The organism is uncultured Jannaschia sp. (genome assembly GCF_947494025.1).
In the GTDB taxonomy this organism is placed as follows: Bacteria; Pseudomonadota; Alphaproteobacteria; order Rhodobacterales; family Rhodobacteraceae; genus Jannaschia.
Genome location: NZ_CANLTQ010000016.1, coordinates 1 through 55,742, shown reverse-complemented (window position 1 = coordinate 55,742; position 55,742 = coordinate 1). Strand labels below are relative to the sequence as shown.

At 67.1% G+C, this 55,742-nt stretch carries 59 protein-coding genes and 1 pseudogene (1 of these 60 running past the window's edge); 25 read left to right on the top strand and 35 right to left on the bottom strand.

What is annotated here, in order from left to right; translation table 11 throughout:
- The 6 genes from repC to Q1B08_RS15165 form a co-directional block, all read left to right on the top strand.
- A protein-coding gene (gene repC / locus Q1B08_RS15190; protein WP_299820648.1) for a replication initiation protein RepC crosses the window boundary here: on the top strand, positions 1-105 show its end. 1,080 nt of this gene lie to the left of the window's left edge; 105 of the gene's 1,185 nt are visible here — the last part of the coding sequence; the start codon falls outside the window, past its left edge; the stop codon is at positions 103-105.
- A 5-nt stretch (positions 106-110) separates the two neighbouring features.
- Entirely contained in the window at positions 111-521 is a 411-nt protein-coding gene (locus Q1B08_RS15185) for a thermonuclease family protein (protein ID WP_299820645.1), read from the top strand.
- Between the two features lie 265 nt (positions 522-786).
- The gene (locus Q1B08_RS15180; protein WP_299820642.1) at positions 787-2,268 is read left to right on the top strand and encodes an ATPase domain-containing protein; all 1,482 of its coding nucleotides are present in this window, start codon (positions 787-789) and stop codon (positions 2,266-2,268) included.
- Positions 2,265-3,329, top strand: a complete 1,065-nt coding sequence (locus Q1B08_RS15175; RefSeq protein WP_299820639.1) for a sensor histidine kinase — start codon at positions 2,265-2,267, stop codon at positions 3,327-3,329. The genes Q1B08_RS15180 and Q1B08_RS15175 overlap by 4 nt, the downstream gene beginning before the upstream one ends.
- 735 nt (positions 3,330-4,064) lie before the next feature.
- Positions 4,065-4,274: a hypothetical protein gene (locus Q1B08_RS15170; RefSeq protein ID WP_299820636.1), complete on the top strand. Its 210-nt coding sequence runs from the start codon at positions 4,065-4,067 to the stop codon at positions 4,272-4,274.
- The gene (locus Q1B08_RS15165) at positions 4,271-5,653 is read left to right on the top strand and encodes a hypothetical protein (protein ID WP_299820633.1); all 1,383 of its coding nucleotides are present in this window, start codon (positions 4,271-4,273) and stop codon (positions 5,651-5,653) included. The genes Q1B08_RS15170 and Q1B08_RS15165 overlap by 4 nt, the downstream gene beginning before the upstream one ends.
- Positions 5,654-6,065: 412 nt before the next feature.
- Here Q1B08_RS15165 and Q1B08_RS15160 read toward each other — a convergent pair whose 3' ends face one another.
- The 9 genes from Q1B08_RS15160 to Q1B08_RS15120 all read right to left on the bottom strand — a co-directional run bounded on the left by Q1B08_RS15160 (position 6,066) and on the right by Q1B08_RS15120 (position 16,039).
- The gene (locus tag Q1B08_RS15160) at positions 6,066-6,269 is read right to left on the bottom strand and encodes a hypothetical protein (RefSeq protein ID WP_299820630.1); all 204 of its coding nucleotides are present in this window, start codon (positions 6,267-6,269) and stop codon (positions 6,066-6,068) included.
- Between the two features lie 8 nt (positions 6,270-6,277).
- Positions 6,278-7,165, bottom strand: coding sequence for an SMP-30/gluconolactonase/LRE family protein (locus Q1B08_RS15155; protein ID WP_299820627.1), 888 nt, complete (start codon positions 7,163-7,165; stop codon positions 6,278-6,280).
- Between the two features lie 7 nt (positions 7,166-7,172).
- Positions 7,173-8,963, bottom strand: coding sequence for a glycoside hydrolase family 15 protein (locus tag Q1B08_RS15150; RefSeq protein ID WP_299820624.1), 1,791 nt, complete (start codon positions 8,961-8,963; stop codon positions 7,173-7,175).
- Positions 8,960-10,690, bottom strand: coding sequence for a GMC family oxidoreductase (locus tag Q1B08_RS15145; protein WP_299820621.1), 1,731 nt, complete (start codon positions 10,688-10,690; stop codon positions 8,960-8,962). The genes Q1B08_RS15150 and Q1B08_RS15145 overlap by 4 nt, the downstream gene beginning before the upstream one ends.
- The gene (locus Q1B08_RS15140; RefSeq protein ID WP_299820618.1) at positions 10,687-11,349 is read right to left on the bottom strand and encodes a gluconate 2-dehydrogenase subunit 3 family protein; all 663 of its coding nucleotides are present in this window, start codon (positions 11,347-11,349) and stop codon (positions 10,687-10,689) included. The genes Q1B08_RS15145 and Q1B08_RS15140 overlap by 4 nt, the downstream gene beginning before the upstream one ends.
- Positions 11,336-12,298, bottom strand: coding sequence for a hypothetical protein (locus tag Q1B08_RS15135; RefSeq protein WP_299820615.1), 963 nt, complete (start codon positions 12,296-12,298; stop codon positions 11,336-11,338). The genes Q1B08_RS15140 and Q1B08_RS15135 overlap by 14 nt, the downstream gene beginning before the upstream one ends.
- Positions 12,288-13,352: an enolase C-terminal domain-like protein gene (locus tag Q1B08_RS15130; protein ID WP_299820612.1), complete on the bottom strand. Its 1,065-nt coding sequence runs from the start codon at positions 13,350-13,352 to the stop codon at positions 12,288-12,290. Before Q1B08_RS15130 ends, Q1B08_RS15135 begins: the two co-directional genes overlap by 11 nt.
- Before the next feature lie 38 nt (positions 13,353-13,390).
- Positions 13,391-15,181 carry a thiamine pyrophosphate-requiring protein gene (locus Q1B08_RS15125; protein WP_299820609.1) on the bottom strand — a complete coding sequence of 597 codons (1,791 nt, stop codon included), beginning with the start codon at positions 15,179-15,181 and terminating at the stop codon, positions 13,391-13,393.
- 201 nt (positions 15,182-15,382) lie between these two features.
- Positions 15,383-16,039 carry a Crp/Fnr family transcriptional regulator gene (locus Q1B08_RS15120; RefSeq protein ID WP_299820606.1) on the bottom strand — a complete coding sequence of 219 codons (657 nt, stop codon included), beginning with the start codon at positions 16,037-16,039 and terminating at the stop codon, positions 15,383-15,385.
- 284 nt (positions 16,040-16,323) lie between these two features.
- Here Q1B08_RS15120 and Q1B08_RS15115 point away from each other — a divergent pair, with 284 nt between their 5' ends.
- Positions 16,324-17,079 carry a Crp/Fnr family transcriptional regulator gene (locus tag Q1B08_RS15115; protein ID WP_299820603.1) on the top strand — a complete coding sequence of 252 codons (756 nt, stop codon included), beginning with the start codon at positions 16,324-16,326 and terminating at the stop codon, positions 17,077-17,079.
- Positions 17,080-17,116: 37 nt separating this feature from the next.
- Here the strand turns inward: Q1B08_RS15115 and Q1B08_RS15110 are convergent, their stop codons facing one another.
- The gene (locus Q1B08_RS15110; RefSeq protein ID WP_299820601.1) at positions 17,117-17,353 is read right to left on the bottom strand and encodes an integrase core domain-containing protein; all 237 of its coding nucleotides are present in this window, start codon (positions 17,351-17,353) and stop codon (positions 17,117-17,119) included.
- A 302-nt stretch (positions 17,354-17,655) separates the two neighbouring features.
- Here Q1B08_RS15110 and Q1B08_RS15105 point away from each other — a divergent pair, with 302 nt between their 5' ends.
- From Q1B08_RS15105 to Q1B08_RS15095, 3 genes are read left to right on the top strand one after another with little or no spacing between them, the layout of a single operon-like run.
- Positions 17,656-18,411 carry a transposase gene (locus Q1B08_RS15105; RefSeq protein WP_299820599.1) on the top strand — a complete coding sequence of 252 codons (756 nt, stop codon included), beginning with the start codon at positions 17,656-17,658 and terminating at the stop codon, positions 18,409-18,411.
- A 36-nt stretch (positions 18,412-18,447) separates the two neighbouring features.
- Positions 18,448-19,083, top strand: coding sequence for an NAD(P)H-dependent oxidoreductase (locus Q1B08_RS15100; protein WP_299820596.1), 636 nt, complete (start codon positions 18,448-18,450; stop codon positions 19,081-19,083).
- A gap of 47 nt (positions 19,084-19,130) precedes the next feature.
- A complete protein-coding gene (locus Q1B08_RS15095; protein WP_299820593.1) occupies positions 19,131-20,795 on the top strand; it encodes an alpha/beta fold hydrolase in 1,665 nt (554 codons plus the stop codon).
- A 73-nt stretch (positions 20,796-20,868) separates the two neighbouring features.
- Here Q1B08_RS15095 and Q1B08_RS15090 read toward each other — a convergent pair whose 3' ends face one another.
- The 21 genes and pseudogenes from Q1B08_RS15090 to Q1B08_RS14990 all read right to left on the bottom strand — a co-directional run bounded on the left by Q1B08_RS15090 (position 20,869) and on the right by Q1B08_RS14990 (position 40,126).
- The gene (locus Q1B08_RS15090; RefSeq protein WP_299820590.1) at positions 20,869-21,576 is read right to left on the bottom strand and encodes a sensor histidine kinase; all 708 of its coding nucleotides are present in this window, start codon (positions 21,574-21,576) and stop codon (positions 20,869-20,871) included.
- 184 nt (positions 21,577-21,760) lie between these two features.
- The gene (locus tag Q1B08_RS15085; protein ID WP_299820657.1) at positions 21,761-22,318 is read right to left on the bottom strand and encodes an ATPase domain-containing protein; all 558 of its coding nucleotides are present in this window, start codon (positions 22,316-22,318) and stop codon (positions 21,761-21,763) included.
- Between the two features lie 73 nt (positions 22,319-22,391).
- A complete protein-coding gene (locus tag Q1B08_RS15080) occupies positions 22,392-22,727 on the bottom strand; it encodes a cytochrome C oxidase subunit IV family protein (RefSeq protein WP_299820588.1) in 336 nt (111 codons plus the stop codon).
- Positions 22,724-23,371 carry a cytochrome c oxidase subunit 3 gene (locus Q1B08_RS15075; RefSeq protein ID WP_299820585.1) on the bottom strand — a complete coding sequence of 216 codons (648 nt, stop codon included), beginning with the start codon at positions 23,369-23,371 and terminating at the stop codon, positions 22,724-22,726. Before Q1B08_RS15075 ends, Q1B08_RS15080 begins: the two co-directional genes overlap by 4 nt.
- Positions 23,368-25,116 carry a cytochrome c oxidase subunit I gene (locus Q1B08_RS15070; protein WP_299820582.1) on the bottom strand — a complete coding sequence of 583 codons (1,749 nt, stop codon included), beginning with the start codon at positions 25,114-25,116 and terminating at the stop codon, positions 23,368-23,370. The genes Q1B08_RS15075 and Q1B08_RS15070 overlap by 4 nt, the downstream gene beginning before the upstream one ends.
- Positions 25,113-26,096, bottom strand: a complete 984-nt coding sequence (gene coxB / locus Q1B08_RS15065; RefSeq protein ID WP_299820579.1) for a cytochrome c oxidase subunit II — start codon at positions 26,094-26,096, stop codon at positions 25,113-25,115. Before coxB ends, Q1B08_RS15070 begins: the two co-directional genes overlap by 4 nt.
- Complete coding sequence (locus Q1B08_RS15060) at positions 26,096-26,839, bottom strand: hypothetical protein (RefSeq protein WP_299820577.1); 744 nt, start codon at positions 26,837-26,839, stop codon at positions 26,096-26,098. Before Q1B08_RS15060 ends, coxB begins: the two co-directional genes overlap by 1 nt.
- A complete protein-coding gene (locus tag Q1B08_RS15055) occupies positions 26,836-27,168 on the bottom strand; it encodes a hypothetical protein (RefSeq protein ID WP_299820575.1) in 333 nt (110 codons plus the stop codon). Before Q1B08_RS15055 ends, Q1B08_RS15060 begins: the two co-directional genes overlap by 4 nt.
- Complete coding sequence (locus Q1B08_RS15050; protein WP_299820573.1) at positions 27,165-28,175, bottom strand: hypothetical protein; 1,011 nt, start codon at positions 28,173-28,175, stop codon at positions 27,165-27,167. The genes Q1B08_RS15055 and Q1B08_RS15050 overlap by 4 nt, the downstream gene beginning before the upstream one ends.
- On the bottom strand, positions 28,172-28,726 hold the full coding sequence (locus tag Q1B08_RS15045; protein ID WP_299820571.1) for a cytochrome c: 555 nt from the start codon (positions 28,724-28,726) through the stop codon (positions 28,172-28,174). The genes Q1B08_RS15050 and Q1B08_RS15045 overlap by 4 nt, the downstream gene beginning before the upstream one ends.
- Positions 28,723-29,247 (bottom strand): DUF3341 domain-containing protein, encoded by a 525-nt coding sequence (locus Q1B08_RS15040; protein ID WP_299820569.1) that lies wholly within the window; start codon positions 29,245-29,247, stop codon positions 28,723-28,725. Before Q1B08_RS15040 ends, Q1B08_RS15045 begins: the two co-directional genes overlap by 4 nt.
- Positions 29,244-30,632, bottom strand: coding sequence for an NrfD/PsrC family molybdoenzyme membrane anchor subunit (gene nrfD / locus Q1B08_RS15035; protein WP_299820566.1), 1,389 nt, complete (start codon positions 30,630-30,632; stop codon positions 29,244-29,246). The genes Q1B08_RS15040 and nrfD overlap by 4 nt, the downstream gene beginning before the upstream one ends.
- The gene (locus Q1B08_RS15030) at positions 30,629-33,403 is read right to left on the bottom strand and encodes a 4Fe-4S dicluster domain-containing protein (RefSeq protein ID WP_299820563.1); all 2,775 of its coding nucleotides are present in this window, start codon (positions 33,401-33,403) and stop codon (positions 30,629-30,631) included. The genes nrfD and Q1B08_RS15030 overlap by 4 nt, the downstream gene beginning before the upstream one ends.
- Before the next feature lie 19 nt (positions 33,404-33,422).
- On the bottom strand, positions 33,423-34,079 hold the full coding sequence (locus tag Q1B08_RS15025; RefSeq protein ID WP_299820560.1) for a cytochrome c3 family protein: 657 nt from the start codon (positions 34,077-34,079) through the stop codon (positions 33,423-33,425).
- 320 nt (positions 34,080-34,399) lie between these two features.
- Positions 34,400-35,173, bottom strand: a complete 774-nt coding sequence (locus Q1B08_RS15020; RefSeq protein WP_299820557.1) for a hypothetical protein — start codon at positions 35,171-35,173, stop codon at positions 34,400-34,402.
- A 533-nt stretch (positions 35,174-35,706) separates the two neighbouring features.
- Positions 35,707-36,756 (bottom strand): catalase family protein, encoded by a 1,050-nt coding sequence (locus tag Q1B08_RS15015; RefSeq protein ID WP_299820554.1) that lies wholly within the window; start codon positions 36,754-36,756, stop codon positions 35,707-35,709.
- A 346-nt stretch (positions 36,757-37,102) separates the two neighbouring features.
- Entirely contained in the window at positions 37,103-37,963 is an 861-nt protein-coding gene (locus Q1B08_RS15010) for an NAD(P)-dependent oxidoreductase (protein ID WP_299820551.1), read from the bottom strand.
- Positions 37,948-38,754: a glycosyltransferase gene (locus tag Q1B08_RS15005; RefSeq protein ID WP_299820548.1), complete on the bottom strand. Its 807-nt coding sequence runs from the start codon at positions 38,752-38,754 to the stop codon at positions 37,948-37,950. Before Q1B08_RS15005 ends, Q1B08_RS15010 begins: the two co-directional genes overlap by 16 nt.
- Before the next feature lie 317 nt (positions 38,755-39,071).
- Positions 39,072-39,489, bottom strand: a pseudogene (locus tag Q1B08_RS15000) (SMC-Scp complex subunit ScpB).
- Between the two features lie 35 nt (positions 39,490-39,524).
- Positions 39,525-39,935 carry a PIN domain nuclease gene (locus Q1B08_RS14995; RefSeq protein ID WP_299820545.1) on the bottom strand — a complete coding sequence of 137 codons (411 nt, stop codon included), beginning with the start codon at positions 39,933-39,935 and terminating at the stop codon, positions 39,525-39,527.
- On the bottom strand, positions 39,932-40,126 hold the full coding sequence (locus Q1B08_RS14990) for a type II toxin-antitoxin system VapB family antitoxin (protein ID WP_299820543.1): 195 nt from the start codon (positions 40,124-40,126) through the stop codon (positions 39,932-39,934). Before Q1B08_RS14990 ends, Q1B08_RS14995 begins: the two co-directional genes overlap by 4 nt.
- Before the next feature lie 196 nt (positions 40,127-40,322).
- Here Q1B08_RS14990 and Q1B08_RS14985 point away from each other — a divergent pair, with 196 nt between their 5' ends.
- The 4 genes from Q1B08_RS14985 (at position 40,323) to Q1B08_RS14970 (ending at position 42,407) form a co-directional block, all read left to right on the top strand.
- The gene (locus Q1B08_RS14985; RefSeq protein WP_299820540.1) at positions 40,323-40,928 is read left to right on the top strand and encodes a recombinase family protein; all 606 of its coding nucleotides are present in this window, start codon (positions 40,323-40,325) and stop codon (positions 40,926-40,928) included.
- Positions 40,929-41,061: 133 nt separating this feature from the next.
- The gene (locus tag Q1B08_RS14980) at positions 41,062-41,676 is read left to right on the top strand and encodes a glycerophosphodiester phosphodiesterase (RefSeq protein ID WP_299820537.1); all 615 of its coding nucleotides are present in this window, start codon (positions 41,062-41,064) and stop codon (positions 41,674-41,676) included.
- 93 nt (positions 41,677-41,769) lie between these two features.
- Positions 41,770-42,003, top strand: a complete 234-nt coding sequence (locus Q1B08_RS14975; protein ID WP_299820534.1) for an AbrB/MazE/SpoVT family DNA-binding domain-containing protein — start codon at positions 41,770-41,772, stop codon at positions 42,001-42,003.
- Positions 42,000-42,407 (top strand): type II toxin-antitoxin system VapC family toxin, encoded by a 408-nt coding sequence (locus Q1B08_RS14970; protein WP_299820531.1) that lies wholly within the window; start codon positions 42,000-42,002, stop codon positions 42,405-42,407. The genes Q1B08_RS14975 and Q1B08_RS14970 overlap by 4 nt, the downstream gene beginning before the upstream one ends.
- 162 nt (positions 42,408-42,569) lie before the next feature.
- Here the strand turns inward: Q1B08_RS14970 and Q1B08_RS14965 are convergent, their stop codons facing one another.
- A complete protein-coding gene (locus Q1B08_RS14965; protein ID WP_299820528.1) occupies positions 42,570-43,100 on the bottom strand; it encodes an ImmA/IrrE family metallo-endopeptidase in 531 nt (176 codons plus the stop codon).
- Positions 43,097-43,465 (bottom strand): helix-turn-helix transcriptional regulator, encoded by a 369-nt coding sequence (locus Q1B08_RS14960; RefSeq protein ID WP_299820525.1) that lies wholly within the window; start codon positions 43,463-43,465, stop codon positions 43,097-43,099. Before Q1B08_RS14960 ends, Q1B08_RS14965 begins: the two co-directional genes overlap by 4 nt.
- A 185-nt stretch (positions 43,466-43,650) precedes the next feature.
- Between Q1B08_RS14960 and Q1B08_RS14955 the strand changes: the two genes are divergently transcribed.
- The 11 genes from Q1B08_RS14955 (at position 43,651) to Q1B08_RS14905 (ending at position 53,637) form a co-directional block, all read left to right on the top strand.
- Positions 43,651-44,781: a hypothetical protein gene (locus tag Q1B08_RS14955; RefSeq protein WP_299820522.1), complete on the top strand. Its 1,131-nt coding sequence runs from the start codon at positions 43,651-43,653 to the stop codon at positions 44,779-44,781.
- Between the two features lie 3 nt (positions 44,782-44,784).
- On the top strand, positions 44,785-47,064 hold the full coding sequence (locus tag Q1B08_RS14950; RefSeq protein ID WP_299820520.1) for a ThiF family adenylyltransferase: 2,280 nt from the start codon (positions 44,785-44,787) through the stop codon (positions 47,062-47,064).
- Entirely contained in the window at positions 47,064-48,272 is a 1,209-nt protein-coding gene (locus tag Q1B08_RS14945) for a patatin-like phospholipase family protein (protein WP_299820517.1), read from the top strand. The genes Q1B08_RS14950 and Q1B08_RS14945 overlap by 1 nt, the downstream gene beginning before the upstream one ends.
- Positions 48,273-48,739: 467 nt before the next feature.
- Positions 48,740-49,240: a BRCT domain-containing protein gene (locus Q1B08_RS14940; protein ID WP_299820514.1), complete on the top strand. Its 501-nt coding sequence runs from the start codon at positions 48,740-48,742 to the stop codon at positions 49,238-49,240.
- A gap of 128 nt (positions 49,241-49,368) precedes the next feature.
- On the top strand, positions 49,369-49,956 hold the full coding sequence (locus tag Q1B08_RS14935) for a tyrosine-type recombinase/integrase (RefSeq protein ID WP_299820511.1): 588 nt from the start codon (positions 49,369-49,371) through the stop codon (positions 49,954-49,956).
- A gap of 163 nt (positions 49,957-50,119) precedes the next feature.
- Positions 50,120-50,563, top strand: coding sequence for a helix-turn-helix domain-containing protein (locus tag Q1B08_RS14930; protein WP_299820508.1), 444 nt, complete (start codon positions 50,120-50,122; stop codon positions 50,561-50,563).
- Positions 50,560-51,138 carry a PIN domain-containing protein gene (locus Q1B08_RS14925; RefSeq protein WP_299820505.1) on the top strand — a complete coding sequence of 193 codons (579 nt, stop codon included), beginning with the start codon at positions 50,560-50,562 and terminating at the stop codon, positions 51,136-51,138. Before Q1B08_RS14930 ends, Q1B08_RS14925 begins: the two co-directional genes overlap by 4 nt.
- 24 nt (positions 51,139-51,162) lie before the next feature.
- Complete coding sequence (locus Q1B08_RS14920; protein ID WP_299820502.1) at positions 51,163-51,759, top strand: hypothetical protein; 597 nt, start codon at positions 51,163-51,165, stop codon at positions 51,757-51,759.
- A 295-nt stretch (positions 51,760-52,054) separates the two neighbouring features.
- On the top strand, positions 52,055-52,963 hold the full coding sequence (locus tag Q1B08_RS14915) for a hypothetical protein (protein WP_299820499.1): 909 nt from the start codon (positions 52,055-52,057) through the stop codon (positions 52,961-52,963).
- Positions 52,964-52,999: 36 nt separating this feature from the next.
- A complete protein-coding gene (locus Q1B08_RS14910) occupies positions 53,000-53,188 on the top strand; it encodes a helix-turn-helix domain-containing protein (RefSeq protein ID WP_299820496.1) in 189 nt (62 codons plus the stop codon).
- A 26-nt stretch (positions 53,189-53,214) separates the two neighbouring features.
- Positions 53,215-53,637 (top strand): hypothetical protein, encoded by a 423-nt coding sequence (locus tag Q1B08_RS14905; RefSeq protein ID WP_299820493.1) that lies wholly within the window; start codon positions 53,215-53,217, stop codon positions 53,635-53,637.
- Between the two features lie 139 nt (positions 53,638-53,776).
- Here the strand turns inward: Q1B08_RS14905 and Q1B08_RS14900 are convergent, their stop codons facing one another.
- Entirely contained in the window at positions 53,777-54,136 is a 360-nt protein-coding gene (locus Q1B08_RS14900) for a nucleotidyltransferase domain-containing protein (RefSeq protein WP_299820490.1), read from the bottom strand.
- 754 nt (positions 54,137-54,890) lie between these two features.
- Positions 54,891-55,742, bottom strand: an 852-nt coding sequence (locus Q1B08_RS14895) for an IS3 family transposase (protein WP_299820487.1), incomplete at its 5' end; no start/stop codon positions are given.

Below are 55,742 nucleotides of genomic sequence, written 5' to 3'. Positions count from 1 at the left end.
GTCGGGGGATGGGTCCGGCGGATGGCGGAACGGGCCGAGGACGGCACCGCCCACCTGAACCGAACCCTGTTCGGGTTGCTCAACAAGGAGGCCGAGCCGTGTTGAGGGTCGTGGCCGCCTTGCTCGTCGCGCTTGCCGCCGGCGTCGGATGGCAGTTGACGTCCAACCAGGCCGACACCGAGGACCCCGTCACGGTTTATGAAGGCGTGCCGACCATCCGGGACGGCGACAACGTGAACATCGGCGGCGTGAATATCCGCCTCGTCGGCATCGACGCCTGCGAGCTGGGACAGCCCGCCCGGTGGGCCGGCGCCGAGATCGACTGCAGGACATGGGCGCGGGACAGCTTTCGCGAGCTGGTCGGCCCCCGATCCGTCCGCTGCGAAAGCACCGAGCGCGACGTCTACGATCGGCCGCTGGCGATCTGCTACACCGGCAAGCGGGAGCTGAACCAAGTGCTCGTCCGCAACGGTATCGTGTTCCCCTATGCCCGGGGATCGGATTACGAGGCCGAGGCCTAGGAGGCGCAGAAGGCCGGGCGCGGGATTTGGCTGTTCGAGGATCTGGACGAGCCGTCGGAGTACCGGCGAAGCCAGAGGCAATGACGGCGGTGCTCTAAATCGATCTTCGTCTGCGGATGCGTGGGCCCCACGTAAGCTGGCAGGACCCGGAACCCATCTGCGGTCGGATCACCGCGCGTTTGTCGGCCCCCGTGTATCCGGTTAGGGTCCCCCCGGGGTGTCCGGATCGTCCGTCCATGCCGCTTCGAGCGAATGGAGAACCGACATGGCCGACACGAGTCCCGAGGACAGCGAGAAGGCCCCGACCGGTATCGGCGGGCTCGACGACATTCTTGGCGGCGGTCTTCCGCGCGGGGAGATGCATCTCGTGCGCGGCGGTGCGGGGACGGGGAAGACGACGCTGGGACTGCAGTTCCTGAGGGACGGCGTGGCGCGGGGCGAGACGGTCCTCTTCGTCACGCTGTCGCAGACCGAGCGCGCCTTGCGCAAGATCGCGGCCTCGCACGGGTGGTCGCTCGACGGGGTTCGGATCAGCGAGCAGCGCGGCGCCGGGGGACCGGACGGCGCGGAGGAGCAGACGATCTTCCACACCGCCGTGGTCGAGCTGGGCGAGACGATGTCGGCGCTGACGGCCGAAATCGATCGGGCCGATCCCGACCGCATCGTCATCGACGCCATCAGCACGATCCGGCATCTCGCCGACACGCCACTGCGCTACCATCGTCAGCTTCTGGTGTTGCGTGACTTTCTGGCCCCGCGCCGGGCGACGGTCCTGATCACCGATAGCGGGCAGACGTCGGATACGGCGCTCGATGAACTCGTGCACGGTACGCTCGTGGTCGACCGGAACGCGCACGATTACGGCGATGTCCGGCGCAGCGTGCATCTGGCCAAGATGCGGGGCGTCAGTTTCCACGGCGGCAGCCACAACTTCCGCATCCGGACCGGCGGCCTCGACGTGTTTCCGCGGCTGGAGCCTCAGGCGGACGCGTCGGACGGGACGGACGCGGTGGTCGAGAGCGGGGCGCGGGAGCTCGACGCGCTGCTCGGGGGCGGGCTCGAAGCGGGCACGGCCTGCATGGTCGTCGGCGCGACCGGCACCGGCAAGACCTCGGTTGCGACGCTCTATGCCTACGCGGCCGCCGGACGTGGCGACCGCGCGGCGATCTTCACCTTCGACGAGCGGAGGGAGACCTTCCTGAAGCGCTCCGAGGGCCTCGGCATGGATCTGCGGCCGCTGGTCGAGGCGGGCCTGATCCGCCTCCAGGCGGTCCGCACCGCCGAGCTGGCGCCGACCGAGTTCACCGATCTCGTCCGCAGGGCCGTCGAGGAGGACGGCGCGAAGGTCGTGATGATCGACAGCCTGACCGGCTACTTCCATTCGATGCCGCAGGAGAATGCGCTGATCACACAGATGCACGACCTTCTGTACTTCCTGGGACAGACGGGCGTGCTGTCGCTCCTGATCGTCAACCAGCACGGCATGGTCGGCGAGCGGGTCCGCGGACCGATGGAGGTCAGCTATCTTGCCGACACCGTCATCCTGCTGCGGCACTTCGAGGCCAGCGGCTCGGTCCGAAAGGCGATCTCGGTCCTGAAGAAGCGCTACGGCCCGCACGAGACGACCATTCGCGAGTTGCAGCTCGCTCCCGGCCGGGTCGAGGTGGGCGACCCGATCACCGACTTCACCGGCGTGCTCTCCGGCCGGCCGGAATTTCTCGGGCACGCGACGGACCTGCCGGAGTGAGCCCGACCGGCGACGCGGCGCGGCGGGTCTGGCTGCTCGCCCCGGTGGGCCGGGATGCGCGGCTCGGATGCGCCGCGCTCGGCGAGGCGGGGATCGACTGCCATGCCGGGCGCGCCGTCGCCGACCTCGAGACGGTCTCGCTCGAAGATGTCGGCGCGCTGGTACTGACCGAGGAGGCGCTGACCGGTCCGGCGGTCGCAGTGCTGTCCGAGCGATTGGCGGCACCGCCGGCCTGGTCGAGCCTCGCCGTGATCCTGCTCGTCGATCCCGAACACGCGCGGCGCGCCGGGGCCGCGGCAAGCCGCCTGCGGCCGCTCCTGTCGCGTCCCGGCACGGTGCTGCTGCAGCGGCCGACGCAGGAGGAGACCCTCGTCTCCGTTGTCCGGTCCGCCGTCGCCGACCGGCATCGGCAATTCGAGCTCCGCGACGAGCTCGAGGCCCGCGAGGCGGCGGAGGCGCGCGCGCAAACGCTGGCCCAGGAGATGCAGCATCGGGTGAAGAACACCTACGCGCTGGCCCTGAGCATCGCGCGGCAGAGCTTTCGGGGCGCGGAGACCCTGGCCGACGCCCTCGAGGCCTTCACCGGGCGGCTGGAGGCGATGGTGCGCGCGCAGGACCTGCTGGCCCCGGGTCGGGGCGACGTCGTCGATCTCCGGGAGCTTCTCGACCGGACGCTCGCGCCCCACCGGCCGACCGAAGACCCCGAGCGGATCGCCGGCGACGGCCCGAAGGTCCTGATCCCGCGGGAGAAGGCGACGGCCCTGTCGATGGCGTTCCACGAACTGGCCACGAACGCGGCCAAATACGGCGCTCTATCGACCGGTACCGGACACGTCGATTTGCGATGGACCGTGAATACCGCCGCAGACGGAGACGAGCTGACCCTCGAATGGCGGGAGCGTGGCGGGCCGCCTGTCCAGCCGCCCACGCGCCGGGGGTTCGGCTCCCTCCTCATCAAGCAGGCGCTGTCGCGCGATCTAAACGGTTCGACGGATCTGACCTTCGATCCGTCCGGCGCCGTCTGCACGATCCAGGCCCTGATCCCCGCGACCGGAGGCTGAGACGGCAAAGGAAACGCGCGCTTTCCTCGGAGACCACGTTCTCGATCCCGGCGGCGCCGGGCGCATTCGGCAGCATCCGAAGGTTCTGGCCGTTGGCCTCACCGACCGCGACCTGGCCTATGGCGAGGACGTGGCCCGCGATCCGACGGTGGGCACTCCGGCAGCGAGGTCCTGCTGACTGACCCGGACCAGACGATCCTCGACTTCGCGTAGGTGCTTCACCGCGCAGGCGGTCCTCATCGCACCGCCCTGAGGGAGTTCGGCAGGGATGTGCTGACCGATCCATTCTCGTCCGTAAAACCGCCGCCCGCAGCGGCGTATCTCGAGATCGTCGCCGCGCTCGGGCTTTGTCCGGCCGCGTCGTACGCAAACGTACTCGGGTCCAATCTGGAGCAACTCAAAACCTCGCCTTTGAATTTGCTTGGCGATGACCCAATGGCTCCGTCTTCTGATCTGGCACGTGCATGGCAGCTACCTGTGGTAGCTGTCGCATGTGCCGCACGATATCGTCCCGCTGCCAAGCGCGGGGTGGCCGAAGGATTATCGCAGCCCTTTTGCCCGGCTTCGATCGGTCCGAAAATCTGCACGACGTGCCGGTCGAGGCGTGCGCGACATGCCGTTCGACACCGTGTTCAGGCAGTTGCATTGGAATTGGCGGATCGACTCGGAGGAAATCCTGAGCCCGACGAGGCCGGTGGCGCGGTCACCCATCGGCTGCCGAAGGGGGACCGGCGGATGCATCAGGCCGAGCACACCCGCGCGCTGGTCCGCGCGCACGGCTTCGCGGCGGGCGATGCGGCGATGCGGCTCCCCGTTTCCGACGCGGCGCGCACTGCCGCGCGGGCGCTTGCGGGACCGTCCGGACCGGGTGGCTATCTGCTCATCTCGCTCTGGACCAACGCCGCGGACGCGCTGCTCGCCCGGCCGGTGCGGGCGGGCTCGTGAACGAGGTGTTCCATCCGCCTGCGGCGCTCGCCACATGCATCCTGCGGACCGGCGACCGGGCTGCGACCGTGCGACTGACGGCGCTCGCGCTCGACGGCGCGGAAGGCGCGACCGAGGCGCTGTTCGGTGATGTGGTCGAGCCGCTCTGCGACGGGTTCACGCGGCGGGGAACGCTGATCTGCGAGGGCGTTCTGGCCCAGGTGATCGACTTGGCCCGGCGGCACCCTGACTGCGCGGCGCTTGACGCGGCGCTGACGGAAGAGGGGATCGGCGGTGAGGCCGATCTGCGCGCTCGCGCCGCCTGGGGCCAGCGCGACCCCACCTCGACGGGCACGCCGGACCGGATCGGCCTCATCTCGCGGGGGACGCTCGGCGCGGACCTGGCCATCTCGCTCCCGCTGCTGCGCGGGCTGGCCGCGCGCTGGCCGAAAGCGGAGATCGTGGTGTTCGGCCGCGAGAGCCTTCGCCCCGTCATCGAGGGCTTGAGCGCGCGGTTCGTATCGGTCGGCGACGGGCGGCAGGGCGGGCTTGCCGCGCGGCTCGGCGCCTGGGTCGGGCTGCGCGAGGCAATCGCGGCGGAGGCGGCCGGGGTGGGGCCGGGGCGCTGGCTCCTGATCGATCCCGACACCCGGCTCACGCAGCGAGGCCTGCTCGCGTCCGGCCCGCGCGCGGCTTATTGGCGCCTGCCGAGCCGCAAGGTGGAGGCGGGGTGCCTGGGCCAGATCGCCCGTGACTGGCTCGCCGCCCGGTTCGGCGCCGCCGCGCCGACGACGCCGCTGCCGCTCCGTCTCGCGGACGCTGCCTGGGCGCGACGGCTTCGGAGCGCGATGACAGCCGATGGCCGGCGGCTCGTCGCCGCGGGGTTCGGGTTCGGCGGCAACCCGGCCAAGCGGGTCGGGCCGGAGTTCGAGGCGGGGGCGCTCGCCGCGCTGGTCGCGGACGGGCATCGCGTCCTGCTCGCGCGCGGGGTGGATGGCTCGGCGCGGGCTGCGACGGAGGCGTTCTACGCGGCGCTCGTCGACCGGGGCCTACGGGTGCGCCACCTTCCGGAGGGTCGTCACCTCCGCCCGGGCGCGGAGGCGGATGTGGTGACGTGGCAGGCCGATTCGGGCGCGTTCCTGGCCGTGATCGCGGCCTCGGACGCGCATCTGGGCTACGATTCCGCCGGACAGCACATCGCCGCTGCCCTGGGCGTGCCGACGCTGACGATCTTCGTAACTGCCGCCGGGCTGCGTCACGCCGATCGGTGGCGGCCGACGGGCCCCGGCCCGATCCGCGTCCTGCGGGTCGATCCGGGCGCGACGGGCAGTGCGATCCTCGGGCCCGCCATCGCGGCAATGCGTGCGCTGCTCCGGGGGGGCGCAGCAAGGCTGCTATAACGCACCGGATGCCCGAACTCCGGTCCGGCTTCGCACAACCCGTTCTCCGGGCAACGGGGAACACGATCCCGGATGGGACATGGCCGCTCTCCAGTTCGTCCCGCCGGCGCCTCGACCCCTCTCGCCGCGGATCCCGGTCATCTGCGTGGGTCTCATGACCTGATCCGTGACCTCGGCCTCCTTCATCGTTCTGGCGGGATTCTGGAGGCCTCCCGCTCCAACAGCGACTGCCGCGCCACTGTCGTCCTCAGGCCGGGAGGTCCTGCGCGTCGGCGGGGGCATCTTCGGGGGGCGCGCGGCGCCGCACGAGCGGCGTGACCGTCAGGCCGTGGATCAGGACGGAGAACAGCACGACGAGGCTGGCGAGCGGCTAGGTCTCAGAGAGTCCGGTGCGGTCTTCGGACAGGATAGCCTAGTAGATCGAGGCCACGCCGATCGGACCGAACCATCCCAGCAGGGCGAGGTCGACCCGCCCCGGCACTGACTCGAGCCAGCGGCCCAGCAGCCACCACCACGGCAGACGCCGCAGGAGCCGGTTCTTCACGTAGCCCGCGACAAGGCCGAGGATCAGGACCACGGCGCCGACGATGGTCAGCGCGAGGTTGAACTCCGTCACAGGCCCGTTCACCCGCCGAAAGGCGGGGTCGGCCGGCCGCGCTGGCCGGGGCGGAGGCGGAAGAGGCCGCCTGCATGCGAGTCGCCATCCGCGCGTCCGTGGCACGCCGTGGTGACGTAGAGGACGTCGAGCGCCGGTCCCCCGAAGGTGGGCATCGTCGGATCGTCCACGGGCAGGCGGATCACGCGGTCGAGCGTGCCGTCGGGGGCGTAGCGGTGCAGACGGCCGCCACCGTGAAGGGCGGTCCAGTAATATCCTTCGGCGTCGAAGCAGGCCCCGTCGGGCTGTCCGATCTGTGGGTCGACCCGTGCGAAGACCGACCGATGCCCCAGCGTGCCGGCATCGACATCGAAGGCGATGCGCTCGATGACGTCCTCGTTCGTATGGGCGAGCATGAAGGCGGTGCCGTCCGCGCTCCAGGCGAAGCCGTTCGCGGTGCGCGCCTTCACGTCATGGGTGACGAGGCCGTTCGCGAGCGTGAAGGAGTGAAGCGGGCCGCTCGTCGGTTCCGCATCGATACCGGGCAGAGGGTCGAACATCTCGCCCAGCCAGAGCCGGCCGGCCGGGTCGATGCCGCATTCGTTGAAGCGGTGCGTCCGAGGATCGAAGGGCGGCTCGACCAAGAGCGCCACCTCGTTCGTCCGCAGATCGAGCCGGTGGATTCCGGAGCGCAGCGCGACGATGGCGCCGTCCCCGCCGGGCAGGATCGCGTAGCCGCCCAGATCGTCGGGCACGCGCCAACGTTGCGTCGCGCCGGTTGCATGGTCGGTCCGGCAGAGGACCTTTCCCGAAACGTCCGCCCAATAGAGGGCGCCCTCGGCAGGGGACCAGACCGGGCTCTCCCCGATCAGGGCCTGCGCGTCGACGACCAGCTCCACCTCCGGTTCTTCCATCATGCCCGCCTCAGGTAACCCCGTCGGATCGCACCGGTGTCGAGTTGGACAAGCTCAACGCGGTCCGAACCAGCGCCAGATGGCTCAGCGCCTGCGGAAAGTTTCCGGTCATCCGCCGGGCGTGCGGATCGAACTGCTCCGACAGCAGGCCGACATCGTTGCGGATCGACAGGAAGCGCTCGAACGTCTTGCGGGCGGCGTCGGTCCGGCCCTGGAGCGCCTGACAATCGGCCAGCCAGCAGGAACAGGCGAGAAACGCGTTCGATGCCGCGTCCGACGCATCGTTGCGCCGCACCAGCCCGTCTTCCGCCAGGTCGCCCTCCACCGCGGCGATCGTGCCGGCGATCCGTTCGTCCGATACCGGCAGGAACCCGACCAGCGGCAGCAGGAGCAGGCTCGCGTCCACCCGCTGGCTGCCGTAATGTTGCGTGAAGTGGCCGAGATCCGCGTCGAATCCTTCCCGGCAGATCTCGTCGTGCATCTTCTGCGCTTCCGCCGCCAGGCCGGCCGATTTCCGGCGCGATCCGAGATCGGCTGCTTTCGCGCTCATCCGGGCGCAGCGGTCGACAGCCACCCAGCACATGACCTTGGAATAGACGTAGTGGCGGGGCCGACCGCGCGTCTCCCAGAGGCCCTGGTCGGGCTCGCGCCAGATTTCCGCGACGTGATCCACGATCGCTTCCTCCAGCTTCCCGACCTGCGCGGTGTGGTCCATGCAGGTGCGGGAGGCGAGCCAGAGCGTGTCCATCACCTCGCCGTAGATGTCGAGCTGGAGCTGCGCCGCGGCGGCATTGCCCACCCGGACGGGCGACGACCAGCGAAAGCCCGGCAGCCAGTCCACCTCCCATTCCTCCAGACGCCGTGCGCCGTCGACATGGTAGGCGATGCGCATCTTGTCCGGATCGCCTGCGACCGCGCGCAGCAGCCACGTCGTCCACTCGCGTGCTTCAGCCTCGTAGCCGGCATCGAGCAGCGCCCTCAGGGTGAAGGTCGAATCCCTGAGCCAGGCATAGCGGTAATCCCAGTTCTCCCGGCCGCCGAACACTTCCGGCAGGGAGGTGGACGGCGCCGCCACGATACCGCCGGTCGGGCGATGGATCATCGCCTTCAACGTGATGAGGGAGCGACGCACCGCGTCCGGCCAGTCCGTCGTCCCGTCGAAGCGACCGATCCAGTCCGTCCAGAAAGCGTCCGTCTCCCGAAGGCAGTTCGCCGCATCGATCGGGCCGGGCGGCGCCTCGTGTGCCGCCCCGTAGCGCAATACGAAGGCCAGCTCTGTGCCTTCCGCGACCTCGAACCCGGCACGCACCGTCGCGTCGTCGACGATCAGCTCGACCGGCGCACGCAGCACCGCGAGATGCGGTGCGACCGAGGCTGTCACCGTCCCGTCCCCAGACTGTTCGAGCCACGGGGTGAAAGAGCCGTAATCGAAGCGGAGATCGAGCGTCAGAGCCATCTCCACGACGCCACGCAGACCACGGACGAGGCGCACCAAAGTCGGCGCGGGGTCGCCGTCGCAAGGGCGCATCGGCATGAAATCGGTGACGCGGACGGCGCCCGCTTCGGTTTCGAACTCGGTCTCGAGGATCAGCGTGTCGGCCCGGTATCGTCGTGACGACACGGATCGTTCGGCCGGCGCGATGCGCCAGCGTCCGTGATCGGCCGTTCCCAGGAGTGCCGCGAAGCAGGCATCGGAATCGAAGCGCGGCCAGCAGAGCCAGTCGATCGAGCCGTCCTTCCGTACGAGGGCGGCGGAATGTCCGTCGCCGATCATCGCGTAATCCTCGATCCGCGGGCTCATCGGGCCCGCTCCCGCGCAGGCGGGCGGGCCCGGCGGTCGAGCTCGCCGCGGGCGGCCATGTCGCGGATGCGGTCCGCGGTCCGGCAGGCGATGGCCTGGATCGTGAGGGAGGGATTCACCCCGCCCACGGTCGGAAACACCGAGCCGTCGCAGACCCACAGGTTGTCCACGTCCCAGGACCGGCAATCGGCGTCCACCACGCTGGTGCAGGGATCGTCGCCCATCCGGCAGGTGCCGTTCAGGTGGCAGGTGTCGTTGGTCTGCTCCCAGATGTCGCGGACATCGGCGGCGGCGAGCGCCTCGCCCATGAAGGCGCGGGCATGGGCGTTCTGCGCGCGGTCGTTGTCGCACCAGGAATAGGTCACGCGGGCGATCGGCAGACCGTACTGGTCGGTCTCGTCGGCCAGGGTCACGCCGTTGCGCGCCTGCGGCATGTACTCGCCCACGTTCTTCAGTCCGACCGAATGGTTGTAGTTCTGCATCTCGGCCACGAGCGCATCGCCCCAGAGGTCGTGGCCGGTGGCGAGGGTGGAACTCCAGAGCGTCGGCAATGGACCTTGCGCCATGTAGCACCAGCCGCCGTGATAGTCCTTGCCGTGATCCTCGTAGTTCCAGTGCTCGCTGATCGCGAGCGAGGGCGGGGCCTTGTAGGAGCGGATCTCTTCCGCGCTCGTGCCCCAGACGGCCTGGTTGGCCTGCACGGTGAGGTAGCGTCCGACGAGGCCGGAGGAATTCGCCAGCCCGTCGGGATGGCGTGCGCTGGCCGAATTCAGGAGCAGGCGCGGCGTCTCGATGGCGTAGCCCGCCACGACGACGTTCCGCGCCCTCTGGAACCGCCAGCGCCCCTCGCGGTGATAGCGCACGCCGGTCGCGCGCCCGTCCGCGCCGGTCTCGACCTGACCGACCATCGCGAGGTCGCGAATCTCGGCGCCGGCGGCGAGGGCGCGGACGAGCCAGGTGTTGAGCACGCTCTGCTTGGCGTTGGTCGAGCAGCCCGAGGTGCAGAAGCCGCGATAGACGCAGGGCGGCGCGAGGCCGCGCGGCGCCGAGAGCGTGGCGATCGGCGACTCGGTCCAGGCGATGCCCATGGCCTCCGCCCCGCGCGCGAGTACCCGCGCGGCGGCGTTGAGCTCGTGCGCGCGGTAGGGGTAGCGCGGCCGCTTCGGCCCCCAGGGATAGGTAAGCGGGCCCGAGATCGCCAGCACCCGCTCGACCTCGTCGTAGTACCGCCACATCTCGCGCCAGTCGACCGGCCAGTCGGTGCCGTAGCCGAGCAGAGTGCGGGACTTGAACCATTCCGGTCGGAACCGGAGCGAGACCATCGCAAAGTGGACGGTGGAGCCGCCCACCGACTTGCCCGAGTTGTTGGCGCCGAGCTGGAGCGGGTTCTCGCCGTCGACGATGCGGTCGTCGGTCCAGTAGAGCTTGGACTGGTGCATCTCGTCGGATGCGAAGTCCTCGAGCGGACGCCAGTAGGGGCCGGCATCCATCGCCACGACCGAGAAGCCGTATTCGGCGAGCTTCGCGGCGAGCGTCCCGCCGCCCGCACCGGTGCCGACGATGACGAAGTCGACCGGTTCGTCCTCGCCGTGTTCGCGCATCGGCGTCCAGCCGCCCAGTCGCATCACGTCGGGCGCCCGGCCGTGCCGCGCGCGGGGCTCGTGTTCGGGATCGTCACCGGGCAAGGCGTGGGCCGGATTGTCGGCATGGCGGCGCACCCGGCTCATCGCCCGATCCTTTCGTTGGCGGGACGCGCGTGGCCGTCGCCATGATCCTCGTGCGCCTCCCAAGGGTCCTGGCGGTCGGGGCCGAGCCGGACATAGCCGCGCGGGCTGGCCGGCCCGCCGAAGCCGATCTCGCTCCAGGCCGTGGGATGGGCGTAGTACGATTTCACCACGTCGGGCACGACACGGTCCTGGAAGAACAGGTCGGGCGGCATGTCGCCCCAGGCCAGGTCGTGCAGATCGCCTCGGCGCATCGCCTCGATCAGCTCGTCCTGCGCGGTCGCGGGCAGGGCGGAGAACGGGTGGCCGTGACGGGCGTTCGCCTCGGCCTCGAGCGCGGCGAGCGCGCGCCGCCAGGCCGCGCCCAGGGGTGGGAGCTTGACGTTGCGGTATCCGTCACCCTTGCCGGACCCGGCCTTGGCATCCACCATCGCAGCGAGGGACACGCGGCCCGGACGGTCAGCGGGTTGCGGGACGATCCGGTCGCAGAGGGCCCGCAGGGTCCGCCACTCGGTCGTGTCGAAGAAGCGATGCGCCTCGGGATCGATCGCCAGCCGCTCGTCCACCACGGCGCGGGTCTTTGCGTTCCAGGAGGGCGTATCGCGCTTCGCCGTCACGTCGTAGCCGGGGAAGCGGTCGCGGCGGGGATCAGTCCCGGGCATTGCGCGCCTCCATCATCTCGAGCGCCGCCAGACCGGCGAGCGCCATGCCGGTGAAGCTCGGCGGGGCGGGCAGCGGCGGGCCGCTCTGGATGTTCTGCGACCAGTTCCGCCAGCCGCCCATGTTGCGCGCCACGCCGAAGGCGTGGAAGGCAGAGCCCGCGAAGCCGAGGGCGGCCGTCGCCTCGAGCATGCGGCGCGTCACCGGCATCCGGCCGCGGCCGACGAACGCCGCGCGGGCCAACAGCGCGGCCGTGACCGGCGGCACGGTGACGGGGAGCCACATCAGCGGATTGTGGAAGGCGCCACGGAGATGAAGCAACCACGCCTCCGCCACGGTGCCGCCCAGGCCGAAAGCCGCCCCCGCCGCGAGGGCGGGCCCGGCGGGGCGGCCGAGGAGGCGCGTGTGGTGCGGATCGGCGCCGCGGACATGCTCGGCCGCGGCGCCGACCGTGCCCGCGAGCGTCAGCGCGAAGGGAGCGCCGACCGGCGCGCCGTAGAACAGGTTCTGCCAGGACAGCCCGCCTGGCCGGCGCAGCACGTTCCAGAGGTGGAAGGCGAGCCCCGACACGCCCGTTGCGGCCGAAGCAACCTGCACGGCATGATGCGGAGTCGACCACCGCGCCGGGTCCGAGACTGCGCCGAGCGCGCTTGCCCCGATCTGGATGCCGGAGACGGAGGGCGCGGCGAACATTGCGCGATTATGATACTCGCCGCGGAAGTGCTCGAGCCCGCTATCGGCCATGACCGACAGGCCAAGCAGCGCGGAAGCCTCGTTGAGGCGCCGTGCGGCCCGGTGCGTGCCCGGCTCGCGCCGCGCCGGCCGCCGCCGTGCGGCGAGCCACCACCCGGCAAGACCCGCGCCCAGCCCCGCGGCGATCATGGCCGTCGCGCCGGGCACCGGGATGCGCCGCCGGGCGGGTCGGGAAACGGGAAGACGTTCAGCACGCATAGGCTTCGGCATCCTTCCGCTTGAATCCGAGACCCAGTCCGGGCCGGGACAGATCGGGCGCGATCCGCCCCGCCCGCGGCACGGGCGCGCCCTCGAAGAGCATGCGTTCGATGCGGACATGGTCGTAAAACCACTCGAGATGGCGCAACTCCGGGACCGCGCAGGCTGCGTGCAGGTGCAGCGCGGGCGCGCAATGTCCTGAGAGATCGACATGGAACGCCTCGGCCAGCGCGGCCACGTCGAGGAAGCCGGTGATGCCCGCGCGCGAGGCGTCGCATTGCAGCACGTCGACCGCGCCGTCTTCGAGGAGGTGCCGCGCGTCGTCGAGGTCGTAGACGTATTCGCCCGCCGCCAGGTCGATCGCCGCCGGCATCCGGTCGCGCAGGCGACGGAGACCGGCGCGGTCGTCGCTCGACACCGGCTCCTCGAACCAAGTGACGCCGACATCCGACAGTCGTTCGGCCATCGCAAGCGTTTGACGGACGCTCAGCGCGCCGTTGGCATCGACGAAGAGCTCGGCCGGACCGATCGCCGCGCGGGCGGCGGCGGCGCGCGCCGGGTCGCGGCCGGGATAGGTGCCGATCTTCATCTTCACCCAGCGGCAGCCGTCCTCCTCCACCCAGCCCGCGAGTTGCGTGCGCAGCGTCGCGTCGTCGTAGGTGGTGAAGCCCCCGCTGCCATAGATCGGCACTGCCGCGCGCGCCTGGCCCAGCAGGCGGGCGAGCGGCAGGCCGAGAAGCTTCGCCTTGACGTCCCAGAGCGCGGCGTCCAGCGCCGCGATTGCCGTGGCGGCGAGCCCGGCCCGGCCGAGATTGCGAACGCGGACCCGCATGGCCCGGACGCAGGCCCGCACGTCGAAGGCGTCCATCCCCTCGAGGACCTCCGCGAGCGGCCCCGCGATCAGGGCCGCGTTCGTCGCGTCGGCATAGGTGTAGCCCAGCCCCGTTTCGCCCCCGGCCGAGAGCTCGGCCACGACGAGCGTGGTCGCATCCCAGGCATAGGTGCCGTCCGCCTCGGGCCGGTCGGTCGGAATCCGGTACGCGGTGGCGCGCACCGATCGGATTGGCGACTCCGCGTCCGGCATCCCGGGACTCAGTCCCGGCCGCCGGGCAGGAAGCTGGCGAGGACCTGTCGGGCGGAGTCGCGGATCATGTGGCCCTGCGCCGGGTCGCCCTTCACGATCGTGGACATGTAGGCCTTCGCCTGCTCGAACTTGATGTGGGGCGGCAGGGGCGGCACCTCGGGATCGGTGCGCACCTCGAGCACGACCGGGCCCGGCGTAGCCAGCGCCTCGTCCCAGGCCGCGCCGAGGCGGTCGGGGTCGTCGACGTAGATGCCCTTCAGACCGATCAGCTCGGCGAACTTGTGGTAGGGCACGTCGGGCAGGGTCTGGCTGGCCTCGTATTTCGGGTTGCCCTCCATCACCCGCTGCTCCCAGGTGACCTGGTTGAGGTCCTGGTTGTTGAACACGCAGACCACGAAGCGCGGGTCCGCCCAGCGGCGCCAGTACTTCGCGACGGTGATCATCTCCGCCATGTTGTTCATCTGCATCGCGCCGTCGCCCACGAGCGCCACGACCGGGCGGCCGGGATGCGCGAACTTGGCGGCGATCGCGTAGGGCACCGCCGCGCCCATCGAGGCGAGCCCGCCCGACAGCGAACACATCATCCCGGGCCGCACCTTCAGGTCGCGCGCGTACCAGTTCGCGCAGGAGCCGGAATCGGAGGTGACGATCGCGTTCGCGGGAACCCGCGGCGACAGCTCCCAGACCACGCGCTGCGGGTTGACGGGATGGGCGGGGACCATGGCGCGGTCCTCGAGCACGTCCCACCACTTCTCGAGATCCTCCGCGATGGTCTCGCGCCAGGACGTGTCGGTCTTCTGCTCGAGCAGCGGCAGCAGCGCGCGCAGCGTCTCGGCCGCGTCGCCGCAGAGGGGGACCTCCATCGGGTAGCGCAGGCTCAGCATGTCTGGCTTGATGTCGATCTGCACGCCGCGCGCCTGGCCCTCCTCGGGCAGGAAGTCCGCCCAGGGAAAGCCCGAGCCGATCATCAGCAGCGTGTCGCATTCGCGCATCATGTCCGAGCTCGGCGCTGTGCCAAGGAGGCCGATGCAGCCGGTGACCCAAGGCAGGTCGTCGGGCAGCACGGCCTTGCCCAGAAGCGCCTTGGCCGCGCCGGCCTGCAGCCTTTCGGCCACCGCGATCACCTCGTCGGTGGCCTCGAGCGCGCCCGCGCCCACGAGGATCGCCACCTTCTTTCCGGCATTGAGCACCTCGGCCGCGCGGGCGAGGTCGGCATCCTGCGGCACCACGCGGGGGCGGGTGTAGCCGACGCCCGAATGCATCATCCCGTGGGCGTGGCTCGGCGCCTCGTAGGGCAGGTCCTGCAGGTCGCTCGGCATCACCAGCGCGGTCACGGCGCGGTCGCCCAGGGCGATGCGCACCGCCCGGTCGACGAGGTGGCGCACCTGCTGAGGGACCGAGGCCTGCTGCACGAAGTCCGAGGCCACGTCCTTGTACATCGAGACGAGGTCGATCTCCTGCTGGTCGTGGGCGCCGAGCGCGGTGCGCGGATGCTGCCCGGCGATGGCGAGGACCGGCATGTGGTCGGCCTTGGCGTCGTAAAGCCCGGTGATCAGATGCGCGGCGCCCGGGCCGGAGGTCGCCATGCAGACGCCGAGCTCGCCCGAGAACTTGGCGTAGGCCGAAGCCATGAACGCGGCCATCTCCTCGTGCCGGGTCTGGATGAACTCGAAGCGGTCGCCGGCGCGGTCGAGCGCGCCGATCAGGCCGTTGATGCCGTCGCCCGGGTAGCCGAAGATCGTCTTCACCCCCCAGGCGCCAAGTCGGTCGATGAAGAAGTCGCTGACAGTGGGGCTCATCGGGGGGTCCTCCGCATGGGTCGGGGTTCGTGGCAACCATGACGCCGGTCGCGGTGCCTGCGACAAAACGTGCAGCGCGCGAAAAGGTCCCGGCCGCGAGCGTACAGGCCGCGAAGGTCGGTCCTGTGCACGGTATCCGGGATCGGAGCCGCGCCCCTGACGCTTCTCGGCTCAGGCCTCTCCGGGCACCAGTACAGCGGGTTAATCGAACATCCGGTCGTACTCTGCCTCGGGCGCGCCATAGGACCCGCCTGCGACCTTGAGGAGACCCTCGCGGTCGAGGATTCTGATATGCCCTCGCATCGCCCTGATGGCGCCGTACCCTTCCAGGTAATGGATTGCCAGGGTCACGCCGGCGCGGCGCACGCCGAGAGCCTTCGACAGGTAATCATGCGTCAATTCGAGGCCGTCTCCGTCAACGCGGTCATGCGCCATCAGAAGCCAGCGGGCCAGCCGGGGCTGCAAGGTCTCGTGTCCCTGCGCCAGGGCCAGATGGGCCATCTGCACCTGCGCGGCATGCACGTATTTCAGAAAGTGCGCCCTCATCGTCGGCCGCTGTTCCAGAAGCTCACGGAAGCGAGTCGCCGGAAGCGAGAGACCGGTCCCCGCAATCGCGACCGAAATGTCATAGGCGGATTGCCCGGCGCCGAGCAGAACCGTCGTTCCCGACATTCCGTCCCGGCCGAAAAGGCCGACTTCGACATGGCAGCCCGTCCGCTCACCAGACACCATCACCGATACGAGGGCCGAAAGGGGAAAGCAGACGTCTTCGATGGGTTTTCCGGGGTCTTCAAGCGACTGGTGCTTCTGCAGATCGACGTGGTTCAGATGCGGCATCAGGATCAGGGCGTCGCACATGGGCAAGGATGCCAGAAGACGGTTTCGTCGTGCCGCCAGCCAGGGAACACGAGTGGTTCCCTCGCGACCTTCCGCTCGGAGACGTCCAACTTCTGTCTTCGCTCGCGGTGTAGGGCTGGGAGCCAGTCGCTTCGATACCGGCAGAAGGGCCGGGGAGCTTGAATGCACGTACCTCTCCGTGACACCCCGCTTGCCCGGAACAGGCAGATATGGGGCCGTTTCTTCGCAGTTTGCGGAAATCTGGCGATCGTTCATTATACCAGTTCAGTTTTCAGGGGTCGCTGTTGAAACACCTCATCCGCAAGCTCGAGCATTTTGCACCACTCTCGCAGGCGGATCGCTGCAAGCTCGAGGACATCGGCGGTCGGACCGAGACATTCGAGGCGGATCGTGACCTCGTCGCCGAAGGCGAGCGACCGCGATCCGTCTTCGTGCTGACCTCCGGGATGGCGTTTCGCTACAAGCTCAGCCAGGACGGGCGGCGCCAAATCCTGACGTTCCTGTTGCCCGGGGACATCTGCGATCTCCATGTGTTCCTGCTGAAGGAGATGGACCATTCGATCGGGACGCTGATGCGAACCACGGTGTCGGCCATCGCGACGGAGGACATCCTCGGCATGTTCTTCGATTACCCCCGCATAACGGCGGCCTTGTGGTGGAGCATGCTGCAGGAGGAGGCGATCCTGCGCGAACGCATTGTCGCTCTGGGGACACGGGATGCCAGGAGCCGGGTGGCGTATCTGCTGTGCGAAATTCTCTGGCGAATGGAAGCCGTAGGAAGAACGGACGGAACGGCGTTGCGACTCCCCCTGACGCAGCAGGAACTGGGCGAGGCCCTGCGGCTAACCCCGTCCTACGTGAACCGCCTTCTGCAGGAGTTGCGTCGTCAGAACCTGATCTCATGGAGCGGCGGGGTTCTGGACGTGACCGACCCGGCCGGGCTCATCAAGATGGCGGGCTTCGACCCGAGTTACCTCCACCTGGAAGGCGCTCCCGAAGAGATCCAGCGTCACTTCGCGGAGATGGAGAGCCAGGAGTGAGTTCCGACTGAGGAAACGTAGGTCAGGCAATACAGGATCAGGTCGCGGTTTTGACCGATTGGCGGGCGTTGTCGATCTCGTATTGAACCGGGCTGAGATAGCCCAGCGATGAATGCAGGCGTCGGGCGTTGTAGACGTCCTCGATGAAGCCGTGCAGATCGGCCGTGACGTCTTCGTAGGTGTCGTATTCGTTGAGGTAGACGGCTCCGGCCTCGAGGGTCTTCATGAAGCTCTCGGCCTGCGGGTTGTCGTAAGGGTTGCCGCGTCGGCTCATGGAGCCGAAGAAGCCGTGTTTGGCGACGAGTGCCCTGTGCTTCGCAGAAGCATATTGGGCGGTCTCAAGCGATGGTCAGCACGATCTTGCCTCGCACATGGCCCTTCTCCAGCAGGTCCTGCCTGCGCCTCATGAGGCCCTGGATGCCGTCGAAGATGCCTGGCCGAAGATGAGCGCCCGGAGCGCCTTCGAGAGCGTGTCCTGCGTCACTCAGGAACGTCTGTATGACCCGATCCGTGACCTCGGGACTGTCAGGAATCTTGTGTGTGAGGCCATGATGATGGAACGGAGAGGAGCATCACATGGCAATCGAGAAGGATCTGTTGGACCAGCTTCTGGCTGGCCGCGACCCGCAGGATCTGTTTGCGAAGGACGGGCTGGTCGATGAGTTGAAGAAGGCGCTATCCGAGCGGCTTCTGAATGCCGAGCTTGACGAGCATCTGGTCGGCGATGCCGGTCGGGTGGCGGGCAACCATGGTAACGGCGTGTCGAAAAAGGCGATGCTGACGGGCACGTCGAAGGTGACGCTGGATATCCCGCGTGATCGGGACGGCAGCTTCGATCCGAAGCTGATCGCCAAGTATCGGCGGCGGTTTCCCGATTTCGACGGAAAGGTCATCTCGATGTATGCGCGCGGCAGGAGCGTGCGCGAGATCGGGATGCATCTCGAGGAACCCTACGGCATCGACGTGTCGCCGGACCTGATCTCGGCGGTGACCAACGCGATGCTGGAGGAGGTGGCGGAACGGCGGAACCGGCCTCGCGACATCTGCTATCCGCTGGTTTTCCTCGATGCGATCCGGGTGAAGATCCGCGACGAAGGCTTTGTGCGAAACAAGGCAGTCCACATCGCGCTCGGCATCCTGCCGGACGGCACCAAGGACATTCTCGGGCTGTGGATCGAGCAGACCGAAGGTGCCGGATTCTGGCTGCGGGCGATGAATGAGCCGAAAGCGCGTGGCCTGGGCGACATCCTCATCGCCGTCGTCCCCTCTCGTGCATCGCTGCGCGATGCCCTGCCTCGGCGGAACGAAGTCGGCTCCTGGAGCTTGTGTTGAACATGGCGCCACACCTGCGGCGAGAGGAAATCCTTTATGTCTGACCTCGAGCAGCCAGCCCTGACGGCCTTTGCGCTGAACTGTTCGTTGCGTCCTTCCGGCTCCGACCGGCCCAGTTCGACCGACCGGATGATCGGCGATCTTCTCGGTGCCATGCGCCCGCACGGGATCACAGGAGAAACCGAGCGGGTCGCGGATCACAACGTGATGGTGGGTGTTCTCTCCGATATGGGGGCGGGGGACGACTGGCCAAAGCTGCGCGCGCGCCTTCTGGCCGCCGACATCTTCATTCTTGGGACCCCAATCTGGCTTGGCCAGCCTTCGAGCATGGCCCGTCGCGTACTCGAACGGATGGATGCGTTCCTTTCCGAGACCGATGATCGCGGCAGGATGCCGGCTGCGGGCAAAGTTGCCCTGGTCGCTGTCGTTGGAAACGAGGATGGGGCGCATGCGTGCCATGCCGCCTGCTTTCAGGCCGTGAACGACGTCGGCTTCACCATCCCCGCCAATTCGGGTGTCTACTGGGTCGGCGAAGCAATGCAGGCGACGAACTATGTCGACCTCGAAACTATACCCGATGCGGTTGCGTCGACCCTGGCGACCGCGGCCTCGAACGCCGTCCATCTGGTCAGGCTGCTGAAGCGAAACGAGTATCCTGGCGTCGTCCTGTGAGGACCCTTGGAATGGAAAGCCACACATGAACAGTCAACGACCTGCCGATGCGATGGGAGGAATCCGGAACCGGCTTTCCCGTAGTGTTCATACACGGAATCCCCACGTCTCCCGCGCTGTGGCGCCACGTCGTCCCGAGGATCGGGGATGCCCGTTGCCTGGCTTGGAAGATGGTCGGCTACGGCGCCTCGATCCCGCAGGGAGAAGGCAGGGACATTTCGGTCAGCCGGCAAGCGGAGTATCTCGTGGACTGGCTGAAAGAGATGGAGATCGAACGGGCCATCTTCGCTGGCCATGATCTTGGAGGCGGCGTGGCGCAGATCGCGGCGGTTCGCCATCCGAAGCTCTGTGCCGGGCTCTTTCTGACCAACGCCATCGGCTATGATTCCTGGCCGATCCCCAGCGTGAAGGCGATGCGGACAGGGCAGGCATTGGTGCGTCGGATGCCCGATGCCGCCATGCGCCTGACCATGGCGGCACTCTTCCGGCGAGGCCACGACGACGCGGAGCAGGCGGGTGCTGCGCTGAAGGAGCATTGGCCCCATTACCGAACGAATGGTGCGGGAGAGGCCATGGCCCGGCAGGTCGCGGCACTCGACGTAAACGACACGCTGGAGGTGGCGGACGCGCTTTCGCAGCTCGATATTCCGGCACGGATTGTCTGGGGGGCTGCCGACCGGTTTCAAAAGATCAAGTATGGCGAGTGGTTCGCGCGCGATCTCAACGCCACGTTGGTCAGGGTGGAAGGGGGGAAGCACTTCATGCCTGAAGATCACCCCGAAGCAGTGGCCGCTGCGATCAACGATCTGCTCGAAGAGGTGCGGCAACGCAAAGCAGGTGCCTCAGGCTCCAAGCAGGACGGTGAGAACTCTTTGGCGGCAGCCCGCGCTGCGCTCGCGTCCCTCCCGGAAGTGATGCCGGTCGAGGCAAACCCGAAGGTGCAGGGCATCTATCAGGACATCCAGAACGTCCTGCGGGTGCCATTCGTGAACTTCCTGTTTCGTGTCATGGCCAGCGATCCTGACTATCTGGAGCGCGCCTGGACGCATCTTCGTCCGATTGCAGGTACCCGGGCATTCGAGGATGCCGCATCCGAACTGCGCGTGCTGGTGCGGTCGAGCGTGATGCCGGACGCGGTAAAAGATGACTGGCGAGAGCTCGGCGACATCGACCGGGTCAGGGCATTCACCGAGTCGATTGATTACGTCCTGCCAAAACTGCTTCTAATTGCCATGTTGCTTGACAAAACCACTGGCTCCGATCGCTGGGTTGCCGGTTCCCCCATACCGATGGGGGTCGCCGACGGGACGGAGAAGATCCCGATGGTTGATCCAGAGATCGCCGATGAGGAGTTGCGCAGGCTCTTCGATGATATTCGCGATCGTCACCAACATCCCAAGGTCGCAACGTATTTCCGTTCTCTCGGGCAATGGCCAGCCCTGCTCAAGCGAGTATGGCAGGGTATGCGTCCGCATGTCGGCGACAAGGCTTACGTGAAGGCTCGGGCGGACCTGATCGGAAAGGCCGAGCGCCTAATGAAGGAAGCGCCCAGAGCGGATCTTGCGGCACCTAGTGAAATCTCACGGGCCCTCGAGTTCTTTCATCAGCGCCTGATCCCCGACCTCATGCTCGATATGGAGATGGTTCGTGCGATGTTGAGCGATACCGGGTCCAGATCACGAAACCAGTTCGATGTCGGCAGTCGCGGCTGAACAGGAGCTTGGGCATGACCAACCTGGCTGCAGGATTGCAAATGCGCGTCTGCCCGAACCCCGCTTCGTCAGTTCAGCGCTTCACTTCGGCCATGGCAGCCCGGATCGTGCAGACGACGCCTCCCGGGTCGAACTCCAGCCGGGCCGTGCCGCCCAGATTCCGGCTGAGCGCGCGTTCCACGAGGAGCGAGCCGAGGCCCCGGTGCGCGGGCGGCGCAACCGGGGGACCGCCGCTCTCGCGCCATTCCACAAACAGCTCCGGCCGCCCGTCGGACGTCTCGGTCCACCACCGGATGCTGATGCATTCGGCATCGTTGGTAAGGGCATTGTGTTTGGCGGCATTGTTGGCAAATTCGTGCAGGGCTATCGCAAAGGTCATCGCCTTGCGAGCGGGGAGGAGGACCTGTGACCTGTCCATGTCGAAGGGACCGGTTTTGCCGTGCGGGCGATAGGGCTCGGTTGCTTGCTCCACGAGATGATGGAACGCCACCATGTTGTCGCCCTCGGCGGTGATCAGGTCCTGTGCTTTGGCCATCGAGGTCAGCCGCTCAGAAAATGCCTGGTAAGCGTTATTGAGCGTATCAGCCTTGCGAAAGGTTTGTGACGCGATGCTGGTGGCAACCGCGAAGACGTCCATGACCCGGTGCTTCATCTCGCCCGCCAGCGTTCTCGCTCGGGCCTCGGCTCGCCTGCGCGCTGCGAACTCGTCGCGCAGCCTGAACTGCCATTGCCGGGTCGCGAGCGCCGCACGGGCGACCGACACGAAGGTCGCAATGAGCATTGGCCGCTGCTGCAGCACGATCCCGGGCCGCGACGCGAGCGCTTTGCAGTGATCCGGACCCCGATCGCGATCCGTCGGCACTCCGTGTCGACCAACAGGATGACTGGCAGGCTCGATCAGGACGCCTGCGCATTCAGGTGCCCGGCCAATTGCTCCATCGCCGCGTCGGTCAGGATCTCTTCCGTCAGAACGAGTCCACCCAGATTTTTGAAACTGCTTTCGTCGAGCTCGGCGATGCTACGACCGGGCTTGCATGTGATCTCCGCCTGATCCAGAAGGTTGCAGGCGACCTCGGCATCCCGTGCCAGCGTCTGTTCGCGGATCGCCGTCTCGTGTGCCCGTGCCGTTTTTCGAGCACCGAGATCGCCTTGCGCACGCGGTCCGCCGCTTCGAAATGGGGCAGTACGACCACGGTGTCGGCGAGGTAGCTCGCCTCGAGCGGCCTCTTGATGCTTTCTCCGAGCATGCCGTGCTGGCTCATGGTCAGGAGCGACCGCACACCATTCTGGCTGAGAAACGCTCGCAGTTCATGCAACTGTGTCAGGAGCGCGTCCTCCTGCGGCATGGCGTGGAAATAGCCGGTGAGGCTGTCGATCATCACAACCATTGCCTGGCCTTCTTCCAGCGCCTCACGCACGAGCTGCGAGAATTCGCCCGGGGAGAGTTCGGCGGCATCGATCGTCCGCGAGCGGAGGAGTCCGTTCTCGACTAGCTCGCGTCGATCTATCCCTAGTCCCTTGATCTGATCCCCGTTCCTTCGTCCGGAACGTTGGCAAGGAAGGCGAGCGTGTCCCCTTCATCCGACCGACCGCCCGTCAGTCCGGCGTGGCCCGGGCGGCGGCCGGAAAGGTATCGGTTAGATGACTGCGGGTCGCCTCCTCCAGGAACACGATCGCCATCAGGAGCGCCGCGAAGAGGAACCCCGACAGAGCGGCGAAGCGGGTGATCGCGCGGGCCGAGGCGAACTCCATGAAGACGAGGCCCACGAGACCCGCCTTCAGCGCCGCGATCCCGAGCGCCACCGGCAGCTTCCACGTCCCGAGCGGCAGGTAGGCGCCGAGGATCGTCGCGGCGAGCAGTCCCGTCAGCGCGAGCCAGACGAGCCCCGCCCGAAGCCACAGCCGACCCGCACGCTCCCCCCGCCCGCTCATCCGCGCCCCGCGAGGTAGAGCAGCGGGTAAAGCACGATCCACACCACGTCGATCAGGTGCCAGTAGAGGGCGAGCCCGTGCAGCGTTCCCGACCGCGTCCAGTCGGTGCGGTCCGTCAGGACGACGAAGGCGATCCAGAGCACCGCGCCGATGCCGATCGTGAGGTGGATCGCGTGCACGCCGGTCATCGCCCAGTAATAGGAGAAGAAGATCTGCGTCTGGGCCGGCGCGAGCGGGAAGGCGGGCGATCCCGGGACGAGGTGCTCGTGTATGTCCTCGCGGTATTCGAACCCCTTGAGCACGAGGAACGCGAACCCGAGCGCCGCGGTGAGCGACAGGCCGATGAGGACCGTTCGCTTCAGCCCCGCCTTCGCGGCCCAGGCGGCGACCGCCATCGTGGCGCTCGACGTGAGCAGGATCGCGGTGTTGATCGAGCCGTACCAGATGTTCGTCTCCGCGCCCGCCGTCTCGAAGGCCGCCGAATACAGGAACCGATGCGCGCCGTAGGCGACGATCAGCGCGCCGAAGAACACCACCTCCGAGGCGAGGAAGATCCACAGCCCGAACGTGGCCGCCTCTCGCTGGCGCTGCCACGAGAGGAACGGCTCGTTCGGCTCCGCCCCGGGGCTGGTGACGCGGCTCATTCCCTGGCCTCCTCGCGGTCGTCGGCGCGGGGCCCGTCGCCGCTGGCCCCGTCCGCGCGGGCCTCGCCCGGCGTGCGTCCCGTGCCTTGGGCGCGATGCGTGGTCGCCTCGCGCTCCTGCGGGTGCTCGTCGTGCTCGTGATAGGCGTAGGGTTTTTCCCGGACGATCGGCAGCCGCGCGAAGTTGTGCTCCGGCGGCGGCGAGGCGGTCTGCCATTCGAGCCCGGTGGCCGACCACGGATCGTCGCCGGCCGGGCGGCCCCGGACGAGCGACCAGCCGAGGTAGAAGACCGGCAGGATGTAGGCCACCGCCAGCAGCACCGCGCCCAGCGAGGAGGCGGCGTGCCAGACCTGGAACTGGTCGAGGTAGACGTGGTAGCGCCGCGGCATCCCCATGTAGCCCAGCACGAATTGCGGCGCGAAGGTGAAGTTGAAGCCGAGGAACATCAGGATCGCGGCGGCCTTCGCCATCGCTTCCGGGTAGGTCCGCCCGGTGATCTTGGGCCACCAGAAATGCAGCCCCGCGAAAAACGCCGCGACCGTGCCGCCGACCATGATGTAGTGGAAATGCGCGACCACGAAGTAGGTGTCGTGGACATGCACGTCGATCGGCACCGAGGCGAGGAACAGCCCCGACAGACCGCCGAGCGTGAACAGCCCGACGAAGCCCATCGCGTAGAGCATCGGGCTCTCGAAGGTGATGTGCCCGCCGTAGAGCGTCGCGGTCCAGTTGAAGACCTTGATGGCCGAGGGCACGGCGATGACGAAGCTCAGGAACGAGAAGATCAGGCTGGCATAGAGCGACTGGCCCGAGACGAACATGTGGTGGCCCCAGACGAAGAAGCTGACCACCGCGATGGCGAGGAGGGCCGCCACCATCATCGGATAGCCGAAGACGCGACGGCGGGCGAAGCAGGTGATGATTTCCGTCACCACGCCCATCCCGGGCAGCAGCATGATGTAGACGGCCGGGTGCGAGTAGAACCAGAACACGTGCTGGAAGATGATCGGATCGCCGCCCCGCGCGGGGTCGAGGAGCCCCAGCCCGAAGAGCCGCTCGGCCACCACCATCAGGAGCGCGGCGGCCAGCGCCGGCGTGCCCAGCACGATGATGATCGAGGTCGCGTAATGGGCCCAGACGAAGAGCGGCAACCGCCCCCAGGTGAGCCCCGGCGTCCGCTGCGTGTGGACGGTGACGATGAAGTTGAGCCCCGTCGCGATCGTCCCGAACCCCGCCACGAAGACGCCCATCGCGGCGAGCGTCACGTAGGAGTTCGAGTAGAGCGAGGAATAGGGGGTGTAGAAGGTCCAGCCGGTATCGACCCCGCCGGCGAGCAGCGATGTCAGCACCAGCAGCCCGCCCGCGACGGTCAGGTACCAGCTCAGCAGGTTCAGCCGGGGGAACGCCACGTCGCGCGCGCCGATGGCCAGCGGCAGGACGAAGTTGCCGAGCGTCGTCGGGATCGAGGGGACGAGGAAGAACCACACCATGATCACGCCGTGCAGCGTGAAGAGCTTGTTGTAGCCGTCCGCCGAGACCACGTCCGCGCCCGGCGTGAAGAGCTCCATCCGCATCAGCGTCGCCGCCGCCCCGCCGATCAGGAAGAACACGGTGATCGCCGCGAAGTAGAGGATCGCGATCCGCTTGTGGTCCGTCGTCAGCAGCCAGGACCGGATCCGGTGCCCGGCCGACAGGTAGCTCGGCGCGCCGGCGCCGCGGGTGACGTCGATGGTCGCGTCGCTCATCTCTCCGTCTCCATGGCGGGGGATCGCAGAACCCGCGCGTCGGGCGGCAGGCCGCCGCCGAGTTCGCGGATGTAGGCGGTGAGCGCGGCAATCTCGCCCAGCGACAGGATCTCGTCGAAATTGGTGGGCATGATCGGCTCGTACCCCGCCACGACGTCGCGGCGCGGCATCAGGATCGAGTCGCGGATATAGGCCTCGTCGGCCAGCACGGTGCGTCCGTCGGCGAGCGCGACGGGCCGGCCGTAGACGCCCTCGAGCGGGGGCGCATGGACGCTCGACGCCGCCGCATGGCAGCCCGAGCAGCCCTGCGCGGTGAAGAGCGCGGCCCCCTGCCGCGCCAGCGTGTCGGCCTCGGGCTGCGCCGCGCTCCACTCGGCGTAGAGCTCGGGCTCCATCACCGTGACCTCGCCCAGCATCCGGGCGTGGTCGGTGCCGCAATATTCGGCGCATTCGATCGGGTAGGTCCCGGTCTCGGTCGGCTCGAACCAGAGCGTCGAGATGCGCCCGGGCACCACGTCCTGCTTCAGGCGGAAGGCGGGGACGTAGAAGGAATGGATCACGTCCTGCGACGACATGCGCAGGACCACCGGATGCCCGCGCGGGACGTGCAGCGCGTTGATCTCGCGCGCGCCGGACGGGTGCTGCGTCTTCCACATCCATTGCTTGGCCTCGACATGGATCTCCAGCGCGTCGGCGGGCACCTTGTCGTCGGTGATGCGGTAGCCGGCGGCCCACCAGAAGATGAACACCGCGACGAAGGCCGTGACGATGGTCCAGCCGATCTCGAACTCGCGGGCATGCAACGCGGGAACCCGGTGACGCGGCACGTCGCTGCCTTTCCGGAAGCGGACGGAGAAGACGACGATCAGCGTGCCCACCAGCAGCACGATCAGGATCGACAGGATCGACAGCGCGGTGAAGAGCGTGTCGAAGCCTCCGGTATTGGCGGAGGCGGCGCCGGGGCTGAATAGCCGGTCCATCAGGCGCCGCCCCGGCGCCGCTCGCGCCAATGCGCCAGGGCGAGGGCACCGCCGAACGTCGCGGCAAAGAGCAGGCTCACGATCGTCAGGACGCGCTCGATGGCGAGGCTGTAGCGCCCGGTGAGCGGATCGAACCCGTAGCAGGTCAGCGCCAGCCGCTCGGCGAGTCCGCCGACCGTGCCGCGCCCGGCCTGCACCAGCGCGCGGCGCATGTCGGCCGGGTCGGTGAAGAGGCCGGGGAAGAGGCGGCTGACGCGGCCCTCGGGCGTCAGCACGTAGCTCGCGACGGGATGGGCGAAGCGGTCGCGTTCGGCGTCGAAGGCGTAGGTGAAGCCAAGCGCCCGGGTCAGGCGGGTCAGATCCTCCGACGACAGCAGCGGGGCGACGGCCGCCTCCCGCGCGGCGCCGAGCGTGCCGCCAAGGAAGGCGTCCCGCGCTGCCGCGTCGTCGCGCGGGTCGATGCCGACGACGGCAAGGCGGTAATCCTCACCCGCGTCGAGGCCGGTCCCGGCGAGGCTCGCCGCGATCTGTGCGACCAGCGGGTCGCAGATCTCGGGGCAGTCGTAATCCGTGAAGACGAGCACGGCGGGTCGCGTCCCGTCGGTCAGGCCCAGATCGGCGGGCACGACCGCCGATGCGCCCGGCCGCGCGCCGACCGCGTCGAGTTCGGCCGGGGTCAGCCCGGCTTCGGATGGCGCTGCGGCGAGGAGGGCCAGCGCGAGGAACAGGACGCGGCCGATCACGGCCGGTCCTCCGCCGGCAGCGGAGCGAAGGCTACCGCGCCGCGTGCGACAATCCGCGCCATGGCCGCGTCGATGGGCAGGCGATCCTCGGCGCCCGACAGACGCGCGCGTTCCTCGGCGAGGTATTCGGCGTAACGGGCCACGGGCTCGATCTCCAGCTGCGGCTCGGGGAAGGCGTCGATCCGGGGCATCTGATCGTGCCGCGCGTCGGGATAGAAAATCCACACCGCGAGCGCGGCCGCGGCCACGAGCGAGAAGGAGACCGCGATGGCGACGATGACGATCCCGTTCGGGACGCCCGGATCCTCGGGGAGGTGCGGCGCGCTCATCGCGGCCCCCCGCCGTGGAGGAGCCGGGCGAGGCTTGCGAGGAACCACACGGCGAGGAGCGCGGCGGACAGGGCGGGGCGCGCGGCCGGATCGGAGAGCGGCGCGACGATCCAGACGAGGTGGCCGAGCGCGCCCGCGAGCATCAGCGCCCCGGCGAGCCGCAACGGTCGCTCGGCACCGCGCCAGGCGGTGCGGAGCAGGATCGTGAACGGCGCGAGGGCGCCCAGCACGAGGACGGCCCAGGCCAGCGCAAGCCCGGCGCCCTGATTGCGGGCGAGATACCAGGCCGCCTTGTCCGGCAGGTCGCCCGACCAGCTGACGAGGAACTGCATCCCCGCGAGGTAGAACGCGCCCAGCAAGCAGGCCATCATCAGCCTCCCCCAATCGGCCCGCGCGGCGGCGACCGGCGCGAGCCCGAGCGCGGCCGGCAGGGCGAGCGCCGCGCCGATCTGCGTGACCGCCAACTGCGCGCCGAAATCGGTGGAGACGAAGTGGCGGTCGAGCGAGAGGAGCCAGTCGACACCGGCCACCGAGACGGTGAGCGCGTAGATCGCGAGCCCCGCCGCCGCCACGGCCCGGCCCGGCCCCCGCCGCGCGACGAGGCCCAACCCGGCCCAGAGCGCCAGCACCACGAAAAGGCGCAACGTCCAGGACGGCACGTTGAGCCAGATCCGCGCGACGCTTCCTTCGCTCGTGCCGTCCGCCCAGGGGTAGAGCGGCCCGAGCCCGGCGAACAGGACCGCCCCGCCGAGCGCGAGGAGAGGCGTGGTGCCGGCCGCGACGGTGAGCCAGGGCTCCCCGGCTGCGCGCCACCCGCCTCCCGTCAGCGCGTGGATCAGCAGGAGGACGGCGGACCCGATGGCGACGGAGAGCGCGAGGACCCACCCCGCGAGCCAGCCACGCGCCGCGTTCGCGGGGTCGAACCAAGCGAGCGCGACGAGACCGAGTGCGGCGAGCAGCGCACCGACGCCGGGCATGGTCCGGCCACGCGACAGGACCGCGCTCATTCGGGGGCCTCGTCTGCGGGCGGGAACGGCGTTTCGACCGGGACGGCGGCGCGGGCGGGGTCCGGCTGGGGCGCGTCGCCGCCGGCGAGTTGCAGCGCGCGGATATAGGCCACGATCGCCCAGCGGTCGGCCGGCTCCACCCGGTCGCCGTAGGGATACATCACCCCGAATCCGTCCGCGATGATCGACAGGAAATGCGCGGCCGGGGCGGCGCGCAGGCGTTCGGAGAGATAGGAGGGCGGCCGGGGAAAGCCGCGCTGGACCACGCGTCCGTCGCCGGTCCCGTCGAAGCCGTGACAGGGCGCGCAGAAGATCTCGAACCGCTCCCGTCCGCGCGCGAGGAGGGCGGGCGTGACCTCCGGCGGCTCGGCCAGCGCGATGACGCGCAGGGGCGCGTCGCGTGTGACGGTGCCCGCGACGCGGGGCCGGGTGGAGGCGCCGTCGGACCAGACACCCGAGGGATCGTAGGCCACGTCCTTGTTCTGCTCGCCCATGTCGTCGCGGCACGCCGCGAGCGCGAGGAGGAGGACGAGGGCGCGCCCGACGCTCACCCGATCACCTCCACCGAGAGGATCTCCGGCCGTGTGCGGAGGATGTCGAGCGCGTCGATCCGTGCCCGCGGATCGCGCGGGTCGAGCGTGAGCGCATAGCCGTCGTCGGTGACCGCGCGCGCCGCCGCCGCCTCGAAGAACGGATGCGAAGGACGCGGCAGGCCGCAGGACCACAGGAAGCCCGTGAAGCCCGCCAGAGCCGCGCCGAGCACGCCGGTCTCGAAGGTCGCGAACAGGAAGGCGGGCCAGGAGTTCAGCGGCCGGCCGCCGGAATTGATCGGGTAGCCGTGGACGGAGGTCCAGTACTGGTAGGCGAAGATCGCCGCCGCCGCGCCGAGCCCGCCGACCAGCATCAGCGACCGCACCGGGGAGGGGGGGAGCGCCAGCGCCTCGCCCAATCCCTCGACCGTGTGCGGGGCATGGGCGTCGAGCGTCGCGAAGCCGAGCTCGCGCGCGGCGCGGGCGAGGGCGAGGAGGTCGTCGGCGGACCCGACGCGTGCCACGAGGAGCGCCGCGCTCACGCCCCGACCTCCCGCAGGCGCGCCTTCATCTCGTGCATCGAGACCGAAGGGACGAGACGGACGAAGATCAGGAACATCCAGGCGAAGAAGCCGAGCGTGCCCAGAAGCAGCAGCCAATCCCAGATCGTCGGCGCGTAGGTGCGCCATTGCGACGGCAGGTGCCCGCGCGAGAGCGTCTCGGTGATGATGAGGATGCGCTCGAGCCACATGCCCACGTTGATCAGGACCGCCACGCCGATGAGCACGGGCAACGAGCGGCGGGCCGCCCGGAGGACGAAGGCCAGCGGGACGATGCAGTTGCAGAGGATCATCGTCCAGTAGAGCGGCGCGTAGAGGCCGGCGAACTCGAACCGGACGAGGAGCCGCTCCGCGTGATCGCCGGAATACCATGCGAAGAACCATTCCGTCGCGTAGGAGAGCGACATCACGAGCGAGGCGAAGAGCAGGATCCGCGCCATCGCGTCGAAATGGTCGAGGGAGATGAGCCGGTGGAGCCCCAGCCCCCGGCGGATCAGCGCGGCCAGCACCACGACCATCGCGAAGCCCGAGAACATCGCGCCGACGACGAAATAGGGCGGGAAGATCGACTCGTTCCAGCCCGGCATCAGCCCCGCGGCGAAGTCCATGCCGACGACCGAATGGACGGAGACGACGAGCGGCACGCCGAGCGCGGCCATCGCCCGGTAGAACGCCTCGTAATGGTGCCAGTGCCGGGCCGAGCCGCGCCAGCCGAGCGCGAAGGCGCCGTAGATCCGGCGCGCGATCCCGTTCCGCGCCCGGTCCCGCATCGTGGCGAGGTCGGGCAGGGCGCCGGTGTACCAGAACAGCAGCGAGAAGATCAGGTAGCTCGCGATGGCGAAGAAGTCCCAGACCAGCGGCGAGCGCCATTGCGGCATCAGGTCCATCGTGTCGGGATAGGGGACCAGCCAGTAGAACAGCCACGGCCGCCCCAGATGGAAGATCGGGAACAGTCCGGCGATGGCCGCCGCGAAGAGGGTCATCGCCTCGGCGAAGCGGCTGATCGAGGTGCGCCAGCGCTGCCGCGTCAGAAGCAGCATCGAGGAGATCAGCGTGCCGGCATTGCCGATGCCGATCCACCAGACGTAGTTCGCGATGGCGAAGCCCCAGACATTGGTGGTGTTGATCCCCCAGATGCCGACGCCTTCCCGGACCAGCCAGATCAGGCTCGCGATCATCACCAGGGTGAGCGTGCTCGACACGAGAAAGGCGGTCCACCAGAGGCGTCCGAAGCGACGCTCGAGGACCGGGTCGGCCACGGCGGCGGTGATCCGGTCCGGGCGCATCCCGGTCGGCAGGTAGCGTCGGGCCGTCTCGCGGGCCTCGTCCGCGCGCCGGTCGTGGAACTCCGTGGCCGTCGCGGTCACGCCCCGTCCTCCTCGCCGGCCTCGATGCGGGCGAGATAGGTGGTGCGCGGTCGGGTGCCGAGCTCGCCCAGCAGCGCGTAGTGCCGCGGGTCGTCGCGCAGCCGGGCGATCGCGGAGGTCTCGGCGGCCAGATCGCCGAAGGTGATGGCCTCGGTCGGGCAGGCATCCTGGCAGGCGGTGCGGACGGCGCCGGGCGGGATGGATTCGTCGTCGCGGCTCGCTTCGTGGCGGGCCCGCTCGATGCGCTGCACGCAATAGGTGCATTTCTCCATCACCCCGCGCCCGCGGACACTCACCTCGGGGTTGCGGAGCGCGGCGAGGAGGTCGATGCCCGCCCCGTCCGCCGCCGCCCGCTCGGCCTCGGCCCCGGAATAGTCCTGGAAGTTGAAGCGGCGCACCTTGTAGGGGCAGTTCGCCTGACAGAACCGGGTGCCGACGCAGCGGTTGTAGACCTGGACGTTGAGCCCCTGGCCGTCGTGGACCGAGGCGGCGACGGGGCAGACCGGCTCGCATGGGGCCTTCTCGCAATGCATGCAGGGCACCGGCTGGAAGGCCGGGGCGCCGTCGTCGCGGGAATAGGTGTCGACCCGCATCCAGTGCATGATCCGGCCGCGATCCACCTCCTCGGGGCCGACCACGGGGACGTTATTCTCGGATTGGCAGGCGATCGTGCAGGCGTTGCAGCCGATGCAGCGGTCGAGGTCGATCACCATCGCCCAGGCGTGGTCCGCGTACTCCCAGGGCGGATAGAAGGACGGTGTCTCCGGTTCCGGCGGCAGGCGCGGCTCGGCGGCCGAGACGGTGCGCAGGATGTCGCGCGGCCCCTGTTCGAAATGCAGCTGGGTCCGGTGGACGGGGAGGCGCCGGCCGAGCGGGGTGACGGTGGCGCCGGCGATCAGGGTGGCGCCGTCGGTCGGCAGGAGCAAGGCGGTGGCGGTGCCGATTCCGGTGCCGATGGGTCCGGCTTCGGCCCGGCCGTAGCCCAGGGCGAGCGACAGCGTGCCGGGGTGCTGCCCGCGCACCGACAGGACCGGGACCTCGACCGCGCCCTGCGGCGTGGCGAGGCGCACCCCGTCGCCATCGGCGAGCCCGAGGCGCAGCACGTCGGCCGGCGCCATCCAGAGCGCGTTGCCCCAGACCTGCTTGGTGACGGGTTCGGGACATTCCAGGAGCCAGGCATTGCCGGCGCCTTCGCCCATCCAGACCGAAGGGGAGGGACGCAGCAGCAACTCGAACCCCTCCGACTCCGCCGGGGGCCCCGCGTCGTCCGACGCGGCGATCTCGGGCGCAGAGATGACGGGCAGGGCCGTGTCCGGCACGAGTCCGTCGTGCAGCGCCGCGATCCAGGACACCGCGAAGGCCGCGTCCGAACGCGTGCCCCGCCAGGTTTCCTCGACAATGGCGCGGGCCGGGCGCGCCGCGGCGGGGCCGTTCGTCAGCAGGTCCAGGAGTTCGTGGCGCGACCGGCTGCCGTGCAGCGGCGCGATCAGCGGCTGGACCAGCCCGACCGTCCCGTCGGGTCCGCGCAGGTCGGACCAATCCTCGAGCGGATGGGCGAGTGGCAGGCGCCATTGGCAATGCACGGCCGTGTCGGTGCGCGCGACGCTGGCCTGCGCGGTGAAGGGCACGCCGGCCAGCGCATCCGCGAAGCCCGCCGCGGCGGGGGCGGAGAACACCGGATCGACGTCGAGGACGAAGAGCGACCGGACCTCGCCGTCTCGCATTGCCGTCACGAGATCCGCGAGCCCGTCCGGCTCGAGATCCGGCCAGCGGTCGGCGGCGGGCCGGTAGGCGAGCGGGGCCGCGAGCCGGGCGTTGAGCCGGGCCACGGCGCGGGTGGCCCGCGGCGAAAGCTCCGGCGCGGCGAGGACCATCGCCCGGCCGGTTCCGGCACGCGCGAGCTGCGCGGCCAGCCGCTCGGCCTCGTCGCGCAGTCGTTGGGGCAGGGGCGCCGGCTCCGCGTTGCCCAGCCGCGCGTCGAGCCAGTCCGCGAGGCGCACCAGATCCGCCATCGAGGCCGAGACGCGCCGGTCGGCCTTGGCGCCGGTCAGCGTGGGCGCAGGCTCGAATACCGTGAGCCGCAGCGCGTCGTGCCGGGGCGTGCGGGCCGTGACGAAGGCCCGGGCGGTCGCGATCTGCTCCGGTCCCGCGCCGAGGAAGTCGCAGCCGAGCGAGACCACGAGCCCGGCGCGCCCGAAATCCGGGACGATTCCCCGGCGGTCCGCCCCGCGCCCGGTCTCGAGCGCGCGGGGTGGCGAATCCATCACGTGCCAGCGCATCGCGGGCCGCCGTGCAAGGAGCGTCGCGATCTGCCGCGCCGTCGTGGGCGAGGTGACGGGTCCCGTCAGGAGCCGCGCGCCGACCCCGTCGTCGGGCATCGTGCGGGCGAGCTCCTCCTCGAACGCCAGCCAGGAGGACAGCCTGCCCTCGCGTTCGGGCGCGCGCGGACGGGCCGGGTCGAAGAGGTCGAGCACCGCGGCCTCGGCGAACACGTCGGTCGCGCCGAGGCTCGCGGGATGGGCGGGGTTGCCGTGGACCTTGGTGGGCCGGCCCTCGTGGCTCTCGACCACGACTCCGCGCCCGAGCCCGCCGAGCGGCAGGGTCGTGGCGAAGAAGTCCGCCCGGCCGGGTACCAGCCCCTCGGGCTGCGCGACGTAGGGGACGAGATATTCCTCGCGCCGCTTGCAGCCCGCGACGAGCGCCGCGGCCCCGGCGGACATGAGCGCCAGCGTCTCCCGCCGCGTCGGCCCTTTCGCGTCGTCCGGCGTCACCGGAAGCGTCCCGCGCGGGTCATCGGTGGCATGTCGAGCAATCGGTCAGCCCCCCGGGATGGATGTCGTAGAACTCCGCCAGCGGGGCCTGGTCGATCTCGGACATCTGCGACGTTGTCCGGTACGGATAGGTGATCATTTCCGGCGGCTGCAAGTACGGGACCGGATCGCGGTGGCAATCGAGGCACCAATCCATCGTCAACGGCGCCGCCTGCCGCATCAGGCGCATCTCGCCCACCGATCCGTGGCATTCGGTGCAGGCGATGCCGTTGGTGACGTGGACCGAATGGTTGAAGTAGACGTAGTCCGGCAGCTCGTTCACCGGCTCCCATTTCAGTCGCACGCCAGTGGAAAGGCTCTCGCGCACGGGGGCGAGCATCTCGGCCTCGGTCCAGAGCTGGCTGTGGCAGGACATGCAGGTCGTCGTGGGCGGCAGGCCGGCCTTGGCCGAGACCTCGACACTGGTGTGGCAGTAACGGCAGTCGATGCCGATCTCGCCGGAATGATGCGCGTGGCTGAACGGGATCGGCTGCTCGACCGTCTCGTTCTGCCCCGTCACGTAATCCGACCGCTCGAGCGCGTAGCCCAGGCCCACGAAGGTTAGGGGCATGAGGACGAGGCCGGCGAGGATCAGCCGCGCGACGGTGTTCGCCCGTGGCTCGAAGTCTTGCGCCATGATCTAGCACCCGGACATGAACTCGCTCACACCAATAGTTCCAGAGGAATCCGACTGGTGTCCAGAAGTCGGGCCGAGCATTGTCCTGTACACAAGCGTACTTAATGACGCTCCTCGGTGAGGCGTCGGACGCCCTATGAAAAATGACGGACATACCCTCTCGGATTTGCCGCCGTCTGCCGAAGTCCAATCAGCCTGCGCTCGCCCGTAGCAGGCCGAGAGTCCTTGGATTCTCGGAGGACGTCGCATCAAAGCCGGAACGTTGTCATGCAAAGATGCGGACAGGCGCCCCCTTCGAGCCGGGCGTCAAAGACTTCCTGTCATGATAGGACAACGGCACCAGAACATTGAGCTCTGGGTAGTATCCTGTGATGCAGCCGTCTGGAACGTCGAACGGCGTCACCGTCAGTCCCCGCACCTTCCGGTCCACTCCGTCGTCCAGGTCTAGAGGCGAGGGTGATCTTTTGCCCCTCTTCCAATCCCTGGCGACGCATTTCGTCGCGATTGATAAGCACGATATCGCGCGAGCCCGACAGACCGCGGAGCCTGTCGGAGAACCCGTAGATCGTGGTGTTGGACTGGTCGTTCGAGCGCAGGGTGACGAGGGTCAGCCGTCCTTCGGCTTCCTCGAACCCGATGGCCGAAAGTACTGTGGGCGTTGTGAACTCGGCTTTGCCACTTTCCGTTTGCCAGTTGCGCTCTCGCGCCGAATTGCCGCGATAGAAGCCGCCCGGATTGAACATTCGACCGTTGAAGTCGCGAAAATCATCGGGATAGCTCTCTTCGATCAGATTCCGGATCAGGGCGTAGTCGCCTGTCCATTCGTCCCATTTGAGCTTCGAATTCGGATCAAGTGTTGCCTTCGCCATGCCTGCAACAATGGCCGTTTCGGACCTCAGATGCTCCGAGGCAGGCTTCGCCTGTCCGATCGAGCCGTAGATGTGGCTGAGCGAGCATTCGATGCTGATGGCCTGCGTTGCCGTCGCCTGTACGTCCTCATCGAGCCTACCGAGGCAGGGCAAAAGGTAGCAAACCCGGCTCGGCGTCAGATGAGTGCGGTTGAGCTTGGTGGCGACACAGACCGTGAGTCGCATGGACGGCCAGGCCGCCTCTATGCGCTCGCGGTCGGGCAGGGCGCTCACTAGCCAATGTGGCGGCGTCGGACCGGAGGATGGCTGATCGCGCGGGTTGCATGGCGACCTCAGCGCTGGCGGGGGGCAAAGCGGTCCGTGGCGAGCGCCGTGACGACGCCGAACATCGCGTGCAGAGCCCGGGCTGGGCCAAGCTCGCGGGGCTGTCGCGCCAAGGTTTCGAGGAGACGCCAAGAGCAGGTCCGACAAGGCCGTAGGCTAGCAGCTAAAACCCGGCTCCGAACGTCAGCCCCGCGGCGATGGGCGCCTGTCCCGGTCGTGCACCGCACCATACCCGGCGCCGGCGAGCGTCGAGAGCGCCAGATGACCTCGATGGCTGATCGCCTTCTCGCCAACCTTTGCGGGTGCTTCGTCTCCACGGACCGGGCGCCCCGCCATCCTGCCTGCGGTACGCCGCTCGAGCGCGACAAGCTCCGAGGCTCACCCCTGTGACGCGTCCATGCCCGCGATGACCCCCGAAAGGAGCAGGCCCGCGATCAGGCCGCCCGCCGCTCCGGCGGTTGCATGGCGCAAGCTCTCGTTGACCGGCTGGCCACGCTCGCGCCTAAAGGCGCTCCGGCGCGCGTCCGGCGTCCTTCCCGCCCCGGGGCCGTCCCGTAAGTCCGTGCCGAACCGCCTGCCAGGCTCGGGCGGCTCGTAGGCTCGGCGATCGAACAGCGGTTCAGCTCTGAGCGGAAGTCCGCAGCGGCGCCGTAGGCGTCCTTGCGGGCCCGGTTCACGCCACCGAGGGGCCAATGAGCCTCGATGCCGTGCCAGGGACTGAATACCAGCGCGTCATCGACCTGTCGCGCCCGCACCTCGTTCCAGGCAGGCTGCCGGGGCGGTCGGATCCGGGCCACCGCTACATAAGGGCTCTCGTCCTCCGGCCAGATCGCGGATGCGTCCTCGATCGGCATCGTCTCGGGATTGATGCGCAGTTGGACGCGAAGCTCCCATTCCGCCTCATGCTCCCGAAGGGAGTGGATGACCTCCTCGTGCAGGCGGTTCGGCAGCCCCCGCGTTTCGACCGGCTGACCGAAGAGCGCCCGACGCGCAGGCGAAACCGACGCCAGCGACAGCTTCGCCACGTAATCGCCGTAACGGAACGGCGTCTGGGTGTAAAATGTCTCGCCCAAAGAATGCGTCAGCGTCTGGCCGCCCATCATCGTCAGCATCGGGCTTTCGCTGCCCGCGGCTTCCACCGCCGCCTCGGCGCCGCGCAGAGCGGCCGAGAACGCCTTGTTCCAGCCTTGGCCGGTATCGGTCGTGGGGGCGAGGAGTCTCAGGTTCTTTGCGAAGGCCGCCGGATCGGACGCGGCGAAGATCGGCGCGTTGACCATGACGAAGTCCTGCGTCCGATAGCCTTCCAGCCGCTCGCCCTCGACTCCGATCACCATCCTGCGCGGCGCCGAAATGCTGTCGTCGAGCATGTCGCCGGGATTGGTCGAGAGGCGCAGCACCACCGGATACGTCGCTGGCCGTGCGAAGATACCTTGCGCCAGGGTCATGAGAAGGTTACCCAGCACCTCGAGCTCGCCTTCGATCAAGCCGTGGCTTTTGGCATGAACAGGTCGCATTGCGTGGTCGTAATCATCGTATGTCGTGCGCTGAACATCGCGCATCAAATCGTTGAGGCGCTCTCCGGTTTCCGCCTCATCCGGTGATTGGGTTTCGATCGAGGGGCCGTAGCGTGGCGTGCTCAAGGCGTTCTTCAAAAGCTGATGCTTCAGTCCTTTTGCGAACCGCCGCGTCCGTCCGGCAGTTCCGCAGACAGGCAGCAGCATAGTTAAAGCCAGCGGCTTCGGGGCCGGGCAGCGGAGGCTGAAACTGGGTGACGCGACATGATCCTGGGGAGGTTTCAGGCCTGAAGATTGCACGCTATAGAATTAGCCGTCACCGGCTGGACCGCTCCGCGCCGAGCTTTGGCTTCGGCAATCCAAGCATTTCGACGAGGCTTGGCCGAAGTCCCGCGCGGCCCTGCGGCATCCAGCCGAGCGCGCGGATGCGCCCGCCCCCCATCTCGCTGACCCGTGTCGCGTCGCCGCGATCAGGCAGGCGTCCGTCGGTGCCGCTGATCTCCGCGTAGAGCGCGAGAAGATCGCGCCGGTCGAGAAGGATGTCGGAGACGTCGAGAACAGGCGGCGTCCGGCCGCGAAGGCAGAGCTCGACGGCATCCGCGAGATCGTCGACGTGAAGCTCGGTCGCGACCCGCGGGAGGATGGATCGGCCTGCGACGAAGTCTGCGAAGAGATTGGCCCATTTGTGGTCCCGGCCGGGCGGCGCGGGTCCGTAGAGACCCGTCGCGCGAAGGCTCGTCCCGCCGCGTTGGCTTACCTCGATCTCCGTCTCGGCCTTCAACCGGCCATAGAGCGTGTCGGGACGTGGCGGCATCGTCTCGTCGAGACGCGTGCCGGGGGGATAAGCGCCGTAGACTGCGCGGGAGGAGAGAAAGACGATCCGCGCGCCCGCCATGGCATCGAGAAGCCGCAATGTCCCGTCACGATTCAGGTGCAGGAACCCGTCCGGGTCGTTCCCTTCCCCGCCTCGGTAGCGCCCAGGCACATGCGCGAACGCGCAATGCACGAGCGCATCGCAGGCCACGTCCGGCTGCTCGCCCAGCGACCAGCCCACATGCGGCATGTCGAAACGGGAAGGCCGCCGACCGAGCGTGACGACGTCCCATCCGGCCGATAAGAGACGGGCCGCGACCGCGTGGCCGGCGATCCCCGTGGCGCCGGTCAGCGCGACGCGCACGGGTCCGGCAGACGCGAAAGGTCGGGGGGCGTGCCCTCCGAATAGGCATGCCAGAGATCGATCAGGGGCCTGAGCCGGTCGGCCTTGGCATGCGGCTCCCATGGCTTCTCGTACTGGAAGTGCAGGACGCGGATGGAATCCCAGGACCATAGCTCCGGCAGGTTGAGCCAAACATATTGCAGCATGTTCATGGTCACGGGCAGCCCGTGCCAGTCGGGGAAGAACGTCTCGAGAAAGGTCTGGTCGGTCCGCCGCCAGAACGCCCCCGGAACGTCCAACCGGGCGAGCATCGCTTGATACGTCGCGCGAGACGGCCGCGCGGTGAACACGCCGGAGTTCAGACGGTGGAAATCCGACAGGCGCTCATAGACGTTCGGCGCGGCCGAGAATTCCGGATAGTCAAACAACCGGTCGATGTTGCGGAGGACGAGCGTGTCGGCGTCGAGATACACCAGCCGGTCGTAATCGAGTTCCCAGAGCCGAAGCTTCGCGAAATTGTCGAGCGGCGTGTGGAAGGCCGGCTTCTCGCCCCGGGTGAAGGCCACCGCGCCGTGAAGCCGGGCCCGGTCATGCGCCGCGTTGAAGGCATCCGAGGTCGGCAGGAGACCGATCTCGAGAAGCGTTGCGCCCGACCGGCGCAGCCGCGACAGGGCATTTGCGCTGACGCTGCCTGTGTGGAGGACGACACGATCGGCCGTCGTGCCGGTATGTGCCAGGGAGTTCAGCAGCGCCTCTGCCCCGATCGCAAACGCATCCTTCGTGATGAGCGTGACATAGGCGTCGCGTGGCATCGACTCTCGGCCTTATCTCTCGTGAGACCGGCTCGAACATCCGGCCTTGGGATCGCGTTCCGCCCTGATGCCGGGATCGCGGGTTCAGGCCGGGATTGCCGGCACACGGCTGCGGTCGATGCGTTAGGCGAAGCGGCGCGCGGCGTCCACCTCTTGAAGCAGACCATCGGACACCGTCCACGGCTCGAGGCCGAGCGCGGGGAATTGGTCGTTCTGCAGAACCAAACCGGTCTCGCCGGTCTCGTTCAGGAGGTTCGGGAGGTAGGCCGCCTATGCACCCGCCGGCCTGGGAACCGCACTTGACCCCGCGTCGACGATCATGGAAACGAGATCGCCCCCGTCGCCTCGCCCGCCGCGATCCCCGCGTCTTCCATACCTTCGCGCTCTGGCAGGTCGTGGAGCGAGGCCAGGCCGAAGGCTGCAAGGAAGCTTTCGGTGGTGACGAAGGTGTGGGGCGCGGGCTGGGCGATTCGGTGGCGATAAGATCCTGCGCGCGCAGCCGTCCAAGCAATTCGCGGGAGATGGCCCTGCCAAAGATCTCAGTGAGCCTGTCACGAGTGACCGGCTGGTGATAGGCGATCGCGGTTAGCGCGACGGGACCGACCTCGACGGGCCGTCCGGTCAGATCGACGGTCAAGTCCGTGACCGACAGGTCGACCGAGGCGGCCTGCCCCACGATCCTTGCCGCGGCACCGGCGCGGCCGAGTCGAACAGCACCGCCTCGATGCGGTACATCCATTCCCGCCAGCGGGCGCCGCTCGCGCAACTGGTCAGTCTCCTGCTTTGCACTGCAGCGCTGAGACCAGTCTCAGGTGATCGACGAACGGTTGGAAGTCGCGATCCGTAAAGAGCAGTGGAAGATCGTCGTGGATGCAGCGGGTCGCGATCAGCGTGTCGATTGTCTTCCGGACGGTAATGCCTTGGGTGCGAAGCCGGCGGTAGTTTCGGGCGGCTTCAAGGGCAATCGTTTCTCCTCCGATATCGATGAGCTCGAGTGCGGCGAAGAGCGTCCGGGCACGATCGAAGGACGCGTCAGTTGAAAATCCCTGCAGAACTTCCGTCAGAACGATGTCCCCTATGGCTACGGACTCAATGCCGAGGATCCCGTCGAGGAAATCCGTCTCGGCGTTTGCGGTTCCGCGGAAGTAATCGATCCAGACGCTTGAATCGACCAGGATCATCGGTCGGTTCGCATCTCCTGCAGATCACCGCTCCAGTCGATCCTGCCCCGAAACTGACGAAGCTCGCCTTGGCGTCGAAGCCTCAGCAAGGTCTTGAGCCCGAGTTCAACCGCCTCGCGCTTGGTCTTGGCGCCGGTCGCAGCCATCGCAGAGGTCATGAGGTTGTCGTCGATGATGATGTTGGTACGCATATGTGTATCCTAGCACGTTATTATACACATAAGCTGTGTGACCGTTTCTGACAAGCTCATCCAATATTCATCGGCAAGTCCGCCAAGTGAGGTGTTCGAAATCGAACAATTTAGAGCACCCGCTGAGGACACTGTTCTAAACCGCCGGATGTCGTACTTATGGTCATGTCCGAAAAGAACAGGGGATTTTGACGCCGTGTCCCGTACCTTTGCCTACCTTCGCGTCTCGACCGCCGGCCAGACGACCGAGACCCAGAAGCGGCAGATCGCGGCGGCCGGGATCGAGATCGAGGACTACCGCATCATGGTTGAGACGGTTTCGGGTAGCGTCGAGGCGATGAAGCGTCCGGGCTTTGTACGGCTCGTCGACCGGCTCGAGCCCGGTGACACGCTGGTGGTCACGAAGATGGACCGCTTGGGGCGCAACGCGATGGACGTCATGGCGACGATCGCGCGGCTGGGCGAGATGTCGATCCGGGTAAAGAGCCTCGATCTGGGTGATATGGACCTGACCAGCGCCGCAGGTCGGATGACCACGCACATCCTGAACGTGGTCGCGCAGTTCGAGCGGGAGTTGCTCATCGAGCGGACGAAGGCCGGGATCGACCGGGCGAGGGCGCAGGGCAAGAGGCTCGGCCGGCCGCCGGTCCTCGACCCGGAGCGGCGGGCCGAGATCGAGGCCGGACTACGGAAAGGCGAGGCGATCTCCGCCCTGGCACGACAGTTCAAGACCAGCCGACAGACCGTGCAGTGCATCCGCGACCATCGTGGTAAGGTGAACGCACCGGCTGAGAATACCTGAACTAGAAAGGACTTCTCGGATTTGACGGCGCAGGGTCGATCCAGCGGTGGTGTCTTCGCATAGCAAATCCATACTCGGTGAAGGGTATCGTCATGTCGCGCGACTTGGTCACGCAGGCGAGGGAGGGCCCGGGATGAAACTCATCGCCCACCGTGGATGGTCCGCCGGCGCCGGGGAAAACACGCTTGCTGCGTTCCACCGTGCCGCCGCCGAACCTGGTGTGTCGGGGGTCGAGTTCGATGTGCGTCGCGCTGCTGACGGCGCCATCGTCGTCTCGCACGATCCACCGGAGGAGGGAACCGCGGCCCTCGACGCGGTCTTGGCGCTCCTCGTTCGATCGGAACTCGAAGCCTATGTCGAGGTGAAGGAGGCGGGGCTCACTGCGGACGTGGCGCGAGCGCTGGTCAACGGCGGTCTGGCCAGCCGTGCCGTGATCATCGGCCCCGTCGAACTGCTGGAGCGGCTGGAGGGCGAGCGCCGGATCCGGCTCGGTCTGATCGTCCCGTATCCCTGGCAGATCGCCCGCTTAGCCGCCGCCGTGAGGCCCGACGTGATCCTGCTTGGCTGGAACGACCGGACATGGACGCGCCTGGCCTTTCGTGCGTGGTGGTCGGTCTTCTCCCTGCGTCGAATGGGACGGCGGCACGGGACGCCGGTCGTGGTCGGCGTCGCCTGCCGCGTACGCGACATCCAGTGGCTTGGCAGGCAGAGGGTCGACGCCGCCGTGGTTGACATGGCCGAGCTTTGACATTCCGGGCCCGTCATTGTCGGCTTCATACGGCTCTACTTGACGCGATGGAATTTGAGTATTACCAAATAAGTAATACCAAAAGGAACGACCATGCGCATGACGAGCAAGGGACAGGTGACGATCCCCCAGCATATCCGCGAAGCGGCCGGGTTTCTGCCCGGGACCGAGATCGAGTTCGTCATGGACGATACCGGCAACGTCCGCGTTCGCCGTCACGCCGATCAGCCGGAGAACCTGGCTTTGAAGGCCGCGCTCGGTCTGTTGCGTGGCAGGGCGACGACGAAGATGACGACCGACGAGATCATGGCGCTGACCCGGGAGTGACCGGCGACACGCTTGTCGACGCCAACGTCCTGATCGATGTCGCGACCGACGATCCGCACTGGAGCGATTGGTCATCTGCCGCCTTGGCGCAAGCAGGGCAGGGCGGACGGCTCGTCCTAAACTCGATCATCTACGCCGAGATCTCGATCGCGTTCGATCAGATCGAGGATCTGGACGCGCTCCTGCCGGAGGCGATCTTTCACCGCGAGGACCTTCCCTGGGAGGCTGCGTTTCTAGCAGGCAAGGCGTTTCGCAACTATCGCCGTCGCGGCGGTGCACGGTCGTTGCCCCTACCGGACTTTTACATCGGTGCCCATGCTGCGGTCCGGGGCTACAGGTTGCTGACCCGGGATGCGGCCCGGTTCCGGACGTACTTCCCAACGCTCGATCTGACCACACCCTGAGGCGCAATGGCTGTGACCGAAAGATGACATAGAGCGTGCTTATTCGCCCTGCGAGGCGCGTTTTACAGACTGGGCTGTTGTGTTAAATGCTTTTCGTTAGATTGCTGCGGCTGGATCGTTATTCTTGGTCGGCTAACCTGCCGTCTTTCGAAAGAACCTCTGTCATACGAATAAGCTAGCGAGCCTAATCTGCATTGCCGCCTCGCTGACGCGATACGTTCCTGCGAGGCTGGGCACGGCCCTCTTGTCGTCGTCGATCTCAATGCCTTCTTCCGCGATCGATCGCTCGAGGAAGGCTCTGGGCATTAGAAGCGCTGCGGCGAACCGATTGGCTTGGATCTCTAAGGCGTCGGTACCCTGTGCCGATCTCGAGTCGCGACGCAAAACTGTAAACCCGCGGTCTACATGAATGTCCCGTCCAATCTGAGCGGCGTGCAATACAATGTGGCCGATCTCATGGGCGATCGTGAACCGTTGCCGATTTGGAGGATCACCCGCATTAACTCCGATGATCGGCTTCTCGCCACCGAGGAAGACGAGACCCGACAGTGCATTGTTCAACCGGGAATACTCGATCACCGCGCCAAGCGCGCTTGCGATCTTTTCGACAGAAACGGCAGGCTTCTCGATGCAAGCCTTCTCCAGAAGAGCGGCAGCTCTACTCTCGATTTTGTTTGGCGGGATGTAAGTCATCGCACGGGCTGCGCGTCGTCACCGTGGCGGTCCTTCGATGCCGCTCTGCTCAAGAAAGCCAGCACACCCTCTCTTTCTTCCATCGAGAGATCGGCACCCGAGAACCGGACATCTTCGGCTCTCAAGCCATGGTCTTGCCCGTTCAGATCGTAGTGCAAAAGAGCGGAGATATCACAAAGTTCGAGCGCATGCGCGATCTTCACAAGGTGATGGACGAACACCTGCTGACGACCGGCTTCGATGTTGGCGAGCGATGCACGGGATACACCGACCTGTCGTGCAACGGCGTTCTGCGTAAGGCCGGCATCACGTCGTGCGGCGCTGATCTTGTTGCCGATTTGAGCGTAGAGAGCGTCAGAATCCATGGCGCGATTGTTCTGTCAAGAGGAGTTCCGTGTCAACGGGACAAACGACGTCAAAGTTAGACCCAGCGGACAGTAGCGGATAAATGACACCCATGCTGTCAATATACCAATGTTTGTCTGATTGACTAAAACCACTGAGGCCTCCAAGCTGATGGTCGACATCGACTTCGCGATTCGGAGGCTTCATGCCCGCAACCATCACCTTCCACCCGCTCGGCAACGCCGACTGCGCAGTCTTCCAGCTCGCAGATGCTCGTCTTGCGGTGTTCGACTTTGCAGACGTGCGGAACCCCGAGGACAACACGGATCGGCGCTGCGACCTCGATGCCGAACTACGCTCTGCGCTCCGCCGCGCGGGGCAGGGCCGTGTGGCCGTGCTCTGCATCACCCATATCGACGACGACCATTGCCACGGAATCGGTGACACGTTCCGGCTTGATCATCGCGCCAGCTACCCTGGTGAGAATCGCATCGGGGTCGACGAACTCTGGGTGCCAGCGGCCGCGATCCTCGAGACCGGTCTGAAGGATGACGCGGCGCTGGTGCAGCGCGAGGCCATGCACCGCCTCCGTCAGGGACGCGGCGTGCGTATCTTCTCCCGGCCCGACCCCCTGCGGCCCCACCTCTTGGGCCGGGGGATCAACATCGACGGCAAGCGGCACCTCTTCGTTGATGCGGGTACCTGCGTTCCGGGGTTCAGCCTCGATGAAGCCGAGGGCTGCGAATTTTTTGTCCATAGCCCCTTTGCTTCCAAGCAGACTGACGGCAGCTATATCGACCGCAACGCGAACAGCATCGTGCTGCAGGCAGTGTTCCGGGAAGGGGCACGCGACTCGCGGGTGTTGCTCGCGTCAGACGTCACGCACGAGGCGCTTGGCGATATCGTCGGCATCTCCGAGGCCAACAACAACGCGCACCGCCTCGAATGGGACCTCCTCAAGCTACCCCACCACTGCTCTTATCTTTCTATCGGTCCAGAGCGCGGCGCGGGCGACAAGGCAACCGTGCCGACATCCAAGACGAAGCGCCTGTTCGAGAACTATCGCGCGGACAATGCGGTGATTGTGTCGACGTCCAAGCCTATCCCAGAAGCGGGCACAAAGGAGGATAGGGACGTGCAACCGCCCCACAGGCAGGCGGCGAACTACCACCGCAGCCAAGGGCGGGGCGTCTCGTTCCGAGTCACCATGGAAGACCCGAGCGTCGCCCGCCCGAAGCCTTTCGCCTACAAGTTCACAGCTCTCGGCGTCGCACCTGCGCTCGCGGCTCCCGACGCGGCCGCCAGGACGGCCCGCTCCAATCCGCGAGCAGGCTGAGGGATGATCGAAGCTTGGCTTACGGGGTTCGCGCGCGGCGTGGCGGCGGCGGAGCTCCGTTCGACGGAGGCTTGCGCCTTCGTCCGCTACCTCGAACGCTACGGGGAAGGTGTCGGTAGGGTGGTAGAGACGCGGGAGGGCGAGCATTCCTCGCTCGCTGTCTTCGATCTCCAGACCGGTCGCCCGCAGAACAGTGCGGTCGAGATCGAGACCGTAGAACGGATCGGCATCGAGTTCCCCCACGATGCATTGGGTATGCCGATGGTCCGCCCTCTTCGGGCGAACTTTCCCGTTACGGGCCATCAGCATCTTTCGCTGCCTGATCGACCGCCCGCGATCTGCATCGACGAGCGCGCTTGGAGCGAAGCGCGCCTGACATGGGGGCCGCCGGACCTCCTCGGCTATATCCTGAACTGGTTCCGACGGGCTGCAGAGGGCGAGCTTCACGACACCGCGCAACCGATCGATCCAAACCTGATCACCAGCGGCGTACGCATTCTCGTCCCGCGCAGGCTTCTCGATCGGAAAGACCGCGAACCGTTGATCGGCCTCACGAAGGGCGACGGCGGCGATCTCGAGATCATCGGCGTCGAGGACGTCCGCGAAGGCGGAGTGCTAGGCGGAATGTTCAGCCCGCTCTTGGTGACAGTGCCACCCGAAGCGATGACGCGCCTTCGGTTCGCGCCCGGTACGCTCTCCGACCTTGCGGACTTCCTTGCGGAGCGCGGCGTCGATCTCCCCGCCTTGCTGGCGGAGGCTTTCCTCGCTGCGCTCGACACGTCCCCGCTGTACCGAAAACCGCTCGTTGATGGTGGTCTGCTCGTCCTCGTTCAGATGTCCATCACCAGCGGCGGAGCGACGAACGTCCAGACTATCGCTTTCCTTGCCGACCGTTCCCTTGGCCAGGTCGCCGTCGATCTGGGTGTTGCGCACGCGTGCGAGCCGGACCCCAAGAACCCGGAGCTGGTGAACGTCGTGCGGGCGATCGGTGCCACGCCCTTGAAGGCATCCGTCCTCGCGGGAGCACGGCTCCTTCCTTGCGACGTGCACCTGGCGATGGATCGAATCGCGGCGTCGCGGTTTGCGGGCACACCTGCCCAGGACGCGCGACGTGTCGTGCTCGTGGGCGCCGGCGCGATCGGATCGCACCTAGCGACGTGCCTTGCCCGAGAGGGGCGATACCTCTGGACGATCATCGACCCCGATGTGATCTCCCCGCACAACGTCGCGCGCCACGTCGCCGGACATACGGCTGTGTTCCGTAACAAGGCAGAGGTTCTTGCAGAGCACCTCTCCGACATCCTCGACGAGTGCGATGTGGCAACGGCCATACCTTACGATGTCACGAGTTCTGATGAGGGTCACGACGCGATCGATGCAGTCTTGGCCGAGGCCGACCTGATCATCGATGCGACGGCATCGCTGGCGGCCGCGCGCTATCTCAGCGACCACGCGAGCTCCGCGCGCCGACTGTCAGCGTTTTTTAACCCGGCGGGCACGGCCGTGGTGGTTCTGGCCGAGCCCGCGGATCGCAGCGTTACCTTGCGGGATCTTGAGGCTCAGTTTTTACAGAATGTTGCGAGGACTGCGTCCTTGGAGGGCCATTACGGGACCGAGTCCGACCGGATCGCGTATTCCGGTGGCTGTGGGGCGGTCACCAGTGTGTTCCCGCAGTCGCGTGTGGCGGTTCTCAGCGGGTCAGCCGCGATCGGTATCGCGCAGGCCGCTGAACGCGAGGTCGGAGACATTCGGGTCTGGTCGATGTCGATCGGCGGGGCAGTCGATTGCCACGCATACGTGCCGACGGTGCCGACGGAAGTCGAAATCGGTGGCTGGACAGTGTCGCTTGACGCGATCGTACTCAAACGGATCGTGGCCCTGCGCGCAAGCGCTCTTCCCGACGAGACGGGCGGCGTGCTCACTGGCATGGTCGACATCCCTGCCAAGCGGCTGCACGTCCTTCACGCCGCGTCGCCGCCCGCCGATAGCGTGCACGCCCCTGCAGGGTTCGTCCGCGGTACCGACGGCGTCGAGGCGCATCTCGATCGCGTACGGGATAGGACGATGAGCCAAGTCCGGTATCTAGGCGAATGGCACAGCCATCCGGATGGGAGCGGCACGCGCCCAAGCGCGGTCGATCTGGAGCAGCTCGATTGGCTCTCCGCCACGCTCGGCATGGAGGAACTACCCGGACTGATGACCATCATCGGCGGATACAGCATCACGATCGCTTTCGGACCTCATACGGCCACGATCCCGCTGCCTCACGGGAAGACCGCCTGATGTCCGCCCCCCGGATCGGGCTCAGCCTGTCAGGTGGCGGCGTCCGCGCGCTGGCGTTCCATCTGGGCTGCCTGCGCGCGCTGCACGAGATGGATATTCTTGCCAGGGTGGAGATGATCTCGACGGTGTCGGGCGGAAGCGTCATCGGCGGCCTCTACGCGGCCCGCGTTGAGCCGTTCGCCGCGTTCGAGAACCGCGTGAGGCATCACCTAGCGCGGGGCTTCCTCCGACCGGCGCTCAGCAAGGCCCTGTCCACCTCGCTAGGTTGGCACCTTCTCGGTACGGGCACGAGCCGGGCGGGCCAACAGATCGCCCGCGTGGTCGCGGCAGCCACCTTTGGGGCCTTGGACCGCATGTTCATCGACCCATCGCACGCTCATCTGCGACGGCGGCGCGAGCCGCTTCCAAAGTCCATCAGTATGACCACACTCCTGCAGGCCGTCTTCGAAGACGACCTGTTCGACGGCCTGCGAATATCGGACCTTCCCGACGGGCGTCCGCCGCTGGTCGTGAACGCAACCGAGCTTCGAACGCGGTCGGCGTTCCGTTTCTCGAAGGCGCATAGCGGATGCTACCGGTTCGGGCACCTTGCTACGAACGATCCTACGCTTGGATACGCCGTGGCGGCTTCGGCAGCGTATCCGCTATGGCTCTCGCCCTTGGATCTCCATGCGAAGTTCGAGCACCGTGGGGTAATCACACCAGAGCGGGTCGTGCTGACGGATGGCGGGGTCTACGACAACCTCGGATTGGGACCGTTCTGGCCAGGCCGCGATCCGAAGATCAGCCTCCCGTTCCCGAAGGTCGATACTATCATTGCCTGTAGGGCCGGCTACGGCCTTACCCGGCAAGACCCGGGGTTCGGGCCGTACGGGCGGGTGAGCGCATCGTATGATTGCACCGCGCGCCGGGCCGAGAACTCATCGGTGAAGCGGCTTCATGAACTGCGTGACGCGGGCGCGATCCGCGGGTTCGCCATGCCGTTCCTCGACCAGAACGACGCCCAGCTAAGTTGTTCGCCGCAGGACCTCGTGCCACGAGGCGACGTGCAGGATTACCCAACGGATTTCTCGGCCATGCCCGGACCGTGGATCGATCGTCTCGTCCTTCGGGGCGAGCAGCAGACGCGAGCCCTGATCGCGCAATACCTGCCCGAACTGGTCGCACCCCGTGCATCGATCCAGTCCGCGGACGATGGGCTCGCATAGAACAGTGGTTCAACCTGGGGTTCACCGAACCGCTGTGCCCCAGTCTCTCACCAACCAGAACAATAGTCTAATTCCCTCCGCTCGAACTGCGCGGTGGCTAAACTTCCCGGAGAAGGTCTGCTTTGGGCACTCAGGAGCGCCGCTGAACCCTATTACCAATTCCGTTCAGCCCCATAGTCGTTAATTCAAACCTCGATTTTTGAAAACGAGAGTATCCGAGGCGAGGCAGGGTACGCGCCGTTCCCGGGTTGAACAGTTCCCGGGTATTTCGTTCAGGAGAACGGTTCGTAGGACCTTCAGGCACGAACAGTAGGACAGTGTCCCGGGTGGTGATGTAGGAGGCCGCGTGCGTAGGGGCCATGATCGCTCTCTTCGATCATCTGCGGAATATCCGCTGAGTTCGGCTTCGTTTACCGGGAATTAGCGTTTTCTCGATCTTTTGCGACCGTTCTTAAGTCGGAGGTTTTATGCCATCGGAACGTGTCTCGAAGATCCTTCGATCGAAGTCCGATCTGTCGGCAGAAGAGATCGACGGCATGAGCGATGCAGAGGCGTGGGATCATGTCTATGCGTTCGGTGCCGCGCGAAAGAAGCCCGAAGATACCCGCACACGGATCACGCTCACCGGCTTCACTCCATCGCAGAAAAGCGTCCTGAAGGACGCAGCCGAGATGACCGGCGCCTATCGGGTGATGAGCGGTATGGCGAAGAGCACCGCAATCCTCGTCGTCGGCGCGGAGCCCGGAGAGAAGAAGATCGCGGCTGCGCGACGCAATGACGTGCCGATGATGAGCGGTGCGCAATTCCTGGTCCTTGCTTTGCACGGTGTTCATGCCACGACCGATCCCGAGGCGCGGCGTGATCTGAATATATCTGACAGTGACGACGATCTGATAGCGGCGGCCATGGCGATCAGGCCGCTCTCGACGGTAAACCAAACGGACCTGACGGAGCCCGCGAAGCAGTAAGCGGCCACGGCTAGGGCTGCTATCGGCCTCAAAAGAGGCCAACAAACTCTTTACGAAAGGTGCCTAGTGTAAAAAGTCGTGCTACGAAGACCTAGATAGGGCAGGGGCTTGCGGAGCGCGACGGAACAATGACCAACCGGCGAAGTGTCAAGAGTGCCGACGGCAACGCCGCGGACGCCCACGAGCGCGGCCGGGACTACCTTGGACAGCCGCAGGTCGATCGGCTCCTCCAGGCTGCCAAGAAGGGCCGGCACGGCGTCCGCGATCATCTCCTACTCCTGATGATGTTCCGCCACGGGCTTCGCGTCTCCGAGGCCGTCGCCCTGCGCCGGGAGCACGTCGATCTCCTGCAGTCCCGGCTCTGGGTCGCGCGGCTCAAGAAGGGGCTCAGCGTCGAGCACCCCGTTGCCGGCGACGAACTCCGCGCCATCAAGCGATGGCTTGCGCGACGCGACGACGACCTGCCCTGGCTCTTCGTCTCCGAGCGTCGCCAGCCGCTCACCCGGCAGGCGGTGAACTACGTCATCAAGGCTGCCGGCGAGCGCGCCGGTCTCGGACACGTCCATCCCCATATGCTGCGCCATTCCTGCGGCTTTGCACTGGCGAACAGGAAGCACGACCTTCGGCTCATCCAGGACTGGCTCGGGCACCGCGACCCGCGTCACACCGCGCATTACACGCGCACGGCGGCGACACGGTTCGACGGGCTGTGGTGAGCAGGGGCTCCCGTACAGCGATCACAGCAAGGCGCCATCGATCCCGTCGCCTTTCGATTAATTCGACTGCTTCGAATATTTCGTTTGATACGGGTGCCAGCTGGCACATATGAAAAGCCAAGGCGCGGAGACTCGTCCTGTTGCGCCGGCACGGGAGACCGACATGACCGAACCGAACTTCGTCCTCGCCGATTTCGGCGACCGCTTGCCCACGGCCGAGGAGACCGACAGCGCCGCCGAAGCGCTGACGGCGATCGAGAACAGCCGGACCGCGAACGGGGCCCTGCCGATCGGGGAGGCCCTGTTGTCGAGCTCCCTCGTCGGGCTCATCACCGACCTTCTCAGCATCGTCGCCCGGGGCGAGACCGTGACCTATGCGCCCATATCACGGCGTCTGACGACGCAGGAGGCCGCGGACCTTCTCAACGTTTCCCGGCCGCATCTCATCAAGCTGCTGCAGAATGGCGAGATCGATCACGAGATGGTCGGGACGCATCGCCGGGTCGCCCTCCGGGACGTGCTGGAGTACAAGGCCCGGCGTGGTGCGAGCCGGAAGGCGGCGCTGCAGGAGATGCAGGACATCGCAGACGCGCTCGACCCCACGTGATCCCCGCGGCCAATCGCTACACGGCCATTCTCGACGCGAGCGTCCTCTTTCCGAACATGAAGCGCGATTTGCTGCTGCGGTTCTTCGAGGCCGATCTGTATCGGGCAAGCTGGACCGAGCGCATTCAGCAGGAATGGCTCACGAACGCGATCTCGCAGTATCCAGACCAGGAGAAGGCGCTGCGCCGGACGGATGGCCTCATGCGCACGCACTTCGCCAGCGCCTGGATCGAGACGGAGTACGAGGCGTTCGTCGAGGCGATCGCCCTGCCAGACCTGGATGACCGCCACGTCGTCGCGGCGGCCATCGCGGGCTCGGCCAACTACATCGTCACAGACAACATCAAGCACTTCCCCGCGGCGGAGCTGGATCGGTTCGGCATCGAGGCAGGTACGGCCGACGCGTTCCTGGCCGGCACGTTCGAGCATTACGAAGGGCCGGCTCTGGTCGTTCTGCGGGAACATCGGGCGGGATTACGCGCGGCGCCGTCCGCTGCCGAGTATCTGATGATGCTGCGACAGAAGCAGATGCCGCGCCTCGCATCCCGGCTGATGCCGCTGCGTGATTATCTGTAACCTCGGGATGCCCGGAGATGCGCTGTGACCGATCCTGACACCATCTTCGAGGCCCGCGCAGCGGAGATCGCGCGGCTCGACGACACCTTGATCATGGATGTTGCCGGCGTCGCACAGGCGACCGACGAGATGCGCCAGGCGCTCGACGCGCTCGACCAACTCCTCGACGCGCGGGCCTTCGAGCGCGCCGCGCAGCTGGGTTACCGCGACATCGCTTCAGCCTTTGTGTTCTTGCAGCGGACGCTCGGCGCGCTGCAGGGATCCGAACATGACCGGTCGGCCCTCGTTTCGGAAGTGGCGGCAGAACTGGGTTGCTCTTGGGAGGAGGCCGAGCCGCACGTCACCGCGCGAATGGCGAGCCTGCGCCCGCGGGACGGCGAGGACGGTGACGGCACCGAATGGGTCGACCGACCTGCAATCGTCACGCCCGCGGGTCGGGTGACGGTTCCTCGGGCCGCACTGGATGCCTTGGCCCTCGGACCGGACCAAGGGGTCCGCTTCATCTGCGGATCGGATGGGCGTGTCGAGATGGCAGCAGAGGATCATGCGGACCTGCGCGACTTGCGATCAAGATTGCGCGGAGCAAGCGACGAGAACGGGGATCGAGCAGGGACGGTCTAGGCGGGCGGAGATGAAGCGTCCTGACAGGACAGTCAGGATGGCAAAGCCCAATATTCGATGTTCGGGTTCGACGGTCCTGGCTCGCCTCCCGCGACACCGATCTCCCTTGGCGGACGGGATCGCTAGAAGGCACGGACCCTGTAAGCCGCGTCGGTTGCTGGGACGATAGGGCCCAACAGGCTCGAACGTGCACGTTCCGACTTTTTGCATAACCTGTGAAGAACGATCTTCGCGTTGACCTCACCCTTTCGGCCCTCGAAGCTGGCTGCGAAAAGTTGCACGAAAGGGCCGCCCCATGCCCACGTCCAAGAAGCCCCGCAAGCCATCTCCCCGCGCCGCGGGCGGAGGCGAGCTGCTGAAGCTGCCCGATCCGACGGCGCTCGAACGTATCTGGAGAGACCTCGGCGCGGGGCCAGGCGACGACGCTCTCGATGAGGCACAGGACCTCGTTTACGAGGCATGGGACACCCCGGATGGCCGCAGCCGCTCAGCGCTTGCTCGCCAGGCCCTGAAGCTCTCTCCGTTCTGCGCGGATGCCTGGCTTATCCTGGCCGAGCGTCCGTCGCTCGGCGCGAAGGACCGACGGGACTTTCTCGAGCGCGCTGTCAAGGCCGGTGAACTGGCGCTCGGCGAGGATGGTTTCGGCGAGTACGCGGGGCATTTCTGGGGATTTCTGGAAACCCGGCCCTACATGCGGGCCCGACACCGTCTGGCCGAGGACTTGTGGCAAGCCGGCGACCGGGACGCCGCGATCGGGCATCTGCGCGAGATGCTCGTCCTCAATCCAGGCGACAACCAGGGACTGAGATCCGTGCTGCTCGCCTGGCTCTTAGCCATGCATGATGACGCCGGTGCCGAAGACCTTCTGCGCGCGCACAGCGACGAGGCCAGTACGTTCATCCGGTACACGCAGGCGCTCTTCGCTTTCCGAAAGTCGGACGATGGAAGTGTTGCCCGACGGGCTGTCGAGGACGCCTGGGAGTGCAATCACCACGTGCCGACTCTGCTCGCGCGGAAAAACCGTATTCGCTATGAGGATACGGGATACTACACGCTCGGCGGCGAAGACGAGGCTGCCTACTACGTCGAGGAATACGGCTTTGCCTGGTCCGAGACGCCCGGGGCCGTCGACTGGCTGACGGAGGCAACGAAACGTCTGAAACCGCGGCTGCGAGGCGGTCGACCCGACGTGCCGCTGCATTGATCTCGTCGCCATGACTTCGCCGAGTTCGAGACCAATTTGCGGCGTGAGCGGCAGGCCAAGGGCATCGCCGCCGCCAAACACCGGGGCGTCTATCGCGGACGTCCGCCCAATATCGATATGGACGGGATCAGGGCGCTTCTCTCCAAGGGACTGTCCCCGACGGAAATCGCCCGCGAGATGGGGATTCCCCGCGGAACCGTTTACAAGGCAAAGGTCTCGATGTGATGACGAAGAAGAGCAAGGCGACGACGATGGCCAAGCCCGCCCCGCCTCGCAATCTGACCCCGGCTCTCTGCGAACATCTCCGGCGAGACCTTCTGGCCGCATGCCGACGCGTCGCCGAGACCCATGGGCTTGCCGTGGAAGGCGGCGATCTGAGCGAGATCGACTTGCGCCACGGCTTTGACATCGCGTTCCGTGTCGGGATCCCGACACCGGACGGATCGCTCTTCTCCCCGGAAAGGACTCTGTTCGAGGCACTGGCGAGCAGCTTCGGACTGGAACCCTCCGACTACGCCCGCATCTTCAGGACCGGCGGCGAAACCTTCCGCATCACCGCCATAAATCCCAACCGCCCGAAATATCCGATCAGCGTCGAACGCGTCGCCGACGGCCGCGGATACAAGTTCTCCGCCGAAGATGTCGCCTTGTACCTCAGCCAGTCAGGCGAATAGATTGTTCGTCGAACGTTCTACAAAATATCCAAGTATGCACGATTGGGTCTTTTGGGGTCTTGATCGCGGCCTTGGTGACGCATCGCACGTAGTGCTCGACGGCGCCCGGGGTTTTTGCGCAAACCGGGCGAAATCGTAGTCATCCAAGTAGCCTTCGATGTCCCGGAACCGGCGGACCGGGTCGCTTGAAGGCATAGACCCGGTCGGTCTCGTAGGCCTCGCGGACGAGCGGCCGCTGCATAGCCTCGTCCGACAGATCTATCTCCGCGGCGAGGATCACGGACAATCGGTCCGCGACGCGCTGCCGGCAGGCAAAGTAGGCCAGCCCTTCCTCGTGCACGGCCTCATCAAAGACAACGGCGACATCGACATCCGAGGCCTCATCCGCGTCGCCTCGAACCTGCGAGCCGAACAGCCCGAGATGACGGACGCCCATGCCTTCGAACTCGACTTGGTGGTCGCGCAGACGCGCAAGCATAGCGGCAGGGTCGATCCTCATGACCGGATCATGGCCAGAAACGCCCCACGATACCAGAAGTTTTGGCCCAAGGTTATGTCCCGACCGAGTCAATGATCGCGCTTGAGCGGTCAGGGTGGGTCAGAAACGGCCCGTGATGCGAACAACATTTGATGCGAAGCGTGTCGCAGTCACAGCCGCGCAGGCCCGGCGCAATCAATAGCGAAAGAAGCAGTCTCGAGGCTGGGTCAATATCGCGACTTGGCAGGATGGCAAGGTGCGGCTGCACGGCACGTATCGCGTGACCCCGCTTGGGCCGATCGACGCTCTGCACATCTCCCCCTGGGGCGGGACTGTCCGAACGGGTGGTATGGACAACTGGGCGGACGCGGAAGGTAGGATGTTTTGGCGCCGTTCGTTACCTAGACCTGCGTCGAAGCCCTCCATCTGAGCTTGGTGTCGACGAAGCAGCGTCGCACGTGCCTGTGCGTTGCTTTCAAACCCTTCGGTCGGTCCGCTTGCCACTTGCGCAGGAGGGACAGGATAGCTTGCCGACGCTGTGGTCGGTGCGACCCTCTGTTCCGTCGCAGGTTGGCATCCCCCGACGAGAGTCACGACAAGGACGTGGAATAGGACGTAACGCATACCGGTAGACACCTTGTGATCGTTTCCGATCGAACCGATTGATCTATAGCCACCGACGGCGAAGTCGCGGGAAATGAGATTGATATCTGCGAGATCCCGGGACGATCGGTTCTGAACCGCCCCGAGTTTCCCGGAGGCTGATTGGTTTGGATTATGCGGCTCGCTGCTGCATGTCGATCCGCTCGTAGTAGGTCGCTTCTGCCTCTGCCGGCGGGACGTGTCCGATCGGCTCGAGCAGGCGGCCGTGATTGAACCAGTCGACCCATTCGAGGGTGGCGAACTCGACAGCCTCGAGGCTGCGCCACGGCCCGCGCGGGCGGATGACCTCGGTCTTGAACGGCCCGATCACCGTCTCGGCCAGAGCGTTGTCGTATGAATCTCCCACGCTGCCGACCGACGGCTCGATCCCGGCCTCGGTCAAGCGCTCGGTGTAGCGGATCGCCAGGTATTGCGAGCCGCGGTCCGAATGCGCGACGAGCCCGGCACCCTTGGTAGGCCGGCGGTCGTGAATGGCCTGCTCCAGGGCGTCGAGCACGAAGCCCGCGTCAGCCGTCCTGCTCACCCGCCAACCGACGATCCGCCGCGCGTAGGTGTCGATGACGAACGCGGCGTAGACGAAGCCGGCCCAAGTCGCGACGTAGGTGAAGTCGCTGACCCAGAGCCTGTTCGGAGCGGGGGCTTGGAACTGGCGGTTCACCTTGTCGCGCGGGCATGGCTGCGCCGGATCGGGAACGGTCGTCCTGATCCGTTTGCCGCGCACGACCCCGCGCCGGCCCATGGCTCGCATCAGCCTCTCGACCGTGCATCGGGCGACGTCGAAGCCCTCGCGCCGTAGCTGCCGCCAAACCTTCCGGGCACCGTAGACGCCGAAGTTCTCCGCATGCACGCGGGCGATCTCGACCTGCAATTCGGCGTCCCGCCTGGACCGGTCGGACCGTCGAGAAGGATCGTCCCGCCGCGCCCGGTGCGCGTGATACGTCGACGGGGCGATCGGCAGCTGCCG

Excerpts from the sequence above, each read along its gene's own strand:
- Q1B08_RS15180 (WP_299820642.1), top strand. The coding sequence starts at position 787 with ATGGCCGACACGAGTCCCGAGGACAGCGAGAAGGCCCCGACCGGTATC.
- Q1B08_RS15170 (WP_299820636.1), top strand. The coding sequence starts at position 4,065 with ATGCATCAGGCCGAGCACACCCGCGCGCTGGTCCGCGCGCACGGCTTC.
- Q1B08_RS15155 (WP_299820627.1), bottom strand. The coding sequence starts at position 7,165 with ATGATGGAAGAACCGGAGGTGGAGCTGGTCGTCGACGCGCAGGCCCTG.
- Q1B08_RS15150 (WP_299820624.1), bottom strand. The coding sequence starts at position 8,963 with ATGAGCCCGCGGATCGAGGATTACGCGATGATCGGCGACGGACATTCC.
- Q1B08_RS15145 (WP_299820621.1), bottom strand. The coding sequence starts at position 10,690 with ATGAGCCGGGTGCGCCGCCATGCCGACAATCCGGCCCACGCCTTGCCC.
- Q1B08_RS15140 (WP_299820618.1), bottom strand. The coding sequence starts at position 11,349 with ATGCCCGGGACTGATCCCCGCCGCGACCGCTTCCCCGGCTACGACGTG.
- Q1B08_RS15135 (WP_299820615.1), bottom strand. The coding sequence starts at position 12,298 with ATGCGTGCTGAACGTCTTCCCGTTTCCCGACCCGCCCGGCGGCGCATC.
- Q1B08_RS15125 (WP_299820609.1), bottom strand. The coding sequence starts at position 15,181 with ATGAGCCCCACTGTCAGCGACTTCTTCATCGACCGACTTGGCGCCTGG.
- Q1B08_RS15120 (WP_299820606.1), bottom strand. The coding sequence starts at position 16,039 with ATGTGCGACGCCCTGATCCTGATGCCGCATCTGAACCACGTCGATCTG.
- Q1B08_RS15110 (WP_299820601.1), bottom strand. The coding sequence starts at position 17,353 with ATGAGCCGACGCGGCAACCCTTACGACAACCCGCAGGCCGAGAGCTTC.
- Q1B08_RS15105 (WP_299820599.1), top strand. The coding sequence starts at position 17,656 with ATGGCAATCGAGAAGGATCTGTTGGACCAGCTTCTGGCTGGCCGCGAC.
- Q1B08_RS15100 (WP_299820596.1), top strand. The coding sequence starts at position 18,448 with ATGTCTGACCTCGAGCAGCCAGCCCTGACGGCCTTTGCGCTGAACTGT.
- Q1B08_RS15095 (WP_299820593.1), top strand. The coding sequence starts at position 19,131 with ATGCGATGGGAGGAATCCGGAACCGGCTTTCCCGTAGTGTTCATACAC.
- Q1B08_RS15090 (WP_299820590.1), bottom strand. The coding sequence starts at position 21,576 with ATGCTCATTGCGACCTTCGTGTCGGTCGCCCGTGCGGCGCTCGCGACC.
- Q1B08_RS15080 (WP_299820588.1), bottom strand. The coding sequence starts at position 22,727 with ATGAGCGGGCGGGGGGAGCGTGCGGGTCGGCTGTGGCTTCGGGCGGGG.
- Q1B08_RS15075 (WP_299820585.1), bottom strand. The coding sequence starts at position 23,371 with ATGAGCCGCGTCACCAGCCCCGGGGCGGAGCCGAACGAGCCGTTCCTC.
- Q1B08_RS15070 (WP_299820582.1), bottom strand. The coding sequence starts at position 25,116 with ATGAGCGACGCGACCATCGACGTCACCCGCGGCGCCGGCGCGCCGAGC.
- coxB (WP_299820579.1), bottom strand. The coding sequence starts at position 26,096 with ATGGACCGGCTATTCAGCCCCGGCGCCGCCTCCGCCAATACCGGAGGC.
- Q1B08_RS15055 (WP_299820575.1), bottom strand. The coding sequence starts at position 27,168 with ATGAGCGCGCCGCACCTCCCCGAGGATCCGGGCGTCCCGAACGGGATC.
- Q1B08_RS15050 (WP_299820573.1), bottom strand. The coding sequence starts at position 28,175 with ATGAGCGCGGTCCTGTCGCGTGGCCGGACCATGCCCGGCGTCGGTGCG.
- Q1B08_RS15025 (WP_299820560.1), bottom strand. The coding sequence starts at position 34,079 with ATGGCGCAAGACTTCGAGCCACGGGCGAACACCGTCGCGCGGCTGATC.
- Q1B08_RS15020 (WP_299820557.1), bottom strand. The coding sequence starts at position 35,173 with ATGCGACTCACGGTCTGTGTCGCCACCAAGCTCAACCGCACTCATCTG.
- Q1B08_RS15005 (WP_299820548.1), bottom strand. The coding sequence starts at position 38,754 with ATGCCACGCGACGCCTATGTCACGCTCATCACGAAGGATGCGTTTGCG.
- Q1B08_RS14995 (WP_299820545.1), bottom strand. The coding sequence starts at position 39,935 with ATGATCCTGGTCGATTCAAGCGTCTGGATCGATTACTTCCGCGGAACC.
- Q1B08_RS14990 (WP_299820543.1), bottom strand. The coding sequence starts at position 40,126 with ATGCGTACCAACATCATCATCGACGACAACCTCATGACCTCTGCGATG.
- Q1B08_RS14980 (WP_299820537.1), top strand. The coding sequence starts at position 41,062 with ATGAAACTCATCGCCCACCGTGGATGGTCCGCCGGCGCCGGGGAAAAC.
- Q1B08_RS14975 (WP_299820534.1), top strand. The coding sequence starts at position 41,770 with ATGCGCATGACGAGCAAGGGACAGGTGACGATCCCCCAGCATATCCGC.
- Q1B08_RS14965 (WP_299820528.1), bottom strand. The coding sequence starts at position 43,100 with ATGACTTACATCCCGCCAAACAAAATCGAGAGTAGAGCTGCCGCTCTT.
- Q1B08_RS14960 (WP_299820525.1), bottom strand. The coding sequence starts at position 43,465 with ATGGATTCTGACGCTCTCTACGCTCAAATCGGCAACAAGATCAGCGCC.
- Q1B08_RS14955 (WP_299820522.1), top strand. The coding sequence starts at position 43,651 with ATGCCCGCAACCATCACCTTCCACCCGCTCGGCAACGCCGACTGCGCA.
- Q1B08_RS14950 (WP_299820520.1), top strand. The coding sequence starts at position 44,785 with ATGATCGAAGCTTGGCTTACGGGGTTCGCGCGCGGCGTGGCGGCGGCG.
- Q1B08_RS14945 (WP_299820517.1), top strand. The coding sequence starts at position 47,064 with ATGTCCGCCCCCCGGATCGGGCTCAGCCTGTCAGGTGGCGGCGTCCGC.
- Q1B08_RS14940 (WP_299820514.1), top strand. The coding sequence starts at position 48,740 with ATGCCATCGGAACGTGTCTCGAAGATCCTTCGATCGAAGTCCGATCTG.
- Q1B08_RS14935 (WP_299820511.1), top strand. The coding sequence starts at position 49,369 with ATGACCAACCGGCGAAGTGTCAAGAGTGCCGACGGCAACGCCGCGGAC.
- Q1B08_RS14930 (WP_299820508.1), top strand. The coding sequence starts at position 50,120 with ATGACCGAACCGAACTTCGTCCTCGCCGATTTCGGCGACCGCTTGCCC.
- Q1B08_RS14915 (WP_299820499.1), top strand. The coding sequence starts at position 52,055 with ATGCCCACGTCCAAGAAGCCCCGCAAGCCATCTCCCCGCGCCGCGGGC.
- Q1B08_RS14905 (WP_299820493.1), top strand. The coding sequence starts at position 53,215 with ATGGCCAAGCCCGCCCCGCCTCGCAATCTGACCCCGGCTCTCTGCGAA.
- Q1B08_RS14900 (WP_299820490.1), bottom strand. The coding sequence starts at position 54,136 with ATGAGGATCGACCCTGCCGCTATGCTTGCGCGTCTGCGCGACCACCAA.